Origin of the sequence: Streptomyces hydrogenans, assembly GCF_014656075.1 — a bacterium.
Lineage (GTDB): Bacteria > Actinomycetota > Actinomycetes > Streptomycetales > Streptomycetaceae > Streptomyces > Streptomyces hydrogenans.
The window spans coordinates 1-57,671 of record NZ_BNBS01000030.1 but is presented as its reverse complement, the minus strand read 5'-3'; the positions used below and the strand labels follow the sequence as shown (position 1 = coordinate 57,671).

At 74.3% G+C, this 57,671-nt stretch carries 45 protein-coding genes, 3 tRNA genes and 1 pseudogene (1 of these 49 running past the window's edge); 22 read left to right on the top strand and 27 right to left on the bottom strand.

Translation table 11 applies throughout. The features are described from left to right. A protein-coding gene (locus IE321_RS15485; RefSeq protein ID WP_306314609.1) for an RNA polymerase sigma factor crosses the window boundary here: on the top strand, positions 1–221 show its 3' end. The gene continues 865 nt to the left of window position 1, outside the view; only the last 221 of its 1,086 coding nucleotides appear in the window; the start codon falls outside the window, past its left edge; it ends in the stop codon at positions 219–221. 57 nt (positions 222–278) lie between these two features. Here the strand turns inward: IE321_RS15485 and IE321_RS15480 are convergent, their stop codons facing one another. The 4 genes from IE321_RS15480 to IE321_RS15465 form a co-directional block, all read right to left on the bottom strand. Continuing rightward, on the bottom strand, positions 279–2,207 hold the full coding sequence (locus IE321_RS15480) for an ABC transporter ATP-binding protein (RefSeq protein ID WP_190223312.1): 1,929 nt from the start codon (positions 2,205–2,207) through the stop codon (positions 279–281). After that, on the bottom strand, positions 2,207–3,940 hold the full coding sequence (locus tag IE321_RS15475; RefSeq protein WP_190223311.1) for an ABC transporter ATP-binding protein: 1,734 nt from the start codon (positions 3,938–3,940) through the stop codon (positions 2,207–2,209). Before IE321_RS15475 ends, IE321_RS15480 begins: the two co-directional genes overlap by 1 nt. 102 nt (positions 3,941–4,042) lie before the next feature. Then, positions 4,043–5,479, bottom strand: coding sequence for an FGGY family carbohydrate kinase (locus IE321_RS15470; RefSeq protein ID WP_190223310.1), 1,437 nt, complete (start codon positions 5,477–5,479; stop codon positions 4,043–4,045). A 36-nt stretch (positions 5,480–5,515) separates the two neighbouring features. Next, positions 5,516–5,830, bottom strand: coding sequence for a hypothetical protein (locus IE321_RS15465; protein WP_043226264.1), 315 nt, complete (start codon positions 5,828–5,830; stop codon positions 5,516–5,518). A 145-nt stretch (positions 5,831–5,975) separates the two neighbouring features. On the opposite strand from IE321_RS15465, the gene IE321_RS15460 reads away from it, so the two are divergent. The 3 genes from IE321_RS15460 (at position 5,976) to IE321_RS15450 (ending at position 6,379) form a co-directional block, all read left to right on the top strand. Then, positions 5,976–6,048, top strand: a tRNA-Asn gene (locus tag IE321_RS15460). 5 nt (positions 6,049–6,053) lie between these two features. Beyond that, positions 6,054–6,126, top strand: a tRNA-Asn gene (locus IE321_RS15455). A 176-nt stretch (positions 6,127–6,302) separates the two neighbouring features. Beyond that, positions 6,303–6,379, top strand: a tRNA-Ile gene (locus IE321_RS15450). A gap of 129 nt (positions 6,380–6,508) precedes the next feature. Here IE321_RS15450 and IE321_RS15445 read toward each other — a convergent pair. The 4 genes from IE321_RS15445 to IE321_RS15430 all read right to left on the bottom strand — a co-directional run bounded on the left by IE321_RS15445 (position 6,509) and on the right by IE321_RS15430 (position 10,938). After that, positions 6,509–8,311: an HEXXH motif domain-containing protein gene (locus IE321_RS15445; RefSeq protein ID WP_190223309.1), complete on the bottom strand. Its 1,803-nt coding sequence runs from the start codon at positions 8,309–8,311 to the stop codon at positions 6,509–6,511. Between the two features lie 40 nt (positions 8,312–8,351). Then, complete coding sequence (locus IE321_RS15440) at positions 8,352–8,531, bottom strand: hypothetical protein (RefSeq protein ID WP_043226266.1); 180 nt, start codon at positions 8,529–8,531, stop codon at positions 8,352–8,354. A gap of 83 nt (positions 8,532–8,614) precedes the next feature. Next, on the bottom strand, positions 8,615–9,748 hold the full coding sequence (locus tag IE321_RS15435; RefSeq protein WP_190223308.1) for an effector-associated domain 2-containing protein: 1,134 nt from the start codon (positions 9,746–9,748) through the stop codon (positions 8,615–8,617). Beyond that, positions 9,745–10,938, bottom strand: coding sequence for a hypothetical protein (locus IE321_RS15430; protein WP_190223307.1), 1,194 nt, complete (start codon positions 10,936–10,938; stop codon positions 9,745–9,747). The genes IE321_RS15435 and IE321_RS15430 overlap by 4 nt, the downstream gene beginning before the upstream one ends. A 123-nt stretch (positions 10,939–11,061) precedes the next feature. Between IE321_RS15430 and IE321_RS15425 the strand changes: the two genes are divergently transcribed. Continuing rightward, on the top strand, positions 11,062–12,435 hold the full coding sequence (locus IE321_RS15425; protein WP_190223306.1) for a cation:proton antiporter: 1,374 nt from the start codon (positions 11,062–11,064) through the stop codon (positions 12,433–12,435). Positions 12,436–12,508: 73 nt separating this feature from the next. Here IE321_RS15425 and fxsT read toward each other — a convergent pair whose 3' ends face one another. The 4 genes from fxsT to IE321_RS15405 all read right to left on the bottom strand — a co-directional run bounded on the left by fxsT (position 12,509) and on the right by IE321_RS15405 (position 20,398). Further along, positions 12,509–17,008: an FxSxx-COOH system tetratricopeptide repeat protein gene (fxsT, locus tag IE321_RS15420; RefSeq protein ID WP_190223305.1), complete on the bottom strand. Its 4,500-nt coding sequence runs from the start codon at positions 17,006–17,008 to the stop codon at positions 12,509–12,511. Further along, positions 17,008–18,138: an AAA family ATPase gene (locus tag IE321_RS15415; protein WP_043226269.1), complete on the bottom strand. Its 1,131-nt coding sequence runs from the start codon at positions 18,136–18,138 to the stop codon at positions 17,008–17,010. Before IE321_RS15415 ends, fxsT begins: the two co-directional genes overlap by 1 nt. Next, positions 18,135–19,688, bottom strand: a complete 1,554-nt coding sequence (locus tag IE321_RS15410) for a VMAP-C domain-containing protein (protein WP_190223304.1) — start codon at positions 19,686–19,688, stop codon at positions 18,135–18,137. Before IE321_RS15410 ends, IE321_RS15415 begins: the two co-directional genes overlap by 4 nt. Before the next feature lie 293 nt (positions 19,689–19,981). Then, positions 19,982–20,398 (bottom strand): organic hydroperoxide resistance protein, encoded by a 417-nt coding sequence (locus IE321_RS15405; RefSeq protein ID WP_043226271.1) that lies wholly within the window; start codon positions 20,396–20,398, stop codon positions 19,982–19,984. A 131-nt stretch (positions 20,399–20,529) separates the two neighbouring features. Here IE321_RS15405 and IE321_RS15400 point away from each other — a divergent pair, with 131 nt between their 5' ends. From IE321_RS15400 to IE321_RS15385, 4 genes are all read left to right on the top strand, one after another. Next, positions 20,530–21,015 carry a MarR family winged helix-turn-helix transcriptional regulator gene (locus IE321_RS15400; RefSeq protein WP_190223303.1) on the top strand — a complete coding sequence of 162 codons (486 nt, stop codon included), beginning with the start codon at positions 20,530–20,532 and terminating at the stop codon, positions 21,013–21,015. Between the two features lie 93 nt (positions 21,016–21,108). After that, complete coding sequence (locus IE321_RS15395) at positions 21,109–21,567, top strand: GNAT family N-acetyltransferase (RefSeq protein ID WP_190223302.1); 459 nt, start codon at positions 21,109–21,111, stop codon at positions 21,565–21,567. Continuing rightward, a complete protein-coding gene (locus IE321_RS15390; RefSeq protein ID WP_190223301.1) occupies positions 21,564–22,871 on the top strand; it encodes an MFS transporter in 1,308 nt (435 codons plus the stop codon). The genes IE321_RS15395 and IE321_RS15390 overlap by 4 nt, the downstream gene beginning before the upstream one ends. 181 nt (positions 22,872–23,052) lie before the next feature. After that, a complete protein-coding gene (locus IE321_RS15385; protein WP_190223300.1) occupies positions 23,053–26,730 on the top strand; it encodes a S8 family serine peptidase in 3,678 nt (1,225 codons plus the stop codon). Positions 26,731–26,787: 57 nt separating this feature from the next. Here IE321_RS15385 and IE321_RS15380 read toward each other — a convergent pair whose 3' ends face one another. The 4 genes from IE321_RS15380 to IE321_RS15365 all read right to left on the bottom strand — a co-directional run bounded on the left by IE321_RS15380 (position 26,788) and on the right by IE321_RS15365 (position 32,258). Next, positions 26,788–28,278, bottom strand: coding sequence for an acyl-CoA synthetase (locus IE321_RS15380; RefSeq protein WP_190223299.1), 1,491 nt, complete (start codon positions 28,276–28,278; stop codon positions 26,788–26,790). A 60-nt stretch (positions 28,279–28,338) separates the two neighbouring features. Beyond that, entirely contained in the window at positions 28,339–29,523 is a 1,185-nt protein-coding gene (locus IE321_RS15375; RefSeq protein ID WP_226651899.1) for a nitrate/nitrite transporter, read from the bottom strand. A 158-nt stretch (positions 29,524–29,681) separates the two neighbouring features. Beyond that, positions 29,682–31,103, bottom strand: a complete 1,422-nt coding sequence (locus IE321_RS15370) for a sensor histidine kinase (RefSeq protein ID WP_372470222.1) — start codon at positions 31,101–31,103, stop codon at positions 29,682–29,684. Between the two features lie 39 nt (positions 31,104–31,142). Next, positions 31,143–32,258 (bottom strand): rod shape-determining protein, encoded by a 1,116-nt coding sequence (locus IE321_RS15365; RefSeq protein WP_226651643.1) that lies wholly within the window; start codon positions 32,256–32,258, stop codon positions 31,143–31,145. A gap of 319 nt (positions 32,259–32,577) precedes the next feature. Here IE321_RS15365 and IE321_RS15360 point away from each other — a divergent pair, with 319 nt between their 5' ends. Beyond that, positions 32,578–33,648, top strand: a complete 1,071-nt coding sequence (locus IE321_RS15360) for an SCO2400 family protein (RefSeq protein ID WP_190223331.1) — start codon at positions 32,578–32,580, stop codon at positions 33,646–33,648. A gap of 10 nt (positions 33,649–33,658) precedes the next feature. Here the strand turns inward: IE321_RS15360 and IE321_RS15355 are convergent, their stop codons facing one another. Beyond that, a complete protein-coding gene (locus IE321_RS15355) occupies positions 33,659–34,096 on the bottom strand; it encodes a MarR family winged helix-turn-helix transcriptional regulator (protein WP_043226341.1) in 438 nt (145 codons plus the stop codon). Positions 34,097–34,194: 98 nt separating this feature from the next. Between IE321_RS15355 and IE321_RS15350 the strand changes: the two genes are divergently transcribed. The 3 genes from IE321_RS15350 (at position 34,195) to IE321_RS15340 (ending at position 36,619) form a co-directional block, all read left to right on the top strand. Continuing rightward, positions 34,195–35,214, top strand: a complete 1,020-nt coding sequence (locus IE321_RS15350) for an NADP-dependent oxidoreductase (RefSeq protein ID WP_043226282.1) — start codon at positions 34,195–34,197, stop codon at positions 35,212–35,214. 64 nt (positions 35,215–35,278) lie between these two features. Beyond that, a complete protein-coding gene (locus tag IE321_RS15345; RefSeq protein ID WP_043226283.1) occupies positions 35,279–35,701 on the top strand; it encodes an organic hydroperoxide resistance protein in 423 nt (140 codons plus the stop codon). Between the two features lie 108 nt (positions 35,702–35,809). After that, complete coding sequence (locus IE321_RS15340; protein ID WP_043226286.1) at positions 35,810–36,619, top strand: EI24 domain-containing protein; 810 nt, start codon at positions 35,810–35,812, stop codon at positions 36,617–36,619. A gap of 33 nt (positions 36,620–36,652) precedes the next feature. On the opposite strand, the gene IE321_RS15335 is transcribed toward IE321_RS15340, so the two are convergent. After that, entirely contained in the window at positions 36,653–37,618 is a 966-nt protein-coding gene (locus IE321_RS15335) for a LysR family transcriptional regulator (RefSeq protein WP_190223296.1), read from the bottom strand. Positions 37,619–37,755: 137 nt separating this feature from the next. Between IE321_RS15335 and IE321_RS15330 the strand changes: the two genes are divergently transcribed. After that, entirely contained in the window at positions 37,756–39,945 is a 2,190-nt protein-coding gene (locus IE321_RS15330) for a M4 family metallopeptidase (protein WP_226651644.1), read from the top strand. A 164-nt stretch (positions 39,946–40,109) separates the two neighbouring features. Here the strand turns inward: IE321_RS15330 and IE321_RS15325 are convergent, their stop codons facing one another. After that, positions 40,110–40,826 carry a carbon-nitrogen hydrolase family protein gene (locus IE321_RS15325; protein WP_190223295.1) on the bottom strand — a complete coding sequence of 239 codons (717 nt, stop codon included), beginning with the start codon at positions 40,824–40,826 and terminating at the stop codon, positions 40,110–40,112. Between the two features lie 228 nt (positions 40,827–41,054). Further along, positions 41,055–41,627 (bottom strand): TetR/AcrR family transcriptional regulator, encoded by a 573-nt coding sequence (locus IE321_RS15320; protein WP_043226290.1) that lies wholly within the window; start codon positions 41,625–41,627, stop codon positions 41,055–41,057. 105 nt (positions 41,628–41,732) lie between these two features. Here IE321_RS15320 and IE321_RS15315 point away from each other — a divergent pair, with 105 nt between their 5' ends. Continuing rightward, positions 41,733–44,216 carry a glycoside hydrolase family 3 protein gene (locus IE321_RS15315; protein WP_190223327.1) on the top strand — a complete coding sequence of 828 codons (2,484 nt, stop codon included), beginning with the start codon at positions 41,733–41,735 and terminating at the stop codon, positions 44,214–44,216. Between the two features lie 44 nt (positions 44,217–44,260). Here IE321_RS15315 and IE321_RS15310 read toward each other — a convergent pair whose 3' ends face one another. Next, the gene (locus IE321_RS15310; RefSeq protein ID WP_190223294.1) at positions 44,261–45,160 is read right to left on the bottom strand and encodes an SGNH/GDSL hydrolase family protein; all 900 of its coding nucleotides are present in this window, start codon (positions 45,158–45,160) and stop codon (positions 44,261–44,263) included. A gap of 263 nt (positions 45,161–45,423) precedes the next feature. On the opposite strand from IE321_RS15310, the gene IE321_RS15305 reads away from it, so the two are divergent. Next, positions 45,424–45,918: a DUF3145 domain-containing protein gene (locus tag IE321_RS15305; RefSeq protein WP_043226291.1), complete on the top strand. Its 495-nt coding sequence runs from the start codon at positions 45,424–45,426 to the stop codon at positions 45,916–45,918. A 70-nt stretch (positions 45,919–45,988) separates the two neighbouring features. Next, positions 45,989–46,474: a hypothetical protein gene (locus tag IE321_RS15300; protein WP_190223293.1), complete on the top strand. Its 486-nt coding sequence runs from the start codon at positions 45,989–45,991 to the stop codon at positions 46,472–46,474. A 57-nt stretch (positions 46,475–46,531) separates the two neighbouring features. Here IE321_RS15300 and fabF read toward each other — a convergent pair whose 3' ends face one another. From fabF to fasR, 5 genes are all read right to left on the bottom strand, one after another. Beyond that, complete coding sequence (fabF, locus tag IE321_RS15295) at positions 46,532–47,794, bottom strand: beta-ketoacyl-ACP synthase II (RefSeq protein WP_190223292.1); 1,263 nt, start codon at positions 47,792–47,794, stop codon at positions 46,532–46,534. A 109-nt stretch (positions 47,795–47,903) separates the two neighbouring features. Continuing rightward, positions 47,904–48,152, bottom strand: coding sequence for an acyl carrier protein (locus tag IE321_RS15290; protein ID WP_043226296.1), 249 nt, complete (start codon positions 48,150–48,152; stop codon positions 47,904–47,906). Between the two features lie 61 nt (positions 48,153–48,213). Then, positions 48,214–49,245: a ketoacyl-ACP synthase III gene (locus IE321_RS15285; RefSeq protein ID WP_043226298.1), complete on the bottom strand. Its 1,032-nt coding sequence runs from the start codon at positions 49,243–49,245 to the stop codon at positions 48,214–48,216. Positions 49,246–49,263: 18 nt separating this feature from the next. Further along, positions 49,264–50,181 (bottom strand): ACP S-malonyltransferase, encoded by a 918-nt coding sequence (locus tag IE321_RS15280; protein ID WP_043226299.1) that lies wholly within the window; start codon positions 50,179–50,181, stop codon positions 49,264–49,266. 89 nt (positions 50,182–50,270) lie between these two features. Further along, positions 50,271–51,452 carry a fatty acid biosynthesis transcriptional regulator FasR gene (fasR, locus tag IE321_RS15275; RefSeq protein ID WP_043226301.1) on the bottom strand — a complete coding sequence of 394 codons (1,182 nt, stop codon included), beginning with the start codon at positions 51,450–51,452 and terminating at the stop codon, positions 50,271–50,273. Between the two features lie 82 nt (positions 51,453–51,534). Between fasR and IE321_RS15270 the strand changes: the two genes are divergently transcribed. Then, positions 51,535–52,185: a pirin family protein gene (locus IE321_RS15270; protein ID WP_190223291.1), complete on the top strand. Its 651-nt coding sequence runs from the start codon at positions 51,535–51,537 to the stop codon at positions 52,183–52,185. A gap of 64 nt (positions 52,186–52,249) precedes the next feature. On the opposite strand, the gene IE321_RS15265 is transcribed toward IE321_RS15270, so the two are convergent. After that, positions 52,250–53,431, bottom strand: coding sequence for a L,D-transpeptidase (locus tag IE321_RS15265; protein WP_190223290.1), 1,182 nt, complete (start codon positions 53,429–53,431; stop codon positions 52,250–52,252). 270 nt (positions 53,432–53,701) lie between these two features. On the opposite strand from IE321_RS15265, the gene IE321_RS15260 reads away from it, so the two are divergent. The 4 genes and pseudogenes from IE321_RS15260 to IE321_RS15245 form a co-directional block, all read left to right on the top strand. Next, complete coding sequence (locus IE321_RS15260) at positions 53,702–54,850, top strand: lipid II:glycine glycyltransferase FemX (protein ID WP_372470237.1); 1,149 nt, start codon at positions 53,702–53,704, stop codon at positions 54,848–54,850. Beyond that, positions 54,847–56,460, top strand: coding sequence for a murein biosynthesis integral membrane protein MurJ (gene murJ, locus IE321_RS15255; RefSeq protein WP_043226308.1), 1,614 nt, complete (start codon positions 54,847–54,849; stop codon positions 56,458–56,460). Before IE321_RS15260 ends, murJ begins: the two co-directional genes overlap by 4 nt. Positions 56,461–56,511: 51 nt before the next feature. Then, complete coding sequence (locus IE321_RS15250; RefSeq protein ID WP_043226310.1) at positions 56,512–57,195, top strand: response regulator; 684 nt, start codon at positions 56,512–56,514, stop codon at positions 57,193–57,195. Positions 57,196–57,371: 176 nt separating this feature from the next. Continuing rightward, positions 57,372–57,671, top strand: a pseudogene (locus tag IE321_RS15245) (ATP-binding protein); the annotation flags it as partial.

Sequence of the window (57,671 nt, the reverse complement as noted above, 5' to 3'; positions counted from 1 at the left end):
TCCGCCGCCACCTGGAGGACGTCCTGTCCACCCTCGGCGAGCGCGAGCGCAAGGTCGTCCAGCTCCGCTACGGCCTCGACGACGGCCGCCCCCGCACCCTGGAGGAGATAGGCCGGATCTTCGGCGTCACCCGCGAGCGGATCCGCCAGATCGAGTCCAAGACCCTCGGCAAGCTCCGCGACCACACCTACGCCGACCAGCTCCGCGGCTACCTGGACTGACGCGCGCGAAGGGCCCGCGCCGCACCCGGCACGGGCCCCTCCCCACGGTCGCCCCGGTCAGTCGACCTCGACGACCGCCTCCGCGAACTGCGCCGCGTACAGCCGGGCGTAGGCTCCGCCCGCGACCAGCAGCTCCTCGTGCGTGCCCTGCTCCACGATCGACCCGTTCTCCATCACCAGGATCACGTCCGCGTCCCGGATGGTGGAGAGCCGGTGCGCGATCACGAAGGAGGTACGGCCCTGCGCGAGCCGGGCCATCGCCTTCTGGATCAGCACCTCGGTCCGGGTGTCCACCGAGCTCGTCGCCTCGTCGAGGACGAGGATCACCGGGTCCGAGAGGAACGCCCGGGCGATGGTGATCAGCTGCTTCTCACCCGCGCTGACGCCCGCGCCCTCGTCGTCCACGACCGTGTCGTAGCCGTCCGGCAGGGTGCGGACGAAGCGGTCGGCGTGGGCCGCCCGCGCGGCCTCCTCGACCTCCGCCCGGCTCACCTCGCGGGTGGCGCCGTACGCGATGTTCTCCGCGATCGTCCCGCCGAACAGCCAGGTGTCCTGGAGGACCATGCCGATCCCGGCCCGCAGCTCCTCCCGGGACATCGACGCGATGTCCGTCCCGTCCAGGGTGATCCGCCCGCCCGTCACCTCGTAGAACCGCATGAGGAGGTTGACGAGGGTCGTCTTGCCGGCGCCCGTCGGGCCCACGATCGCGACCGTCTGGCCCGGCTCCACGGTGAGCGACAGGTCCTCGATGAGCGGCTTGTCGGCCTCGTAGCGGAAGGACACGTGCTCCAGGGCCACCTTGCCCTTGAACTCCCGCTCGTGCTCCGACACCGGCGCGTCCGGCTCCTGCTCCTCGGCGTCGAGCAGCTCGAAGATCCGCTCCGCCGAGGCGACGCCCGACTGCACCAGGTTCGCCATCGACGCCACCTGCGTCAGCGGCATCGAGAACTGGCGCGAATACTGGATGAACGCCTGCACGTCGCCGATGGAGAGCGTGCCGCTCGCCACCCGCAGACCGCCGACCACGGCCACCAGGACGTAGTTGATGTTCGAGACGAAGAACATCACCGGCTGCATCATGCCGCTGTTGAACTGCGCCTTGAACCCGGCCTCGTACAGCGCGTCGTTCTGCTCGCGGAAGCCCTGCGCGGCCTCCTCCTGCCGGCCGAAGACCTTCACCAGCGTGTGCCCGGTGTACATCTCCTCCACGTGCGCGTTGAGCGCGCCCGTGGACTTCCACTGCTGCACGAAGTGCGGCTGCGACCGCTTGCCGATCCTCGCCGCGACCATCACCGACACCGGCACCGTGACCAGCGCGACCAGGGCGAGCAGCGGCGAGATCCAGAACATCATCGCCAGCACGCCGACGATCGTCAGCAGCGAGTTGACGAGCTGGCCCATCGACTGCTGGAGCGTCTGCGAGATGTTGTCGATGTCGTTGGTCGCCCGGGACAGCACCTCGCCGCGCTTCGCCTTGTCGAAGTACGACAGCGGCAGCCGCGACAGCTTCGTCTGGACGTCCTCCCGCATCCGGTACACGGTGCGGTTGATCACCTTGATCGACAGCCGGGTGGAGACCAGCATCAGCAGGCCCGCCACCACGTACACCGCCAGCGCGAGCAGCAGCACCTCGCCGACCGCGCCGAAGTCGATCCCCTGGCCGGGCGTGAAGTCGACGCCGGACAGCATGTCGGCCATCCCGCCGTCGCCGTCCGCCCGCAGCTTCGCCAGCGCCTGCTCCTTCGTCACGCCCTCGGGCATCTGCCGCCCGACCACGCCCGCGAAGATCAGGTCGGTCGCCGCGCCCAGCACCTTCGGGCCGACGACCGCGCCCGCCACCGACAGCACACCGGCCAGCAGCATCACCCAGAGCGCGGTGCGCTCCGGCGCCAGCTGCCGCAGCAGCCGCTTCGACGAACCCTTGAAGTCCATCGACCGCTCGCCCGGGGCGCCCCCGGCCATCATGCGTCCACCAGGACCGGCCATCAGGCTGCCTCCGCCTCGGTCAGCTGGGAGAGCACGATCTCCCGGTACGTCTCGTTCGCCGCCATCAGCTCGTGGTGGCGCCCGGTGCCGACGACCCGGCCCTCGTCGAGGACCACGATCCGGTCGGCCTCCCGGATGGTCGACACCCGCTGGGCGACGATCACCACGGTCGCGTCCGAGGTCTCGTCCGAGAGCGCCGCCCGCAGCCGGGCGTCCGTCTCGTAGTCGAGCGCGGAGAACGAGTCGTCGAAGAGGTAGATCTCCGGCCGCTGGACCAGCGTCCGCGCGATCGCGAGCCGCTGCCGCTGACCGCCCGACACATTGGTGCCGCCCTGCGCGACCGGCGCCTCCAGACCGTGCTCCAGCTTCCGCACGAAGTCGGCCGCCTGCGCCACCTCCAGGGCGTGCCACAGCTGCTCGTCGGTCGCGTCGGGATTGCCGTAGCGCAGGTTCGACGCCACCGTCCCGGAGAACAGGTACGGCTTCTGCGGGACGAGCCCGACCGTGCGCGCCATCAGCGCCGGGTCCAGCTTCCGCACGTCCACCCCGTCGACCAGGACCTCGCCGCCGGTCACGTCGAAGAGCCGGGGCACCAGGCCCAGCAGCGTCGACTTGCCGGAGCCGGTCGAGCCGATGATCGCGGTGGTCTCCCCGGGCCGGGCCACCAGCTCCACGTCCCGCAGCACGGACTCCTCGGCGCCCGGGTAGCGGAAGTCCGCCGCCCTGACCTCCAGGTGCCCGCGCCGGTCCAGCGTCGTCACCGGCTCGGCCGGCGGCACCACGCTCGACGAGGTCCCCAGGACCTCCTCGATCCGCTCGGCGCAGACCTCGGCCCGCGGCACCATCATGAACATGAAGGTGGCCATCATGACCGCCATCACGATCTGCATCAGATAGGCGAGGAAGGCGGTCAGCGCGCCGATCTCCATCCCGCCGCTGTCGATGCGGTGCGCGCCGAACCAGACGACGGCCACGCTGGAGACGTTCACGACCGTCATCACGGTGGGGAACATCAGCGCCATCAGCCGGCCCGTCGCCATCGACACGTCGGTCAGCTCGCGGTTGGCGCCCCGGAAGCGCTCCTCCTCGTATCCGTCCTTCACGAAGGCGCGGATCACCCGGTTGCCGGTGATCTGCTCGCGCAGCACCCGGTTCACCGTGTCCAGCCGCTCCTGCATGGTGCGGAAGAGGGGCCGCATCCGCTTGACGATCAGCGACACCGAGACGCCGAGCACCGGCACCACGGCGAGCAGCACGCCGGACAGCGGCACGTCCTGGCCGAGGGCCATCACGATGCCGCCGACACACATGATGGGCGCGGAGACCATCAGGGTGAACGCCATCAGGACCAGCATCTGGACCTGCTGGACGTCATTGGTCGTCCGGGTGATGAGCGAGGGCGCGCCGAACTGGCCGAGCTCGCGCGCCGAGAAGGACTGCACCCGGTCGTAGACGGCGCCGCGCACGTCGCGGCCGACCGCCGAGGCGGTCCGCGCGCCGTAGTACACGGCCCCGATGTTGCACAGCACCTGCACCACGGAGACGCCGATCATCAGCGCGCCGAACCGCAGGATGTAGCCGGTGTCGCCGTTGACGACGCCCTCGTCGATGATGTCGGCGTTCAGGGTCGGCAGGTAGAGGCTCGCGCAGGTCGCCAGGAACTGGAGCAGGACGAGCAGCGCGATGGGTTTTCGGTAGGGCCGCAGGTGGGTTCGGAGAAGTCTTATGAGCACGGTTCCCACTATCGCCCGGGGGCCCGGACCGTTACGACCGAGTTCCGCGTGGGCGGCCGAGCCCTGGGAAAGACTTTACGAACCGCCCGGCGCGCCGTGCCGTCAGCCGCCGAAGGCGCCCGGGTGGATCTGCTCCCGGGCGGCGACGTACTGCTGGCGCACCGCCTGCCCCACCGGCAGCTCGTCGCCCGGTTCCAGGATCTGCGCGGCGGCGCCCTGCCAGGCCGGGGGAGCGGACGGCGCGAGGGTGCCGCGGGCGACGCCCAGCGCCCAGGCGGCCTGCCGGGCCGCGCCGAGCGCCGCGTAGTCGGCTGGCTGGGGGACGACGACCTGCGCGCCGAACAGCGCGGGCGCCAGGGCCTGCACGGCGGGCAGCGCGGCCGCGGCGCCGAGCAGGAAGATCCGCCGCACCTCGACGCCCCGGCCGCGCAGCACGTCCAGCGCGTCGGCGAGCCCGCACAGCATGCCCTCGAAGGAGGCCCGCGCCAGGTGCTCGGGCCTCATCGACTCGCGGCGCAGCCCGGTGAGGGTGCCGGCGGAGTGCGGCAGGTGCGGGACCCGCTCGCCCTCCAGGTAGGGGAGGAGCACCAGGCCGGAGGAGCCGGGCGTGGACTTCAGGGCGAGCGCGGAGAGTTCGTCGAGCGACTCGGCGCCGAGCAGTTCGGCGGTGCCGCGCAGGGTCCGGACCGCGTTGGTGACGGAGACCACCGGCAGGTGCATCCCGGTGGCGTCGGCGTAGGAGGTGAGGGCGGCGCCGGGGGCGAGGGCCTCGTGGTGGACGGCCATGACGGAGCCGGAGGCGCCGAGCGAGACGACGGCGTCGCCGGTGCCGAGCCCGAGCCCGAAGGCGGCGGCCATGGTCTCCCCGGTGCCGGCCGAGATCAGCAGCCCCTCGGGGGTGGTGCCGGCGGGCTCGGCGGGGCCGAGCACCTCGGGCAGCGCGACCTGGTGCCCGAGCGCCAGCTCGACCAGGTCGGGACGGTAGGCGCCGGTGCGGGCGGACCAGTAGCCGGTGCCGGAGGCGGCGCCGCGGTCGGTGGTGCGGCGGGCGGGGCGGCCGAGGAGCTGCCAGACCAGCCAGTCGTGCGGCTGGAGGACGGCGGCGATCCGCCGGGCGTGCTCGGGTTCGGTACGGGCCAGCCAGCGCAGCTTGGCGACGGGGAGCCCGGACTGGGGGACGCCGCCGACGGCCTCGGCCCAGGCGTCGCGGCCGCCGAGCGTCTCGACGAGGTCGGCGGCGGCGACCTGGGCCCGCTTGTCGTTGCCGACCATCGCGGGGCGGACCAGGCCGCCCCGGTCGTCGAGCGGGACGACCCCGTGCGCCTGGGCGCAGACGCCGATGGCCTCCACGCCTTCGAGGAGCCCGCCGGTGGCGGCCTCCCCGAGCGAGAGCAGCCACGTCTGCGGGTCGATGTCGGTGGCCTTGGCGTCGACCGGGTGCGGGGCATGGCCCTGCCTCAGTACGGCGCCCGTGTCCGTGTCACAGACGACGATGCGCGTGGCGTCCGAAGAGCTGTCGAGTCCGGCGACTATCCCCATGACACCCGATTCTGCCGCACGCGGGGCCCGTACGGGTCAGGTGTTGCTGGTGCCCCAGTCGTCGTCCTCGCGGAACTGCCCGTTCACGTGGGCGCGGCCGCGCAGGGCGGAGACCCGGTCGGTGACGGAGGAGGGGAGCCGGTCGCCCACCTTGTCGCCCACGACGTGCGCGGCCTTCCCGGCGTACTGGCGGCCGGTCTGGGCGGCGGACTCGGCGGCGTTGCGCACCGCCGGATTCCTGGCGAAGTCCTTGGCCGCCTTCTTCATCTGCTGGTAGCGCTCGCGCCCCGCGCGCGTACCGATCACGTAGCCGAGCGCGAGACCCGCGACGAACGTCAGCTTGTACCGCACGCTGCGATCCTTCCCTGGAGGGTCCTGGGGATGTCCCGGGATACCGATTGGCGGAGCACCCCCCTGCTTGCGCTAATGTATGTCTCGCAGCGAGCGACCGCCGCCCGGGAGGACCCGGGCAGGACCGTTCGGTGCAACGCAGCAATCCCCTGTAGCTCAATTGGCAGAGCAGCCGGCTGTTAACCGGCAGGTTACTGGTTCGAGTCCAGTCGGGGGAGCGCGATCCCCTGTAGCTCAATTGGCAGAGCATTCGGCTGTTAACCGGAGGGTTACTGGTTCGAGTCCAGTCGGGGGAGCAGAGTGAAAGAGGACCCTCAGGGGTCCTCTTTCGCGTTTCCTGGAACCATCCGATCCCGCCCGTGGTCTTCATGGTCGAGCAGTGCCGGTCGTCCCGATCTTCCGGAGCAGGAGATCGTATGAGCGGCTATGCTGCGGCAGGACGGCGCGCACACTTGTACGCGCGTCGGCGTCAGGGGCGGTAGCTCAGCCGGTTAGAGCAGCGGACTCATAATCCGTCGGCCGTGGGTTCGAGTCCCACCCGCCCCACCACGGCCCGCGGCCGCAGGAAGGATTCACCTGCGCCGCGGGCTTTCTGCGTTCCACGGTGCCCCGCGCGGGTCGCCCGCCGGGGCGCGACACGCCGGGCGCTCACCCGGACGGACCGGTCGCCGAGGCGGCTCAGGCCCGGTGGGCGGTGAGCCAGCGGGCGAGCGCGGCGGGCGGAGCGGGGGTGCCCCGGGCGCGCAGTTCCCTGTGGAGGGGGCGCAGCAGCTCGGGGCGGTGGAGCAGCGGGCGGAGCGCCGGGTCGGCGGTGGCCAGGGAGAGGACCAGGCCCGCCCACGCCTCGGGGCACTCGGGGTCGCCGGCCAGCAGACGGGCGTAGCGGTCCGCCGCCGACGGGTCGCCGGAGAGCAGCGCGAGGCCGGCCGCGGGGGCGCCGGGGCCGGTGTCGGGGGCGGCGCCGCCCAGGGTGCGCCGGATCTGCCGGGCGCGGGTGTGCGACCAGCCCCCGCAGCGGTCGGGGGCGACGGCGGCGGGCGCGGGACGGAAGCCGGGGGGCCCGCCCGAGGCGTAGGCCCGGGCCAGGGCGCGGACGTCCTCGGGTGCGGGCGACAGGTGCCGGATCCGCCATTCGACGCGGTGGTCGGCGGCGGTCAGCGCGGCCAGCGCGTCCACGCCAGGCCGGACGCGGGGGTCGGACGCCCCGGCGGGCAGCCGCGCGGTCATCCCGGCCAGGAAGCGGCGGCCGTGCGCGGTCAGCGCGGGGTCGGCGGACAGCGTCGCGATGGCCTCCCGCGTCTGCCGCCGCACGAGGGCGAGTTCGAACTCGGCGAAGGTCCGTCCGGCGGCGGGCGCCCGGTCGAGGTGGCGGGAGCGGAAGTCGGCGATGCCGAGGAACGCGTACGCGCCCTGGAGCAGTCCGTTCAGGGGGCGGGGGTCGTCCCGCCAGGGGGCGTGGTGGCGGGCCGCGCCGTCGTCCCGCTCCAGTGTGAGCAGGTGGACCAGCGCGCCCAGCTTGAGGTGCTGGAACTCGTGGACGAGGGTGACCGCGAAGGTGACCGGGTCCGGCGGCGGTGAGCAGAGCAGCCCGCCGAAGGCGTCACCCGAGGAGGCGCTGCGGACCAGCCCGCTCGGCGGCGCCGGCACCGGCGTGAGGCTCCGCAGCCCCACCGCGAGGGCGGCCGCCGTCTCCGGGTCGCACTCCTCCAGGACCTCGAAGGCCCGCCCGAACCCGGCCCGCCAGCGGGCCGTCCCGTCCGGGGCGATCCGGCCGGGCGGCAGCGGCTCGCCCAGCTCGCGGTACGGGTCGAGGTCGTCCAGCCACACGTCGACCGGGTGTCCCGCCGCCCGCGCCCGCAGCCGGCGCAGCCCCAGCCAGCCCGGCGCGTCGTCCTCCGGTCCCGAGGGTCCGGGCCCGGCGCGCTCGCGGTGCGGTTCGACCGTCAGCCGGCCCGCCGCCACCACGACCTCCGCCGTGGCCCAGCGCGGACGGCCCGGCAGCCGGGCCATCCCCAGCGCGGGGAACATCGCGTCGCCGTCCCGCACGGGCACGGTGGTGCGCAGCGGCAGCCCGGCCCGCAGCGCGGCGACCGCGCACACCGCGAACAGGTGCCCGAGGTCGGTCCAGAGCGGCCCGTCGCCCCAGGCGGTGTGCCGCAGCCGGCGCAGCCCGTGCCCCAGCCAGACCCCGACCTGCGGATGGAGCAGCAGCTCCCGGAACTCCTCCGGCGCCCGCTCCTGGGCGGCCGCCAGCGTCTCCCACGCGCTGTCCGCGGACGGCAGCGGGCCCAGCGCCCCGGGCGTCCGGGCGGCGCCGTCGAGCAGGGACCGCAGCAGCAGGAGCCGGCGGCTGTACTCGGTCGTGCGCAGGAGGCGGACGGCGTCGGGACCGCCCCGCCCCGAGGCCAGGGCGTCGAAGTGCTCCGAGGGGACGAGGTGGTGCACGGCACGGGCGGGCTCGTGTCCTCCGGCGGTCTGCACCGATCTCCTCCCGGACCCGACGGGAATGGTCAGACAGGCCCTAGTTCCCCCCGCCGGGGCCCTCCTGCTCGCCGAAGTGGACCCGGGGCAGCTCGATCTGACGCAGCAGCCGGTCCAGCGAGGAGGCGTGCAGGAGCGGACTCTGGGTGCGGAGGGCCGACAGCGGGACCTCGCTCAGATCGACCAGTTCGGATCCCACGTTCTCCGTGGATGTGCGCATCGGTTCCCCCTCACCACGCTGAACCCCGTCACTCTTCATGATGGCTCAGGCCCGGGGGTTCGGGAAGGGCGTGATCAGGGCGGTCAACCCCTTGAATCCGGCCATAACCAGCGTCCGGCCCACTCCGCCACGGCCCGCTCCTCCGGCGAGCCGGCCTCGATCAGCGCGACCGCCTCCACTAGGGCGGCCAGGCCGCCGGGGTGCCGCCGGCAGGCCCGGACGATGCTGACGATGTCGGGCCTCGACGCCCCGAACCGGGGGATGGAACCGGCCAGTTCCACCGGAAGCATGGACACCACGAGCTGTCGCTGCTGCTGGTCGGCCATGCCCGGCGAGCCGCTCAGCAGGCCGATGAGTTCGGGAAGGGCCTCGTCCGGCACCCTCCGCTCCGCGCTCCGCGGGGCGGGGAGGGTCAGCAGCCGCTCGTCGCCCGCCCCCGAGCGGTACCAGAGCGAGGTGGGGCGCTGGCCCGCGCCGGGACCCACCGCCCCGGCGTCCCGGCCCGCCCCGGTGAACCGCGCGGCCACCGTCTCCGCGAGCGCCCCCGGATCGGGCGGCCACGGCCCGCCGTCCGCCGCGTCCAGGGCGGACAGCACCGCGTCGGAGAACGCCCCGGTCTGCCGTACGGGATCGTTGGCGGCCCGCTGCCCCGGACCGGCCGCGAGCAGCACGGACTGCTCGCGGCCCGGCAACCGCTCGCCGCCCGGCGGGAGTTCGCTGGGCAGGGCGCGGGCGAAACCCAGGTCCTCCACGAAGGTCTGGCAGGAGTCCACCAGCCAGACCTGGCGCGGGAAGCCGGGCAGCAGATCGGTGGTGAAGGCGGTCAGCCAGGCGTCCAGGTCGAGGTTGCGCCGGTCGTCCCCGGTGGCGTCGGCGTAGAAGAGCCGGCGATGCCCCTGCGGGTCCGTGACGCCGTGACCGCCCCAGAACACCCACAGCAGGTCGCCCTCCCGGGCCGGCAGCAGACGGGTCAGCACCTCCTGCACCGCCTCCCGCCCCGCCGGCCCCTCGGGGACGTCGGTCGCGGGCCCGCCCGCCCCCGGGAGCGGCGCGAGCAGCAGCGAGACCTGATCGGCCGGCACCCCGCGCCGCCGCAGCCACCCGGTGAACCGGCGGGCGTCCGCCGCAGGACCGGGCAGGTCCCACGCCGGGCCCGCCGCGTACCGCTCCACCCCGACGACCAGGGCGTGCGTCCGCCCGGGGCGCGCCACCGTCACGGCAGCTCCGCCGCGAGCAGCCGGTACAGCTCCGGATTGCCCCAGTAGGCGCTGTGCGCCATCGGGAAGGGCTGGCGGCCGTCGACCGCGACGTCCCTGACCCGGCCTGGGAACAGCCCGGCGCCGACGTAGCTCAGCAGGTCCCGCCGGTCGTACACGTTGATCCAGGGCGGCACGTGCGCGGGCAGCGGAGCGCCGTACTCCAGGCTCGGCAGCGCCCCCAGCTCGTACAGGAACGGCGCCTGGGAGCCGACCGTGACCAGGAGCCGCACCTCCGGCAGCTCCCGCAGCACCAGCAGGTCGAGCGAGGCGATGCCGCCGAGGCTGTGCGCCAGGACCACCACCGGCGGCCGCGCGGCCCGGACCGCCGCCGCGACGGCCTCCCGGATCGCCTCGCCCCTGGCCAGGTAGAGCAGGACGTCCCCGGCCGCCGGGTGGGCCGCGTCGGTGAGCGCCGACCGCCGCCTCACCGCCTGCGCGGAGGCCAGTCCGAGCACCAGCCGCCCGGCCAGCCGCCCGACCCGCCGGGTCACCGGCCCCCGGTGGCTCCCGGCTGCGTCCCCGGCGAGCAGGGCGTCGATCCGGGCGACCGCCGCGTCCCGGGCGGTCCCGTCGAGGGCCGGGGCCGCGGGTCCGCGCGCGGCCGTGCGGCGCACCGCCTCGGCGACGAACGCCCGCGCGAGCGCGTCAGGTTCGCCGGGCGCGGCGGGGGAGCGCAGGAAGTCCCGGCCGTCCGGGGAGGTCACCACGGCGTCCACGGCGGCGGCGAACTCCCCGCCGATCCCGGCCGCGTCGCGCAGCCGGCGCAGCACCTCGTCCCGGGCCAGCGCCAGCGCGGCGGCGGTCAGCGCCTCGCCCGCCGGGGCGGCGCCCGGTGCCAGCTCGGCCCGCGCGCCGGACTCCGGTGCGAGCAGCCGCAGTTCCAGCAGCGGATCCACGTAGAGGAGGCCCCAGAACTCGACGTCCCCGGCCTCCGGGTCCTCCTCGCCCGGCGCGGCGCGCCCGGTGCCGTACCCCGGCACCGACAGGCCGTCCGCGCGCAGCGCCGACCCGGCGCTCCCGCCCCAGTGGCACGGGGCCACCGTGACGTCCGGGCGGACGGCCGCCAGCCCCTCCCGGATCCGCTCCAGCGAGCCGCCGTACCCCGGCTCGCGGACGCCCGTGCCGTGCACGAACAACACCGTCGTCACCCTGAACCCCCGTCCGAGGCGGCCTACGCCAAACGGCTTCCACGATAGGTCACTTGCCTCCCGGGCCGCTACACTCCGTAGGGGCCGTGCCCCAGCGGGAGGCGGGCCGGAAGGGGATCGCCGGTGAGTTCGGATTCCGTCATCACGCATGTCGTCGCGGCCCTCGCGGTCGTCGTCGCCGCCTCCCACGCCCTCGGCGCGCTCGCCCGAAGACTCGGCCAACCCCCGGTAGTGGGACAGCTGTTCGCCGGAATCGCACTGGGGCCGAGCCTGCTCGGCCTCGCCCCCGGCGGCGTGTACGAGACGCTCTTCCCGTCCGAGATCAAGCCGATCCTGAGCGCCCTCGCCCAAGTGGCGCTCATCTTCTTCCTGTTCGCTGTCGGTTACGAACTCGACCTCGGGATGCTCCGGGGGCAACGCTCCGTGACCACCGTCTCGGTGAGCGGCTTCGCCGTCCCCATGCTGCTCGGCGCCGGGATCGTGCTGCTCCTGCCGGGCCTCTTCGCCGACGCCAACGGGGACCGGCCCACCGACCTGACCTTCGTCCTCTACATGGCGATCGCCCTGTCGATCACCGCCGTCCCCGTGCTGGCCAGCATCATCAAGGACCAGGGCCTCGCCGGGACCAGACCCGGCACCGTCGCGATGGCCTCCGCGGGCGTCATCGACGCGCTGAGCTGGCCGGTCCTCGCCGTCGTCCTCGTCGGCGGCGTGCACGGCTCGGCCCGGGAGTGGGGCGTCGAGGCCGCCCTGCTCGTCCTCTACGTGCTGGTCATGCTCTGCGCGGTGCGCCCCCTGATGGCGCGCTGGATCGGCCGGCCCGGCACCCCCGTCTCCCGCCAGGTCCCGGTCGCCGTCACCGTCGCCCTCGCCTCCGCCTGGGCCACCAACGCCCTCGGCCTGCACGTCATCTTCGGCGCGCTGCTGGCCGGCGTGATCATGCCCCGCAGGCCCGACGGCTCCCCGGACGGACGGCTGCTCCGCCCGCTCCAGGACACCGGCGGCCTGCTGCTGCCGATGTTCTTCGCCGTCTCCGGCACGGCCGTCGTGCTCGACGGGCTGCACTCCTCCGACCTGCTGCTCCTGGCGGTGATAATCGCCGCCGCGGTGGTCGGCAAGGTGGCCTCCGGCACGCTCGCCGCCCGCGCGGGACGGCTGCCCTGGCGCGAGTCCCTGCTGATCGGCGTCCTGCTCAACACCCGGGGCCTCACCGAGCTGATCGTGCTCGACGTCGGACTCCGGGCCGGGGTGATCGGCCCCCGGCTGTACGCCCTGCTCGTCGTCATGGCGCTGGTCACCACGGCCGCCGCCGGCCCGCTGATCCGGCTCCTCCGGCACCCGGCCGACGCGCTGCCCGCCCCCCGGGAGGGCCACCGCGCCGGCGGGAGCACCCCGGAGATCTGGTCCGGCCCGGAGGCCGTCCACGACCCGGCGGAGCCCGTACCCGATCAGGGGCCGCTGCCGTCGCCCGGGGGCGAGCCCGCCCCCCGCGCCTGAGGCCAGCGGCGCGGGACGACGGAGCCGGCCGGCCCCCCCCGGAGGGGACCGGCCGGCTCCGCCCGTGCCGGTCCTAGAACGGCACCGGCGCGATGTCCACGTCCGCCCGCCGACCGCTCGCCGAGGAGACCGTCGCCGGGTGGTCCTCGCCGAGCCGTGACCGGAAGTGCGCCAGCGTCTCGGTGTGCAGGGCCGTCGCCTCGGCGTCCCGGTCCAGCGCCCGCAGGTCCAGGACCACGTTCGTGGCGCAGGCCAGGCTGGTCGGGTGGGTGGCGCCGAGGACGTTCCGCAGCTGGTCCAGGGTGCGCACGTCCAGCTCCAGCGCCTCCTCGTGCCGCCCCTCCGCGGCGAGCAGGCTGCCCGTGCCGACGGCCGCCGTCAGGGTCAGGACGTGCGTCTCGCCGAGCACCGAGCGCAGGCCCGGCAGCGCCGTGTCCAGCTGCTCCCGGGCGGCCCCCAGGTCCCCGAGGTGGCGGAGCGTCAGCGCGTAGTTGACGCGGGCCGCCAGCGTGTAGGGGTGGGCGGGGCCGAGCTTCGCCGTGTACCGCCCGATGGTCTCCTCCGCCAGCTCCCGGGACCGCTCCAGCTGCCCGTCCTGCCGCAGGTCCACGACGAGGTTGGCGGCGCAGGCCACGGAGTGCGGGTGGTCGGGGCCGTACCGGTCGACGAACTTCGACCACACCGTCTCGCCCAGCGCGAGCGCCCCCTCGTGGTCGCCGGCGCGGCGGCGGCAGACGGCGAGGACGCGCGCGAAGCCCAGGGTGGTGGGGTTGTCCTCGCCGAAGGCGGCGGCCTGCCGGGCGTGCACGTCCTCCTGCCGGACCACCGCCTCCAGGTAGTCGCCCGTCTCACGGATGTCGATGGACAGGCCGCTCAGGGTGTTCAGCGTGGTGGCGTGGTTCTCGCCCAGGTGGAGCGCGCGCAGCCGGGCGGTCTCCGTGTCGTACGTGCGGGCCTCCTCGTACCGGCCCATCAGCCGCAGCCCGATGCCCAGGTTGTGGGCGGCGCGGAGGGTGGCCGGGTCCTCCTCGCCGAAGGCCCGCAGCGAGCGCTCGTACACGGACCGGTCGATCTCCAGGCCGCGGGCCATCTCGGCCCGCAGCCGCAGCCCGCTGGTGAGCTGGATCAGGGCGTCGAGGGTCCCCTCGTGGTCCTCGCCCATCGTCCGGACGTACGTGTCGGCCGTGCGCTGCATCATCGCCGCGGCCTCCTCGTACTCGCCGAGCGCGCGCAGCACGAAGGCCAGCCACTTCGCCATCTGGAGGGTCTGCTGGTCCTCGGCGCCGAACTTCTCGGTCCAGACGCGCAGCGCCTCGCGGGCCATGGCCGCGGCGCCCGCGTGGTCGCCCCAGGTGTGGAGGAACTCCACCATGCCGAGGATCAGCCGGCGCACCCACGGGTCCTCGCACTCCACCGCCCGCGAGCCCGTCACGTGCGGCAGCAGCTCCTGGTAGCGGGGCCAGAGCTGGCGGGAGGCGGGGTTGTTCGGGTTGGCGTCGGCGAGCAGCAGGTGCGCGCCGTGCCGCATGTCCGCCTGCTGCTGCGGGGACATGCGGTTGACCAGCACGGCCTGGACCAGGCGGTGCAGCTGGATGGTGTTGTGCCGGTGCTCGATGCGGGCCAGCGCGTAGACGTTGATCTCGCGGATGGCCCGGCTGAGCCGGATCGGGTCGCGCAGGGCCTCGTCCAGCTCGGGCGCGATGGTGGTGGACCGCGAGTTGTTGAAGAGGGTGCGGGAGATCGGCTCGGGGGCGAAGAAGGAGCAGACCTGGAGGAGCTGGAGCGCTGCCGGGTTGCGCTGTTCGAGCTGGCGCAGCGAGACGTCCCAGGCGGCGGCCACGGACATCGGGTAGTCCGGCGACGGCACGAGCTCGCGCATCAGCTCGGCGATCTTCTCGTTGATCAGCCGCAGGTAGTCGGGGACCGCCATGCCGGTGACGGCCTGCCAGGCGGCGGCCTGCTCGATGGCGAGCGGGAGGTCGCCCAGGGCCTCGGCCAGCTGGTCGGCGTCGCTGTCGGTCAGGTCGCGGGCGCGCCGGCGGAGCAGCGCCTTGCTCTCCTCGCGCGTGAAGATGTCGACGGACAGCGTCCTGGCCACCCGGTCCCACTCCTGGTTCCGCGAGGTGATGAGGATCTTGCCGGTGCCGCCGGTCGGGAAGTAGGGGCGGACCGCCTCGACGTTCTCCGCGTTGTCGAAGACCAGCAGCCAGCGGTCGTACGGCGCGCCGCGGCGCAGCGCCTCGCGGACGGCCGGGACGGCCTGGTTGGCCTCGCTGCCCACGTTCAGGCCCATCCGCTGGGCGAGTTCGGTGAGGGCGGTGAGGATCATCGTGGGCTGCTCGGACGGGATCCACCAGACGACGTCGTAGTCGGCGGCGAACCGGTAGACGTACTCGATGGCGATCTGCGACTTCCCGACGCCGCCCATGCCGTGCAGCGCGTGCGGCAGCACCGCCGAGGTGTCGCCGGTGAGCAGCTGGTGGCGCACCTGGTCGAGCAGGTCCTCGCGGCCGACGAAGTTCGGGTTGTGCGGCGGGACGTTGCCCCAGACGGCGGGGACCCGGACGCGCGGCTGCTGGCCGGTGCGCGGCGAGGACGGCCCGGGGACCGGCGTGCCGCCGGCCGGGGTGGCGGACGACGGGGTGCCGTCCGAGGCGGCGGCGGTGAGGACGCGGGCGGAGGGGGTGCCCGGCACGGGGGTGCCCGTGGGCGGGGTGTCACCGCCCTGCGGTCCGTCGGAGGACGGTGCCGGGATCGGCCGGCCCGATGAGCCGTTCACGGTCACTGCGTCCTCGGTCGGGTGCTGACTGGCGATGTCGGTCATCGATTGGCCGTCCATGTCGGGATCTACGGGGGTGTTGGGGACATCGTGGACCAAAGAGGGTGCGCCCTCCGCGACGGACACTCCCGTGGCATCGCCCGCCAGCGCCGCGCTGATCCGGTTGGCCCGGTGCAGGTAGGGGCCGGACAGGGCCCGCAGGACGGCGAGTTCGACCCGGACGAAGGGCATGCTCTCCGCCGTCAGGTCCGGGACGGGCGTCGTCTCGGGGGTGAGGAGGGCGCCGCCGAGCCCCCGCGCCGCCGCGGAGCGGTCGCCGAAGAAGTCGGCCACCGAGCGGGCCACGCGCGCGGTGTCCGCGCGCATGGCGCCGGCCAGGAGCGCCTCGCGGGCCCCGGCGACGAAGTCGAGCGGCGCCGGGACGGCCGGCTCGGTCCCGGCCGGCTCCTCGACGAGCCCGCTGAGGAACAGCTCGGCCACGTGCACCGGTTGGGCCTCCGGCACCAGGCGCCGCCGCACGTCCCGGACCAGCAGCGGGTCGAGGACGGCCGCCGCCAGGTGGGTCGCCAGCCGGAAGGCGGTGGGCGTGGCGTGGCTGCGGAAGCGGCGCAGGCGCTCCTGCACGGTCGGTGCCGGGGCGGTGGCGGGCGGTGCGGCGGGTTCCGGCGCGGTCCGCGCGGGCGCGCCGAGCAGCAGGACGGAGGCGGGGATCCAGCCGGTGGTGTCGCCGGCCACGAGCGAGGCCCAGTGGCCCAGCCAGTCGGCGTTCAGTTCGAGGACGGGGACCGGGACCCGCCAGGTGGTGGGCGGCGGGTCGAAGGGGTCGCGCTCCTCGGGCGGGAAGCGCACGGCCAGTTCGCTGTTGCGGGCCGCGGGGCGCGGACTGTGGAGCCGTACCCGCCACGGGGTGAGGGCGGTGCGGTGCCAGTCCCGCTGGGAGAGGAGGTGGACGACGGCGGCGGGTCCGGCCGCCGCCCACAGCTCCAGCGCCGCCTGCCCGGCGCCGGTCCGCCACAGCGGGCCGAGGGCGTCGGTGAGGACGAGGACGATCCGGCGTCCGGTGCGGTCCACCAGTTCGGCGGGGTCCGCGTCGGCGTCCTGGTCGGGCCGCGGGCCGCGGAGCACGGCCGCGCCGCCGTCCGGGGTCTCGCGCAGTCCGAGGCGGCGGACCCGGACGTCCCGGAAGGCGCCGAGCTGTTCGGCGACGGCGGTGAACTCGGCGACCGTCTGCTCCCAGATCGCCATGGTCGCGTGGTCGTCCACCACCAGGACCAGGTCGAAGCGGCGCTCGCCGACCGGCCGGGTGTAGGGCAGCCACAGGCCGTCCTCGGCGGCGCGCTCGACGGTGGTCTCCTCGTCCAGTTCGACCTCGGTCGGCGACGGCACCACCTGTCTCAGCGGCCGCAGCCGGCGGCCGATGCCCGGCGCGTCGCGCAGGTCGGGCAGCGGCTCGGCCGCCGCGAGGGCGCCGGGGGGACCGCCGGCGAGGGCCGTGGCGAGGGCCGCGGGAGGCATCCGCTCGGCGGAGTCCGCCGGGGACGTGCCGGGCGGGCCCGGGGGTCCGGTCCGGCGGACGCCGGCCGGGTCGGGGGACGGGCGGAAGGGGTGGTCGCCCTCCTCGGGCTCCTCGGTCCGGGGCGGCGGGTCGGCCAGCTCGGGGGGCGTCTTCGGCCGGGGCTGCGGGGGGTCGGTGGACGGGGTGAGCGGGGCGGCGAGGGACTGGTAGGCGTGGAGCCACAGCGCCTCCGCCACCTCGAAGGGCTCGGGGAGCGAGCGGGTGTCGTCGTCGTCCATCAGGGTGCCCCCGACAGGCGTCGCCAGAGGGCGTCCAGCAGCTCTTCCCACGCCTTGTCGTCGCCCCGGACGCCCGCCGACCGCAGGTAGACGGCGTTGAGCAGCTGGTCGGCGGCGAGTCCGCCGTGGTCCCTGCTGCGCTCCACGAACTCCCGGACGAGCGCGTCGTGACGGCCGGTCTGGTCCTGGAAGTGGGCCGTGACCATGGCGGCCAGCTGGTCCTCGCGGGGCGGCGAGACGTCGAGCCGGACACAGCGGCGGAGGAAGGCGGGCGGGAACTGCCGCTCGCCGTTGCTGGTGATGACGATGAAGGGGAAGGCCCGGCAGCGGACCTGGCCGTCCACCACGGGGACGGTGCCCTCGGGGTCGTCGGTGTGCACGTGGGAGACCGGCTCCTGGCGGCGGGCGCGGACCAGTTCGGGGATCGCGTAGGTGCCGTTGTCGAGGACGTGGAGGAGGTCGTTGGGCAGGTCGATGTCGCTCTTGTCCAGCTCGTCGATGAGCAGCACCCGCGGCAGCTCGTACGGCAGCAGGGCGGTGCCGAGCGGGCCGAGCCGCACGAAGTCGCCGATCCGCGCGCCGGGTCCGGGCGGCTCGCCGGGGCCGGCGGCGTCGGCCGTCGGCGCCTCGGGGGAGGGCGTGGGGGCGGGGACGCCGGGCGGCCGGAGGTGTCCGAGCGACGCCTGGGCGCGGCCGATGGCGTCGTACTCGTACAGGCCGGAGCGCAGGGTGCTGCGCGAGGTGATGCCCCAGTGCAGGACGCGCCCGAGGCCCAGTTCCCGGGCGACCAGGTAGGCCAGCGTGGACTTGCCGATGCCGGGGCGGCCGGTGACCAGGAGCGGGCGGCGGAGCAGCAGCGCGGTGTTGACCAGGTCGATGTCGTGCGCGTCCTGCCGCGGGGTGGCGCGGCCCGCGCGGCCGAGCCGGCGGTCGGTCTCGGCGCTGGCGGCCGGTACCGGGGGCAGCACGGGTCCGCCGTCGAAGGTCCGCCAGCCGGGCGGCTTCGGCAGCACGTCGCCGAGCCCGATGTCGGCCAGCGGCTGTCCGGTGCCCCGGTAGATCCACCAGCTGCGGCTGGTGACGGGTCCGTTGTTCCGGCCGCTCTCGACCGGGTGGTGGACACCGCTCATGTCTCCCCCTCCTCGTGGTGTCCGCCGCGGGCGCTCCCGAGGTCCGATCCGGGCGCGCCGGACCAGTCCACGAGCCGGTTGGGGTCGTCGAAGAGGACGGCGAGGTGCCGTCCCACGTGGGCGTCCCGCTTCCCGGCGGCGGCGGTGGCCGCGTCTTTGCGCAACTGGTGCACGCGCTGCGGCAGTTCGATGGCCTTGCCCGTCAGCAGGCGTCTGGCCCGCTTGCGGAAGTCGGCGGACCCGGAGGACCGCCGGTCCCAGACGGCCATCGGAACTCCCGCGTACAGGGCGTCGATCAGGGACGCCTGGCTGCCGTCCCGGTCCCGGTCCTCCGGGAGCGGCGGGGCGCTGAGGGCGACGGAGACGAGGCGCTCGTCGGCGGTGAGGGTGCTGGTCCACTGCTCCCGGTCGTGGCCCCTGCTGCCCGCCGTGTCCCAGTGGCAGGCGGTGTCGGGGCTGTCCAGGGCCTGCTGCCAGCGGTTGTGCCAGCGCCGGTGGAACTCCGTGGCGCGCATCCGCTCCAGGCTGCGCAGGACGACGGGGTAGGTGAGGCAGAGGGCGGTGGCGGCGTCGGGCCGGAAGGCGACCGGGAACCACTCCATCGGTTCGTTCAGCAGGTTGACGGGGAGGACGAACTCGAGGACGGGCCGGCCGGGCTGCCGGGCCCAGTCCTGCTCGGCCCGCTGGAGCAGCCGCTCCACGGCCGCGGGCACCTCGTCGAGGGTGACCAGCCGGTCCTCGCCGCGCTCCGGGCGCCAGGGGCCCGGCCGCATCTGCCGCCAGTGGGACAGCAGGTACCGGTCCGGGTGCATTCCGCTTCTGCACAACTGGACAACGACGCAGGCGGGCGCGGGTTGTGCCGGGTGCGGTCGGCCGAGCGCGGTCCGTACGGCCTCCAGGGCCGGGCGCCGTTCGAGCTTCTTCGCCTGGACGTCGTTCCACTCGCGCAGGGCGTCGGCGGTCCGGGTGTCGTCCGGGCCGCGGCCGTCGAGTCCGGCGGCCACGTGCTCGACCAGGACCATGGTGGGGAGCAGGCCGTCGGGGCGGGTGTTGGCCCGGGTGAGGAAGGAGAAGGCCTCGCCGAGGGTGGCGACGGGGTGCAGCGGCAGCGGGATTCCGTCCGCCGCCGCGTACAGCAGGCCGTGCGCGTCGAGGTGCCGGACGCGGTCGAGCAGACCGGTGACGACGAGGCACTCGGAGTCGGGCAGGGCGGGGAGGACCGCGGCCGGCGGGGCGGCGGCGATCAGCCCGCGGACGTGCAGGGCGGGGGCGGAGCCGGGGTCGTACAGGGCGAGGGCCGCCGCCAGTTCGTGCAGCCCGCCCGGCTCGCGCCGGCAGAACCGGACGATCTCCAGGACCCCCGGCCGGAGCCGGTTGTGGCGCGGGATGTTGGCGGCCTCGGGTAACTGGTCCGCCAGGGTGTCGATGAGGAGGCCGCGGCCGTCCGTGGTCTCCAGACCCGGTACCGCGCACAGCTGATCGACGAGCTCGCGCGTGAGATCCGACGCGTGCGCGCCGTGGCCCTCGTCGTACAAAAGCCCCCCCGTCACGGCTCCGGTGTGTCCCCAACTCCCGATCGCGCATGGGCAGTACGGGCGCCGTCGCCCTGTCGTCCAGGGTAGGGCGAGCTCCGGAGGCGTCGCCACCCTGTTCGACGGGTTCCTCCCCCGGATTCGGCCGGGTTAGTCGGCGGGCGGGCCGGTCGGTTCGGCCTCCGGCCTCCCGGACTCCGGGCTGCTCGCCGGAAGGACCTCCCGGCGTCCGGACCTTCCGGCCTCCCGGACTCCGGACCTGCCGGCCTCCGCGCCTCCCGGCCGTCGGACTGCTCGACCTGCTCGACGACCTACTCGACGACGAGCTCGACGGCGATGTTGCCGCGGGTCGCCTTGGAGTAGGGGCAGAAGGCGTGGGTCTTCTCCAGGAGGGCGAGGCCGGCCTCGCCCTGGAGGTGGTCGGGGAACTCGGCGCGCATGACGACGGCGAGGCCGAAGCCGCCGTCGGCGGCGTCCTTGCCGATGGAGACCTCGGCGGTGACGGAGGCCTCGGAGATGTCGATCTTCTCCTGGCGGGCGACGACGCCCATGGCGCTGGCGAAGCAGGCCGCGTAGCCGGCGGCGAAGAGCTGCTCGGGGTTGGTGCCCCGGCCGTTGCCGCCGAGGGCCTGGGGGTGGGCGAGGGGGAGGTCGATGTGGCCGTCGGAGCTGACGGCGCGGCCCTCGCGGCCGTTGGCGGTGGCGACGGCGGTGTAGATGGCGTCCATGGGGGTCCTTCCCTGAGGGGCGGAGGCGGGGCGGGGGCCGGGGTGGCGCTGCCCGCGGATCTATTAGTAGCGCACTATTCAGTTGTGCACAACTAAATGGCGTGCGAGTGTCCTCCTTGTATCCTGGGGCCATGGACGCGCTCGACACCCTCCCCGACGAGGAGTTCCTCCGGCTCGACCGGCAGATCTGCTTCTCGCTGCACGCCGCCGCCCGCGCCTTCAACGGCGTCTACCGCGAGGCGCTCAAGGACCTCGGGCTCACCTACCCCCAGTACCTCGTCATGCTCGTCCTCTGGGAGCACGGCGAGCTGCCCGTGAAGGGGATCGGGGAGCGGCTGCGGCTCGACTCCGGCACCCTGTCGCCGCTGCTCAAGCGGCTGGAGGCGGCCGGATACGTCGAGCGCAGGCGCAGCGCGGAGGACGAGCGCTCCGTCACCGCCCGGGTCACCGCGGAGGGCGCCGCCCTGCGCGAGCGTGCCCTCGGCGTGCCCCGCCGGATCGCCGCCGCCACCGGGCTCGACCTCGCCGACATCGCCGACCTGCGCGAACGCCTCGGCATCCTCTCCGAGCGCCTCGACGGCGCCGACCCCGCCGCCCTGCGCCCCTCCTGCGGCTGACCGCCGAGGGCCGCCCGCCCCCACCGGGCGGGGTGCTCGGGGGCCCCAGGAAATGTAAGGGCCGGATCCAGAAGCCGGTCCTATACTTCGCCCATGCCCGAGATCACCATCCGCCGCGCCACCGCCGCCGACTCCAGACGGCTGACCCGGCTCGTCCGGGGCTCCTCCGCCTACCAGGGGCCGTACGCCGTCATGGTCGACGGCTACCGGGTCGGCGGCGCCTACATCGAGCACCACCCGGTCCACGTCGCCGTCGACGCCGACGACCGCGTCCTCGGCTTCTACGCGCTGCTGCTCGACGAGGCCGAGCTCGACCTGGCCTTCGTCGCCGACAGCGCCCAGGGGCTCGGCATCGGACGCCGGCTGATCGAGCACATGACCGGCGAGGCCCGCGCCGCCGGGCTCGCCGCCGTCCGGGTCGTCGCCCACCCGCCCGCCGAGGAGTTCTACCTGCGCACCGGCGCCCGCCGCACCGGCACCGTCGCCGCCACGGGCCGCGTCCACTGGGACCGCCCCGAGCTGAGCTACGACCTCGCCGCGGCCACCGCGTGAGCGCCGTCCAGCCCTCGCAGAAGCCGCGCGAGGAGGAGAAGCGGCGGATCTTCGCCGACCTCACCCCGCTGCGCACCTCCGCCGACTACCGCCGCCTCTGGTTCGGGAACACCGTCTCCTGGGTCGGCCAGGGCATGACCGCCCTGGCGATCTCCCTCCAGGTGTACGACATCACCGGCTCGGCCTTCTCGGTGGGCCTCGTCGGCCTCTGCTCCCTCGTCCCGCTCGTCGTCTTCGGCCTGTACGGCGGGGCGATCGCCGACACCGTCGACCGGCGCGCCCTCGGACTCGTCGGCGCGACCGGCTCCGCGATCCTCTCCGCCGGGCTCGCCGCCGCCGCCTTCGCCGGCTTCCACCGCGTCTGGTTCCTCTACGCGATCGTCGCCCTCCAGGCCGTCTGCAACGCCCTCAACTCGCCCGCCCGCAGCGCGATGATCCCCCGTCTCATCCCGCCGGAGCAGCTGCGCGCCGCCAACGCGCTGAACTCGATGGTGATGACCTTCGGCACCCTCGTCGGGCCCAGTCTCGGCGGCGTGATCGTGGGCTTCGCCGGCTACCAGACGGCCTACACCATCGACGCCGTCGCCTTCTCCGCGAGCCTGTACGCGATGTGGCGGCTGCCCTCCATGCCGCCCGAGCGCGGCGGGACCGAGGGAGGCTCCTCCGCCCGGGGGAAGCCGAGAGGCCGGGAGCGGGCCTCCGTCCTCGACGGGCTGCGCTTCCTCGGAACCCGGCCCAACCTGCGCGCCACCTTCGTCTCCGACCTCTTCGCGATGATCCTCGCCCAGCCGAAGGCGCTCTTCCCGGCCGTCGCCGCCCTCTGGTTCGGCGGCGACGCCAGGACCACCGGACTCCTCGTCGCCGCGCCCGCCTTCGGCGCGCTGCTCGGCGGGGTGGTCTCCGGCTGGCAGGGCCGGATCCGTCACCACGGGCAGGCCATCCTCATCGCCGTCGCCGCCTGGGGCCTCGCGATCGCCGCCTTCGGACTCAGCCGCAACCTGTGGATCGGACTGCTCTGCCTCGCCGCCGCCGGCTTCGCCGACACCTCGTCGATGATCTTCCGGAACACGATGATGCAGGTCGCCGCCCCCGACGAGATGCGCGGCCGGCTCCAGGGCGTCTTCATCGTGGTCGTCGCGGGCGGGCCCCGGCTCGGAGACTTCGTGGCCGGCTCCGTCGCCGACCTCACCTCGCCGGTGGTCGCCATCACCGGCGGCGGGCTCCTCTGCGTCCTCGCCGTCGGGGTGTTCGCCCTGTACGCACGCGGTTTCCGGCGGTACGACGCGCTCGACCCGACCCCCTGAGACGGGTTTCCGGAGCATCCCGGACACGCCCGGACCGACCCGTTGTCGCCCCTCTGGCGGTTGGCCGCCACGGCACATAGCCGCCAGCCGGGACAGGGGTCAACTCCCGTCCCAGGGATCAGACTCCTCGCGGATCCGTCACTCCACACCCCCGAACCACGGGTCCGCGAGGAGTCGTTCGATGACCGCACCGCTGACCAGAGGAAGGGCCGGGCTGATCGCCGCCGGCGTCTCCCTCGTGATGCTCTCGGCCGGGCAGACCGCCGCCGCGCCGGGCACCACGGCCGCCGCCGTGCCCGACACCTTCAAGGGGCCGGCCGCGTCCGCCACCGTCACCCTCGTCACCGGCGACCGGGTCACCCTCACCGGCCTCGGCGACGGACGGCAGACCGTTACCGTCGACCGCGCGAAGGGAGCCACCGGAGCCGTCCGCACCCAGGTCACCGACGGCCGGGTCACCGTCGTCCCCGACGAGGCCCGCCGCCACCTCGACTCCGGCGCCCTCGACCCGCGCCTCTTCGACGTCACCGGCCTCGTCGAGCAGGGCCTCACCGGCGAACTCCCGCTGATCGTCACGTACGGCGCGAAGAACGCCCGCGCCGCGCTCGGCGCCCCGCGCGGCACCGAGACCGTCCGCGCGCTGCCCAGCGTCGGCGGCGTCGCCGTCACCGCGACCGACCCGGCCGCCTTCTGGCAGTCCTTCACCGGGCAGGCCGGCGCCCGCGCCGCCGCCCCCGCCAAGGTGTGGCTCGACGCCCGGGTGAAGGCCGCCATGGCCGACTCCAACGCCCAGATCGGCACCCCGAAGGCGTGGGAGGCCGGGCTCACCGGCAAGGGCGTCAAGGTCGCCGTCCTCGACACCGGCGTCGACGCCTCCCACCCCGACCTCGCGGGCCGCGTCAGCGAGTCGAAGTCCTTCATCGCGGGTGAGGAGGTCGCGGACCGCAACGGGCACGGCACCCACGTCGCCTCCACCGTCGGCGGCAGCGGCGCCGGCTCCGACGGCAAGGAGAAGGGCGTCGCCCCCGGCGCCACCCTCGCCGTCGGCAAGGTCCTCAGCGACGAGGGCTACGGCACCGAGTCGGAGATCATCGCCGGCATGGAATGGGCCGCCAAGGACGTCGACGCGAAGATCGTGTCGATGAGCCTCGGCTCCCAGGAGGGCAGCGACGGCACCGACCCGATGGCCCAGGCCGTGAACACCCTCTCGGCCGAGACCGGCGCCCTCTTCGTCATCGCCGCGGGCAACTCCGGCGCCCCCGGCAGCATCGGCTCGCCCGGCGCCGCCGACTCCGCGCTCACCGTCGGCGCCGTCGACTCCGACGACGAGGCCGCCTACTTCACCAGCCAGGGCCCCCGCTACCGCGACCAGGCCCTCAAGCCGGACCTCGCCGCGCCCGGCGTCGGCATCCTCGCCGCCCGCTCCCAGCTCACCGCGGGCACCGGTCTCTACACCTCGATGAACGGCACCTCCATGGCGACCCCGCACGTCGCCGGAGTCGCCGCGCTGCTCGCCGAGAAGCACCCCGACTGGACCGGCGCCCGCCTCAAGGACGCCCTCATGTCCAGCTCCAAGACGCTCGACGCCTCCGCCTACGCCCTCGGCTCGGGCCGCGTCGACGTCGGCGCCGCCATCGCCGCGGACGTCACCGCCACCGGCTCCGCCGACCTCGGCTTCTTCTCCTGGCCCTACGAGGCCAACGAGCCCGTCACCCGGACCGTCACCTACACCAACGCCTCCGACGCCCCCGTCGAGCTCGCGCTCGCCGTCGAGGGCATGCCGGCCGGCACCACCACCCTCGCCGACACCACCCTCACCGTCCCCGCGCACGGCACGGCGAGCACCACCGTCACCGGCGACGGCACCGGCGCCCCGGTCGGCACCGCCTCCGGCCGGATCACCGCCACCGCCGCCGGCGCCCCGGTCGCCCACACCGCCCTCGGCCTGGTCAAGGAGGAGGAGCGCTACACCCTCACCGTCCACGTCAAGGACCGCGACGGCGCCCCCGCCGCCGCCGGCCTCGGCCTGCGGAACCTCGCCCCGGGCCAGGACCCCTTCCCGGCCTCCGTCGGCGAGTCCGGCACCGTCGAGCTGCGCCTCAAGCCCGGCACGTACACCGTCGACACCTTCCTCGACGTGCGGGGCTCCAAGGGCGCCGACTCCCTCGGCCTCGGCTTCATGACCGCCCCCGAGGTCGTCCTCGACCGCGACCGCGAGATCACCCTCGACGGGCGGCAGCTGCGCGAGATACGCGCCGAGGTCGACAGGCGCACCGAGAGCCGCCAGCTCCTCATGGAGTACGACCGCAAGGCGAACGGCGTCTCCTACACCGACATCGTGCAGGTGCCGCCGGCCTACGACTCGCTCTTCGCCGCGCCCACCGCGCCCGTCACGAACGGCACCTTCGAGTACCGCACGGTCTGGCGGCTCGGCAAGCCCGTCCTGGAGGCGAGCGTCGACGGCGTCCGCCTCTCCGACCTGCGCGCCCAGGCCGGCGCCACCCTCCTGGAGGGCCGCCACCGCCTCGGCCTCGTCGACGCGGGCACCGGCACCCCGGCCGAGTACGCGGGCAAGGACGTCACCGGCAAGGCCGTCCTCGTCCGCCTCGCCCCCGGCGCCGACCCGGCGGCGGTGGCCCAGGCCGCCCAGGACGCCGGCGCCCGGGCGCTGTTCGTCACCGACGACGCCGCCGGCCGGCTGATGAAGTGGTTCGGCACCGCCGACTACGAGGACCGGCCGCTCGCCGTCGCCACCGTGAACCGCGCCGACGCCGCCCGCCTCGCCGCCGGCGCCGCCCGCGGCCAGCGCCTCGACCTCACCGGCACCCGCTTCACCCCGTACGTCTACGACCTCTCCGAGGGTCACCCCGGCCGCATCGGCACCGACCTCGTCTACCGCCCCGGTGCGCGGGACCTCGCCACCGTCCGCTCCGCCTTCCACGCCCCGACCGGGCGGAAGGAACTGGGCGGCGAGTTCCGCTACTCCCTCACCGACACCTTCCCGATCGGCGTCGGCTTCAAGGAGTGGATCGGCTTCCCGGCCGAGCGCACCGAGTACGTCTCCACCGGCGCCGGCCAGCAGTGGCACGAGTCCGTCGACCTCGGCGAGTCCCTGGAGCAGCGCGGCGGCCGTTCCGTCTACCGCGGCGGCTCCGTCACCCGGACCGACTGGTTCGGCCCGGTCTGGCACCCCTGGCTCGGCACCGGCCTCGGCTGGGGCCAGGAGCGGAGCGGCAACGACCTGCGCTTCAACACCCCCGGCTGGGGCGACTCCGGCACCGACCACACCGGCTTCGGCGACGTGTGGAACGACGACACCATGAGCCAGTACACCGAGGTGTTCGTGGACGGCGTCTCCCAGGGGCGCAAGACGAGCTCCGGCTACAACCTCTGGGACGCGCCCGCCGGGGAGGCCACGTACAAGGTCGTCACCGAGACCGCCCTCGACCCGGCCCGCTGGCGGCTCGGCGCCAAGGGACGCTCCGAGTGGACCGTCCGCTCCGCCGAGACCCCTGGGGACCGGTACACCTTCCTGCCGATGCTCAACCTCGGCTTCGACCTCGACACCGACCTGTACGGCGACGTCCGGGCCGGCGCCCGGATCCCGGTCGGCATCTCCGCCTCGTACGTGGAGGGCGCCACCGGCACCGGCAGCCTCGTCTCCGGCAGCCTGGAGGTCTCCTACGACGACGGCGCCACCTGGCGGAAGGTGACCCTCCGCAAGGGGCGCGGCGACTCCTGGACCGGTGAGCTGCGGATCCCGCACGGCGCCGCGGCGGTCTCGCTGCGCGCCGGGGCCACCGACGACCGGGGCGGCTCCGTCACGCAGGAGCTGATCCACGCGGTGGGCGTGAGGTAACGCCCCCTCCCCGCCACGGGGCCGGGTTCCCGCACGGGAACCCGGCCCCGTGCCGTCTCACCCCCGCGGCAGCCGCTTCTTCAGGACCTTGCCCAGGTCGTTGCGGGGGAGCTCGTCCAGCAGCCGGACCGTCCGGGGCCGCTTGTGCGGGGCGAGCAGCCGGGCCACGTGATCGGCCAGCTCCCCGTCGGCCGGCGGGTCCGACGGGTCGGCCGGCACCACCCAGGCCACGATCCGCTCGCCCAGATCGGGGTCGGGCTCCCCGGTGACGGCGGCCTCCCGCACCCCCGGGTGGTCGAGCAGGGCGTTCTCGATCTCGCCCGCCCCGATCTTGTACCCGCCGCTCTTGATCAGGTCGGTGGCCTTGCGGCCCACCAGCCGGATCGCTCCGTCGGACTCCCGCACCGCCATGTCCCCGGTGCGGAACCAGCCGCCGGCCGGGCCCCCGTCGAACGCCTCCGCCGTCGCCTCCGGCCGGTTCAGATAGCCGGAGAAGAGGTTCGGGCCGCGCACCTGCACCTCGCCGACCGTCTCCCCGTCGGAGGCGTCCAGGACCGAGCCGTCCTCCTCCACCAGCCGCACCTCCACGCCCGGCAGCGGCGTCCCCACCGTCCCCGGGCGCGGCGGGCCGCCCGGCCGCACGCTGGTGTTCATCAGCGTCTCGCTCATGCCGTACCGCTCCACCACCGTCCGGCCCGTCGCCGCCGCGATCCGCTCGTGGTCGTGCACCGGCAGCGCCGCCGACCCCGAGACCAGCAGCCGCGCCCCCGCCATGGCCCCGGCCAGCGCCGGGTCGTCGGGGAGGGCGTCGGCCAGCCGGTGGTACATGGTGGGGACGCCGAAGAGCATCGTGCCGCCGCTGCCCAGCTCCCGGGCGACCCCCTCCGCCGAGAAGGCGCCCAGGTGCCGGACCTCGCCGCCGCGCCGCAGCGGCCCCAGGATCCCGAGGACCAGGCCGTGCACGTGGAACAGCGGCAGCCCGTGCACCAGGACGTCGTCCGCGGTCCAGGACCACGCCTCGGCGAGCGCGTCGAGGGAGGCGGCGACCGCCCGGCGGGAGAGCAGCACGCCCTTCGGGGGGCCGGTGGTGCCGGAGGTGTAGACGATCAGGGCGGTGGACTCGGGGTCGACCGGCCCGGGGCCGTCCGCGACCGCCGCCGGGACCGGCGTGAAGCTCTCCACGCGGGTCGGCACGTCGAGCCGGGGCAGCCCCGTGACCGTCGGCGGCAGCTCGTCCCCGGCGCCCGCGAGGAGCAGGACGGGCTCGCTGTCCGCGAGGATGTGCGCCAGCTCCCGCTCCCCGGTCCGCGGGTTGAGCGGGACGACGGGCACGCCCGCGAGCAGCGCCCCCACCACCGCGACGGCCGTCCGGGCGGTCGGCGTGGCCCAGACCGCGACCCGGGCCGCCCCGGCGAGCCGGACGGCCAGGTCCCCGGCGGCCCGGGCCAGTTCCCCGTACGTCAGGGTCTCCGCCGTCGCGGGGGCCGCGCCGAAACGCAGCGCGACGCGGTCGGCACGGCCTCTCAGGGCGGGGAAGAGCGCATTCACCGGTCGTACTCCTCGGATCGCTTCGGAATCGCGGCTGCCGAGGGGCATTCTGCCGGGCCGTCAGGGCCTCGCGGCCGTGACCTTCGTCGTCCCGGGTGCCTCCTCGTCGCCGCTCGGCCGGATCCCGCGCATCCGCCCGTACGCGTACACACAGCCGGCCAGCGCCAGGTCGGAGAGGAGCATGAAGCCGATCGAGTACGAGTCCTTGGCGCTGTAGATCGCGCCCATGACCAGCGGTGGGACGAAGCCGCCGAGGCCGCCCATCGCACCGACGATGCCGGTCACGGACCCCACCTTGGCCTGGGGAGTGACCTGGGAGACCAGCGCGAAGACCGAACCGCTCGCGGTGCCGAGCCCGGCCGCCATGATCAGCAGGGCGATCGTGCCGCCCGGGTTCAGCTTCGGGTCGAAGGCCTGGACGATCGCGAGGAGGGCGACGACGCCGAGCGCCCAGGAGGTGACGACCGCCGGGTGGACGCGGTCCGACAGCCAGCCGCCGAGCGGCCGGAAGACGACGGTGACCGCCGCGAACCCGGCCGCCTTGGTGCCCGCGTCGGTGGGGTCCAGCTCGTACCAGGTCTTCAGGTACGTCGGCAGGTAGACGCCGAAGGCCACGATGCCGCCGAAGCCGATCGCGTACAGCGCCGACAGCTCCCAGGTCACCCGCAGCCGGCCCGCGGCGGCCAGCCGGGTCCCCAGCGAGGCCGTCGGCACCGGCCGGTCCGGCCGGTCGGTGATGAGGGCGGCGGCGAGGACCGCGTACACGGCGAGCGCGATCGCCACGACGACGAACGGCAGGTTCTCGCCGTGCTTGGCGATCCGGGGCGTGAAGTAGCCGGAGAGCGCCACGCCGCCCATGCCCATGCCGAAGACGCCGAGCGCCAGGCCCCGCTTCTCCGGCGGGAACCAGGAGTTGACCAGCGGGATGCCGATCGCGAAGGTCGTGCCGCCGAGACCGAGGAGGAAGCCCACCACGATCATCAGGCCGTAGGAGTCCTTCACCACGATCAGCAGCAGCACCGGGATGATCGTCAGCGCGGAGACGAGCGGGAACATCAGCTTCGCGCCGTACCTGTCGGTCAGCGCGCCGGCCGGGATGCGGCCCAGCGAGCCGACCAGCACCGGCACGGCGACGAGGAAGGACTGCTGGAACGAGCTGAGGCCCAGGTGCTCGCCGTACCAGCTGCCGAGAGGCGCGATCAGGTTCCACGCCCAGAAGGTGAGCGTGAAGCCGATGGTGGCCATCGCCAGGTTGCGGTAGGCCGCGGCGGTCGGGGACTTGGCGTCGGAGTTCACGCCTCCAGTCAAGATCCGGCGGGGGAGCCGGGCGCGCGGGAGTGCTCCGTACGGGGGAGTCCCGGGACGGAGGGGTGGCCCGGGGGAGGTCGGGTGGGCGGCGCGCCCTACGGCCAGGTCACCGTCGTCGGCGGGGTGCCGTCGTCCTCGACGCGCAGCCAGGCGCCCTCGTCGCCGACGCCGACGTCCACCTGGATCCGGCCGACCGCGGACCGCCGGTGGGCCGCCGCGAGGGCGCCCCGCAGCGCGGCGAGCAGCTTCCGCGCCTCCGGTTCCTCCACGAGCGTGTCCACCGCGCCGGTGAAGCGCACCGAGGGCTGGAAGCCGAGCAGCACCCCCGCCCCGCCGGTCTCGCGCAGCACCCGCCCCCGGAAGGTCGTCGGCGCCTCGGCCGGCGGCTGCTGGAGGGCGAAGATCGTCGTCCGCACCTCCTGGATCGTGGAGTCCAGCTCGTCCACCGCCCTGCCCAGCAGCTCGTCCTCCTCGGACGAGCCCCCGGCGCGGCGGCGGGTCGACTCCAGCATCATCTCGGTGGCGAACAGCCGCTGGACCACCAGGTCGTGCAGGTCGCGGGCGATCCGGTCGCGGTCCTCGAAGACCGCGAGCCGCTCCCGGTCGTGCCGCGCGTCCGCCAGGACCAGCGCGAGCGCCGCCTGCGAGGCGAACTGCGAGGCGAGCAGCCGGTCCACCGCCGAGTAGGGGTCGGCGCCCCGGTGGCGGGGGAGGGCCAGGGTGCCGATCAGCCGCCCGCCGCTGCGCAGCGGCAGCATCATCGACGGGCCGAAGCGGGAGCGGACCGGCGTGGTCATCCGCGGGTCGGTGGAGGAGTCCTCGATGAAGACCGGCTCCCCGCCGAGCAGGTGGACCAGGACGGCGGAGCCGGGCCGGATGGTGGTGCCGACCAGCTCGCCGGGGTCCTCGGTGGTGGAGGCCGTGACGATCTCCATCCCGCCCTCGGGGGTGGGCTGGAGGATCACGCCGGCCGCCGCGTCGGCGAGGATCCTGGCCTGTTCGGCGACGGTCATCAGGGCGTCCTCGGCGGACTCGCCGGTGAGCAGGGCGGTGGTGACGGCGGCCGCGCCCTCGATCCACCGCTCGCGCTGCCGGGCCGTCTCGTAGAGCCGGGCGTTGCCGATGGCGATGCCGGCCTGGGCGGCGAGCACCCGCAGCAGGGCCAGGTCCTCCTCGGTGAAGCCGCCCGGCTTCCCGGTGAGGTGGAGGTTGCCGAAGATCTGGGTGTGCACGCGGACGGGGACGCCGAGGCCGCCGTCGCCGTCCCGGGGGAGCGGGCCGACGCGGGCCCGCTCCTCCTCGGTCATGCCGGTGGTGAAGAGCCCGGTGAGCCGGGGGCGCTCGGGATCGACGATCCCGAGCGCCCCGTGGCGGGCGCCGACCAGTTCGGTCGCGGAGTCGACGAGGTGCTGGAGCGTGGCGCGGAGTTCGAGGTCCGTGCCGACGCCGAGGACGGCTTCGAGCAGCATGGGCAGCCGGGCCCGCTCCGCTTCCTCGTCCTCAGCCATGATCACCATGGTCTCATCCACGTACGAATCGGGTGATGTCGGGATTGGTCACTCCGTCAGGTCGTCGGCGTACGCGTGGTCGCGGTCCCGCCCGCGGTCGTCGTCCCGGTCGTCGGCCAGGCCGCGGTGGTCGCCCAGCGGGTCGAGGATCATCGGCTGGACCTTGCCCTCCAGCATCGCGCCGAGGCCCAGCACGGCGCAGACGTCCGGGCGTTCGGCGATGTGCACCGGCATCCCGGTGGCGTCCCGCAGCATCTGGTCGAGGCCCGGGAGCAGGGCGCTGCCGCCGACCATCATGATCCCGCGGTCGGCGAGGTCGGCCACGAGGTCCGGCGGGCAGTCCCGCAGCACCTTCCCGATGCCGTCGAGCACCGCCGTCAGCGGGGTGTGGATCGCCTCGCGCACGGCGGCCGTGTCGACGGTGACCGAGCGGGCCAGGCCGGTGGCCACGTCCCGGCCGTGGATCTCGGTGGAGGCCGGGCCGTGCGGGGTCAGCCCGTTGCCGCTCAGCGCGAGCTGGAGGGGGCGCACCGACTGGCTCGGCAGCATCAGCTCGTGGTGGTGGCGCAGGTGCTGGATGATCGCGTGGTCGATGGCGTCGCCGCCGACCGGGATCCGCTCGGCCGTCACGATCGCGCCGAGCGAGAGCACCGCGACCTGGGTGGTCGCCGCCCCGCACACCATGATCATGGTCGCGGTGGGCTGTTCGACCGGCAGGCCGCAGCCCACGGCCGCCGCGATGAGCGTGTCCACCAGCTCGACCCGCCGCGCCCCGAGCCCCACCAGGGTCTCCACGGCGGCGCGCTGGGCGAGCGGGTCGCTGTCGTGCGGGGTGCAGGCGGCGGCGCGCAGCCGGGGCTTGCGGCGGAGCTGGCGGCGCAGCTTCTCGCCGAGCAGGTGGCGGAGCATCCGCTGGGCCATCTCGATGTCGACGACCGTGCCGCCGGAGACCGGGCGCACGACCCGGATGTAGTCGGGGGTGCGGCCGGTCATCTTCTCGGCGAGCGCGCCGACCGCGATCAGCGCTCCGGTGCGGGTGTTGACGGCGGCGACGCTCGGCTCGTCGACGACGAGCCCGGCTCCCTTGACGAAGACCCGGGTGCGGGCGGCGCCCAGGTCGACGGCGACATGGCAACGGCGCAGTTGCTCCAGGCTGACGGTCACGGCGGATCCTCCGGGGTGCGGTGCTGACACGGGCGAGGTGTCGCGGTTGGGGTTTCCTGATGGCATCGTGCGACCGCCGGGCCCGCCGCGCGCGTTGGGCTGCGCCGCCCGGGGCCCGGTGCGGGACGGGCGGTACGGCGCCGGGCGGGGCCCCGGTCCGGCCCGGACCCGGTGGCGGGCGTCGCCCCGGAGCCCGCCGGCCCGGGGGAGGCGAACCGGGAGAATCGTGGCGCCACGGCGTTCACCTGCGGTTTCCTCACAAGATCCTCACGTCCTCGTCTCCCCGGGGCCGCGCCGGGCGTCCTAGCCTGCGAGCCCCATGGACTACTGCCACGCGTGCCGGCGGCATCTCAACGGGGCCCTCGCCTGTGCCGGGTGCGGGACTCCCGTCGAGCGGCTGCGGTACGACACCCCCCACGCCCCGCCTCCCGCCGCGCCTCACGAGGGCGCCGAGGCACCGGAGCCGTACCCGACCGGACCGTCGTACGCGACGGACCCGTACGCGGACCCCTACGCGGCGGACCCGTACCCGCCGGAGCCGTACCCCGCGTCCTACGGATCCGGCACCGAGCAGTACGCGCCCGCGTCCCATGGATCCGGCACAGAGTCGTACCCGCCCGCGTCCCAGGAGCCGGAGGCGGGCGCGCCCCTGGCTCCCGAGCACGTCTACGAGCTGGACCTGGTGGTGCCGCCGCCGAGACCGGCCGGGCGGGCGGCGGGCCGTGCCGCCGCGCGCCGCCGGAAGCGGGGCCGCGGCGGCCGCGCCGGGCGCGGCCGGGCGGTCGCGCTGAGCGCGCTGGGGCTGGTCCTGGCGGCCGGGTCGCTGGGACTGGCGAAGGCGGCGTTCGACGAGCCGGAGGAGAAGGGCCCCGCGAACGCGGTGGAGGAGCTGGAGGTCACCGAGGCCCCGCTGCCGCCCGCGCTGCCGACCCGGAGCCCGGGCGGCGCCGCGACCCGGGACGGCGACCGGGCGGACGAGGGCTCCACGGGCCCGGCCACGCCCACCGGCCGCCCGCGCCGGATCAGCACGCGCGCCGGCGGCGCCGGCACGGGCGCCTTGACCGCCTCCGTCCCGGGCCGGGGCTCCGGCGGAACGGGTACGGGAACGGGCTCGGGTGCGGGATCCGGTACGGGGACGGGGACGGGCACCGCGCCCACCGGACGTCCGGCCACCACGGCCCCCTCCTCCCCGGCGCCGACCGCGCCCGAGGTCACCGCCGGACCGCAGGGCGAGGGGCCCGGCCCCACGCCGAGCGCCTCCGGCTCGCCCACCGCCCCGCCCTCGGGCGGCGCGAGCCCGTCCGCCCCGTCGACCCCCCGGCCGACCACGGCGACGCCCACCCCCGAACCCTCGGAGACCTGCACCCCCTTCCTGTGGTGGTGCGTCTAGCCGGGCGCCGTCAGGCCGTCGGCTCCGCGCCGAGCATCCGGCGCAGCAGGTCCCGCAGGAGGGTGCGCTCGACGTCGGTCAGGCCGCCGAGCGGCTCGCGCGCGAAGTGCAGCGCGTCGCGCAGGCGGCGGGCGGTGTCCCGGCCCTCGTCGGTGGGCGCGGCCAGCTTCACCCGGCGGTCGGCCGGGTCGGGGCGCCGCTCGACCAGGCCCCGGGACTCCAGGCGGTCGATGATCCCCGTGACGTTGGAGGGCTCGCACTTGAGCTTCTCGGCGATCTTCCGCATCGGCGTGGGCTCCAGGGCGAGCAGCCCGAGGACGCGGGCCTGCGCCCCGGTGAGCGCGTGGGCGGCGGCGGCCTCCTCGTACTCCTGGTGGTAGCGCGCCACGACCGTGCCGATGAGCTCGACGACTTCGAGGGTCACGGGGTCGCCGTGTGAGGTGGGCATGGGCACCATGCTACTCCGATGCTTGACAACATGAAATATTCAGGCGCATGGTTGTTTCACCAAGTGAAGCTTTTGCCGGAGTCCCGGAGGCCCCCCTCATGACCGCACTTCCCGCCACCAGCCGCGAATGGCACCTCGTCGCCCGTCCGCACGGCTGGCCCGCGCCCACCGACTTCGCCCTGCGCGAGGTCCCGGTCGAGGCGCCCGCCGAGGGCCGGATCCTGGTGCGGAACCTCCACTTCTCGGTCGACCCGTACATGCGCGGCCGGATGAACGACGTGAAGTCCTACGTCCCGCCGTTCAAGCTGGACCACCCCATGGACGGCGGCGCGGTCGGCGTCGTCGTGGCGTCGAACGCGGAGGGCTTCGCCGAGGGCGACCACGTCCTGCACGGCCTCGGCTGGCGCGAGTACGCCTCCGTGCCCGCCCAGCACGCCACCAAGGTGGACCCGGAGCTCGCCCCGCTCTCCACCTACCTCGGCGTCCTCGGCATGACCGGCCTGACCGCCTACGCGGGCCTCTTCGAGACCGCCTCCTTCAAGGAGGGCGACACCGTCTTCGTCTCCGGCGCGGCCGGCGCCGTCGGCAGCCAGGTGGGCCAGCTCGCCAAGCTGGGCGGCGCCGCCCGGGTGATCGGCTCGGCCGGCTCCGACGAGAAGGTGAAGTGGCTGGTCGAGGAGCTCGGCTTCGACGCCGCCTTCAACTACAGGAACGGCCCGGTCCGCGACCAGCTCCGCGAGGCCGCCCCGGACGGCATCGACGTCTACTTCGACAACGTGGGCGGCGACCACCTGGAGGCCGCGATCTCCTCGCTCAACGTGCACGGCCGCGCCGCCATCTGCGGCATGATCGCGCAGTACAACGACACCGAGCCGGTCCCCGGCCCGCGGAACATGGCGATGATCATCGGCAAGCGGCTCCGTCTCCAGGGCGTCCTGGTCGGCGACCACTACGGCCTCCAGGGCAAGTTCGTCGAGGAGGTCGGCGCCAAGCTCCGCTCCGGCGAGCTGAAGTACCGCGAGACCACCGTCGAGGGCATCGAGAACGGCGTGGACGCCTTCCTCGGTCTGCTCCGCGGTGACAACACCGGAAAGATGATCGTATCGCTCGACCGGTAGTCTGCCCTCAGCCGTCGCGATCGTGGGCGCGAGTCGAGGCGGGGAGAAGAAGGTAGAAACCAGCATGTCCATCCAGCACTCCGACGTCCTCTACACCGCCGTCGCCACCGCGGAGAACGGCCGTGACGGCCGCGTCGCGACCGACGACGGCCGGCTCGACGTCGTCGTCAACCCGCCCAAGGCCATGGGCGGCTCCGGCGACGGCACCAACCCCGAGCAGCTCTTCGCGGCCGGCTACAGCGCCTGCTTCCAGGGCGCCCTCGGCGTGGTCGCGCGGAACGAGAACGCGGACATCTCCGGCTCGACGGTCACCGCCGAGGTCGGCATCGGCAAGAACGACGACGGCTTCGGCATCATCGTCAAGATCTCGGCCACCATCCCGAACGTGGACGCCGAGACCGCCAAGAGCCTGATCGAGAAGGCCCACCAGGTCTGCCCGTACTCCAAGGCGACCCGAGGCAACATCACGGTCGAGCTCGCGGTCTGAGCCACCGGCCGGACACCACGCGGACCCGTGCGGGCCGCACCCCGACCGACCGGGGTGCGGCCCGCACGCACGTACGGAACCGGTGATCCACCCCGCTAGGCTGCGCGCATGCGCGATTTCGGGGTGGGTTTCGGTCATCTGGTCCAGGGCCAGAAGTGGGTGGCGCGGCACGGACGCCGGTTCGGCTTCGGTCTGCTGCCCGGTCTGGTGACGTTCGTCCTCTATGTGGGGGCGCTCGTGGGACTCGGCTTCGGCGCGGACGACCTGGTGGCCTGGGCGACCCCGTTCGCCGACGACTGGTCCTCCCCGTGGCTCGGCCTCTTCCGCAACGCCCTGACGGCCCTCGTCTTCGTCTTCGGGCTCTTCCTCTCGGTCATCACCTTCACCGCCGTCACCCTCCTCGTCGGCGAGCCCTTCTACGAGTCCCTCTCCGAGGACGTCGACCGCGACCAGGGCGGCGAGGTCCCCGAGTCCGGTCTGCCGCTCTGGCGCGAGCTGTGGATCTCGGCCCGCGACAGCCTGCGGCTCCTGCTCCGGGTCGCCCTCTACGGCGTGCTCCTCTTCGCCTGCGGATTCATTCCGGTGGTCGGCCAGACCGTCGTCCCCGCGCTCGGCTTCTGCGTCTCCGGCTTCTTCCTCGCCGTCGAGCTGACCGGCGTCGCCCTCCAGCGCCGGGGCGTGGAGCTCAAGGAGCGCCTGAGCCTGCTGCGCGGCCGCCGCGCCGCCGCCCTCGGCTTCGGCGTCCCCCTGATCCTCGTCTTCCTGGTCCCCTTCGTCGCCGTCTTCCTCATGCCCGGCGCGGTGGCCGGCGCCACCCTCCTCGTCCGCGACCTGCGCGGCGAGAACGCCGACGAGGAGCGGACCGAGGACGCCCCGGACGGGACGGGCCCGGGCATCCGGCCCCAGGGCGTCGCCTAGGACCTCCGGCCGGGGCGGCGGGGCCGCCCCCGCTCAGTCCTCCGCCAGGACCGGATGGAGCTCCGGCCGGGCGTCCCACCACTCCTGGTGGAAGCGGTTGGTGGCGACGTTCGCCAGGTACGCCCCGGCCGCCGCCCGGTACAGGAGCTCCGCGTCCCGGACGGAGACGGCCGCACGGTTCCAGGCCAGGCGGATGCGGCCGGTGACCGGGTCGCCCTCCAGGGGGCGCAGGACCGTGCCCTCGGTGGGCGGGGCGGTGGGCTGGCTCAGGGAGATCGCGCGGCCCGAGGCGATCAGGTCGTAGTGGATCTTCCGGTCGGCGACCCGGTGCCGGAGGGACGGCGTGAAGCCGGCCCGCCCGCAGGCCTCGACCAGCGCCTCGGGGCCGCCGTCGTCGTCCTCGACCAGCGTCATCCACGACTCGCCCGCCAGCTCGGCCAGCGCGATCCGCTCCTTGCCCGCCAGCGGGTGGTCCGCCGCGAGCCGCACGCAGAAGGGCTCCCGCGCGATCAGCGTCCGGGCCGTCGTGCCCTGCGGCAGCGGCACCTCGTGGTCGTTGACCTCGCCGTACAGCACCGCGTCGTAGCGGCCCGCGCCCAGCTGCCGGGTCAGCGTCGTCGCCGACTGCTCGACCGTCACCGCGATCTCCCGGCCCGCCACGACCTGTTCGAGCCCCACCATCAGCCGGTCCACCAGCACCAGCAGGATGCAGCCGAGCCGCAGCGGGGTGTCCGGGTCGACGGCCCGCGCCCCGGCGGCGAGCGCGTCCATCTCGCCGAGCACGAGACGGGCCTTGGAGAGCACGAACTCGCCCAGCGGAGTGGGCTCCACACCGCGCCGGCCGCGCAGGAACAGCTCCCCGCCCGCGACCCGCTCGATCCGCCGGAGCTGTGCCGAGAGCGCCGGCTGCGAGACGCCGAGCAGCTGCGCCGCACGCCCCAGGCTGCCCGCCTCCGCAATCCGGCAGACGGCTTCCAGATGCCTCAACTCCAGCTGCATTTCAGCAGCGTACGCAGCCCCGCACGGCCGCACCATAACCCGCGTCTTATGCCGGATGAGATGTCCCTAACTGGCCATGTCCACGCCCATACTCGGCGCGACGATCCGACCTCCCCCACCCTGAACGGAGCACGACGTTGCACCCCACCAGACTCACGGCGGCCGTGGCCGCCCTGGCTCTCTCGGCGAGCCTCGCGACCGCCCTCGCCGGCACCGCCTCCGCCGCTCCCCAGGCGCAGCCGGTCCCGCCGGGCCACGGCAAGTCCCTGGCCCTCGCGGCCGCGGACACCGCCGCCGCCAGCGGCCTCGACGAACTGCGGCACGGCGCCGACGAGGACCTCGTCCGGACGTCCGTCACCCCCTGGTCGAACGGCCTCTACTACGCCGCCTACCAGCGGACGTACAAGGGCCTCCCGGTCCACGGCGGCGGCGACGCCGTCGTCCTGACGGACTCCTCCGGCAAGGTCCGCGACGTCACCGGCGCCCCGGCCCCCGCCCTGAGGCTGTCGACGAGCGCCAAGGTGACCGCCGGAGCCGCCCTCGCCACCGCCCGCGGCCAGCTCGCCGCCGTGGAGAGCGCGAGCGCCCCCGAACTGACCGTGCTCCTCAAGGCCGGCAAGCCCGTCCTCGCCTGGCACACCCTGGTCGTCGGCACCACCGCCGAGGCCCTGCCCAGCTCGCTCGACACCTACGTCGACGCCCGCACCGGCAAGGTCGCCCAGGCCACCGACAAGGTCCGGCACGCCGAGGGCCGCGGCTACCACAACGGCAACGTCACCATCGACACCGCCGCGGGCTCCATGACCGACACCAGCCGCGGCGCCTTCAAGTGCGGCGGCCAGAACGGCAGCGCCTACACCGGCTCCTCCCCGTGGGGCAACGGCACCGCCAACGACCTCGTCACCGCCTGCGTCGACATCATGTACGCGGCCCAGCGCGAGTCGGACATGCTCAAGGAGTGGTTCGGCTACAACGGCATCAACGGCCAGGGCGGCATGGTCCCGGCCCGCGCCGGACTCACCCAGGTCAACGCGTACTACGACGGTACGAAGACCACCTACGGGCGCAACCAGAACGGCACCAACCAGCTCACCGGCATCGACGTCGTGGCCCACGAGTACGGCCACGAGATCTTCGACCGGACCCCGGGCTCGGCCGGCTCGTCCAACGAGAACGGCGGCATGAACGAGTCCACCGGCGACATCTTCGGGGCGCTCACCGAGCACTACGCCAACAACCCGAACGACACCCCGGACTACACGGTCGGTGAGGAGCTGAACTTCACCGGCAACAACCAGCCCATCCGCAACATGTACAACCCGTCGCTGATCAACAACGACCCCAACTGCTACACCCAGTTGAGCTCGGGCACCGAGGTGCACGCGGCGGCCGGCCCGCAGAACCACTGGTTCTACCTGCTCGCCGAGGGCTCCAACCCGGGCGGCGGCAAGCCCAACAGCCCCATATGTTCCGGCGGCCCGTCCTCCGTCACCGGCATCGGCATCCAGAAGGCCGGCAAGATCTTCATGGGCGCCCTGCTCCTGAAGACCTCCTCCTGGAACCACCTCGCGGCCCGCCGCGCCACCCTCACCACCGCCAAGAACACCTACGGCGCCACCGAGTGCAACGCGGTGAAGGCGGCCTGGAACGCGATCGGCGTCCCCGCCCAGTCCGGCGAGACCGACTGCGGCGGCACCTCCACCCCGGACTTCTCGCTCTCCCTGAACCCGTCCTCGGGCTCGGCGCAGCCGGACACCTCGGTCACCGCCACCGTCAACACCAGCACCACCGGCGGCGCGGCCCAGACCGTCCAGCTCTCCGCGAGCGGCGCCCCCAGCGGCGTCACGGTCTCCTTCTACCCCACCTCCGTGACCTCGGGCAGCTCCTCCACGATGACCGTCAAGGTCGCCGCGGGCACCCCGAACGGCACCTACCCGATCACCGTCACCGGTACGGGCTCCGCCACGCACACGGTCACCTACCAGCTGACGGTCGGCTCCACCACGCCGCCGACCGGCTGTGACAACACCGAGCACAGCTACCAGGGCACCCTGGCCTCCGGTCAGGCCGCCGCCCAGCCGGACGGCTCGTACTACTACTCGGCGAGCGCCGGCACCCACGTCGGCTGCCTGCGCGGCCCGGCCGGCACCGACTTCGACCTCTACCTCCAGAAGTGGAACGGCGCGGGCTGGGCGGACGTGGCCGTCGGCGGCACCGCCGGCGCCGACGAGGACACCAGCTACTACGGCACCGCGGGCTACTACCGCTACGTCGTGCACGCCTACAGCGGCTCCGGCGCCTACACGCTGGGCCTGAGCGCCCCGTAAGGGGTGACGAGCGCCCGGGGGCGGGGTCCTGACGCCCCGCTCCCGGGGCGGGAGGGCGTGCGGCGGACCGGGGGTTCCGTCGCACGTCCGCCCGGGCCGGGCCGCCGGAGTCCCACGGCGGCCCGGCCCTTCCGCGTGCCCGGGGCCGCTCGGGACGAGCGGGCTCAGCCCACCTCGGCGAGGACGAACCCCGGCTTCCCCGGGCCCGCGTCCGCGAGCCGCCCGCCGTCCGGCCCCCAGATCCCGGCCCTGCCGCCGCCCTCGCCGATCTCGCAGCGGCCCAGCGCGTTGCCGAGCGCCACGTACAGCCCGAAGTCCCGGGCCCGGACCGGATAGACGGTCTCGAAGGAGTCGTTCTCCGCCTCCAGCATCGAGCTGGCCAGATAGACCGCGCAGCCGTCGGCGGCGGCCCGCTCGGCCGGCTCGGGGAACCGGTTGTCGTAGCAGGTCGCGAGCGCGAACCGGAGCCCGTCGAGCGTGAACCGCCCGTCGGCCGTGCCGGCCGTGAAGGTCTCCTGCTCGGCCCCGTGGTAGAGGTGCCGCTTGTCGTAGCGGGCCAGCGGCGCGCCGTCCGGGCCGATCACCAGCGTGGCGAGGCCGGGCAGCGGACCCCCGCCGCGCACCGGTCCGTTGACGACGGCCGCCGTCCCCGCCGCCCGGCAGGCCGCGCGGACGGGTTCGAGGCGCGGGTCGTCCTCGGTGAGGACCAGCGACGGGTCCTCCCGGATCAGGGCCGGCTCGTACCCGGTGAGCGAGAGCTCGGCGAAGACGACCAGCCGGGCGCCGGCGGCCCCGGCCTCCCGGACGAGACCGGCGATCGTACGGACATTGGCCTCGACGTCCCCGGCGACCGGGGCGAACTGGGCGGTGGCGATCAGCATGGGCCCATCGTCGCAGTCCGCGCGGCGGCCTACACTGCCGGGCACCGGGGCCGCGCGCGGCCCCGCAGGGTGCGGGGCCGTGGCAGAGCGGGCGATTGCGGAGCCGGGCCGAGGAGGTCCCCGAGGCCCGGGGAGAGGGAGCGGCCGCCGGACCTGGCGGCCGGCTCGCGCGGGTTCGAATCCCGTCGGCCCCGCACCCGTCGCCGTGCCGGTCCGCTCCGGCGCGGGCTACCGCTCCGCGGATCCCGCCAGCAGCCGGAGGAAGTCCCGGAAGGCGCCCGGCATGTCGACGGAGGCCGGGTCGAGCAGCCACTGGTACTGGAGGCCGTCCATCACGGCGGTGAGCAGCGGCGCCGCCCGCTCCGGGGTGAGGCCGCCCGGCAGCCGCTCGCCGAACTCCAGGCGCAGCACGTCCGCCATGTTGGCCCGCACCTGCGCGTACCGCTCGGTGAAGAACGCCCGCGCCGGGTGGCCGTCGGTGACGCTCTCGCCGAGCAGGGCGGAGAAGGTCTGCACGATGCCGGGCCGCATCGCGTTGTACTCGACCAGCGATTCGAGCAGGTCCAACCGCCAGCCCTCGCGGTCGCGGCCGCCGCTGGTGTCCCACCGGTCGCGCTCCTCCAGGACGGCGACGAGCAGCGCCTCCTTGGTGGGGAAGTAGTGCAGCAGGCCCTGCTGGGTCAGTCCGACGCGCTCCGCGACGGAGCCGAGCGTGGCCCCCCGGTAGCCGCGCTCGGCGATCACCTCCAGGGCGGCGCGCAGGATCTCCGCGCGGCGCTCCTCGCTCCTGGTCCGTGCCATCGGTCGGCCCCCTCTCCGCAGGTCCCCGTCCCCAGGACCGTACGCCATCGTGGAAATAACGAAAAGATTACATTGCCTACCGATCTACAGGTAGGTGGGTCCATGATGTCCGCATCACCACTTCAACGCGGAGGTACGGACGTGACGGACGTGAACGAGGACGCGGTGCGCGAGGCGGCCGTCGAGGCGGCGCTCGGCCGGCTCGGCCTGGACGCCAAGACCCGGCTGCTCGGCGGCCAGGACATGTGGTCCCTGCCCGCCCTGCCGGAGATCGGGCTCGCCTCGATCGTGATGTCCGACGGGCCCATCGGCGTCCGCGGCGTCCGCTGGACCGCCGACGACCCGTCCGTCGCGCTGCCGTCCCCGACCGCGCTCGCCGCCACCTGGGACCCCGCCCTCGCCCGCCGGGCCGGCCGGCTCCTCGCCCAGGAGGCCCGCCGCAAGGGCGTCCACGTGCTGCTGGCCCCCACGGTCAACCTGCACCGCACCCCGCTCGGCGGCCGCCACTTCGAGGCGTACAGCGAGGACCCGTACCTCACCGGCGCCATCGGGACCGGCTACGTCCAGGGCGTCCAGGACGGCGGCGTCGGCACCACCGTCAAGCACTTCGTCGCCAACGACGCCGAGACCGACCGCTTCACCGTCGACAACAGGATCGCCCCGCGCCCGCTCCGCGAGCTCTACCTCGCGCCCTTCGAGGCGATCGTCGCCAATGCCCACCCCTGGGGCATCATGACCGCCTACAACCAGGTCAACGGCGTGACGATGACCGAGCACCACCACCTCGTCAACGAGGTCCTGCGCGGCGAGTGGGGCTTCGACGGCTACAACGTCTCCGACTGGATGGCCGCCCGCTCCACCACCGGCGACATCACCGGCGGCCTCGACGTGGCCATGCCCGGCCCCGACACCGTCTACGGCGAGAACCTCGCCGCCGCCGTCCGGGCCGGCGAGGTCGAGGAGTCCGCCGTCGACGCCGCCGTACGGAACGTGCTCCGGCTCGCCGCCCGCGTCGGCGCCCTCGAAGGCGCCCCCGCCGCCGTCACCGAGCACCCCGCCGCGATCGACGGCGACGCCCTCGCCCGCGAGATCGCCCGCCGCGCCTTCGTCCTCGTCCGCAACGAGAACGGCGCGCTGCCCCTGAAGCCCGGCACCGTCGCCCTCTCCGGCGCCGCCGCCCGCGACGCCCGCGTCCTCGGCGGCGGCTCCGCCCAGGTCTTCCCCGAGCACGTCGTCTCCCCGCTCGCCGGCCTCACCGCCGCCCTCGCGGCACTTCCCGGCGGGGCATCCCTCTCCTACACCGTCGGCGCCGACCCCAGCGAGGAACTCGCCCCCGCCGACCAGGGCTTCGAGCTCCGCGCGGTCTGCCGCGACGCCGACGGGAACGTCCTCGGCGAAGGCAGCCTGCCCAACGGCCAGGTCCAGTGGATCGGCGACGACCTCCCGGCCGGCGTCACCCACGACGCCCTCGCCTCCATCGAGGTCACCGGCCGCTTCACCCCGCGCGAGACCGGCGCGCACGCCTTCGGCACCCGCGGCCTCGGCGCCTTCACCCTCACCGTCGACGGACGCGAACTCTTCGACGGCGTCCAGGCCCTGGGCCCCGAGACCGACCCCTTCGAGGCGTTCTTCGGCTCCCCGGTCGAGCGCGGCACCGTCGAGCTCACCGCGGGCGCGACCGTCGAGGTCTCCCTCCGGCACGTCCTCGACAAGGAGTTCGCCGCCCCGCTTCCCGCGGTGATGTTCTCCTTCGTCCACCTCGGTCCCCGTCGTGACCCCGACGAACTGATCGCCGAAGCCGTCGAGGCCGCCCGCGGCGCCGACACCGCCGTCGTGGTCGTCGCCACCACCGAGCGCGTCGAGTCCGAGGGCTTCGACCGCAAGGACCTCGCCCTCCCCGGCCGCCAGGACGACCTCGTCCGCGCCGTCGCCGCCGTCAACCCGAACACGGTCGTCGTCGTCAACGCCGGCTCCCCGGTCGAACTGCCCTGGCGCGACGACGTCGCCGCGATCCTCCTCAGCTGGTTCCCCGGCCAGGAGGGCGGCGACGCCCTCGCCGACGTCCTCACCGGCGCCGAGGAGCCCGGCGGCCGCCTCCCCACCACCTGGCCGGTCGCCCTCGCCGACGTCCCCGTCACCGAGGTCACCCCCACCGGCGGCGTCCTCGACTACACCGAGGGCCTGTTCATCGGCTACCGCGCCTGGGACCGGGCCGGCGCCGCCCCCGCGTACCCCTTCGGCCACGGCCTCGGCTACACCGGCTGGTCGTACGACGCCCTGGAGGCCACGGCCGAGTCGGTCACCGTCCGCCTCACCAACACCGGCGACCGCCCCGGCCGCGAGACCGTCCAGCTCTACCTCGCCCCGGTCCGGGACACCGTCGAACGCCCCGCCCGCTGGCTCGCCGCCTTCGGCGGGGTCGAGGCCGCGCCCGGCGAGACCGTCGAAGCGGTGATCCGGCTCCCGCGCCGCGCATTCGAGATCTGGGACGAGGAGAAGAACGCCTGGACCGTCGTCCCCGGCCGCTACGAGCTGCACGCCGCGCACTCGCTGGCCGACCTCCGGCTCAGCACCACCGTGGAGCCGTAGGCCCCCTGACCGGCCCCGGGGCGGACCTGACGCCCGCCCCGGGGCTACTTCTCCGTGATCCTCCGGTACGCCAGCTCCGCCAGCCGCGCCTGCCCCTCGCGGCTCGGGTGGAACCAGTCCCAGGTGCTCAGCAGCGACTCGTCGAAGCGGAACCCGAAGACCGCGCCGCCGTCGTACCGGCAGCGCTCGTCCCGCGCGCACACCTCGGCCAGCACCTCGTTGTACGCCACCACCCGGTCGCGCACCGCCGTCCGCCGCCGCTCCGCCGCCGCGCCCAGGTCCTCCGGGTCCGCCAGCATCGCGCCGCAGACGCCCAGCTCCCAGACCCGCCGCACCAGCGGGTTCGCCCGGCCGGTGTCCCACAGCCGCCGCAGGTCCGGCACGCTCGCCACGTACACCCGCGCCTTCGGGGCGTCCTTCCGCAGCCGGGCCAGCGACGCCTCGAACGACCGGCGGAACTCCGCCACCGGCGTCATCCCCGCGGGCGTCGGCCGGCAGGCGTCGTTGGCGCCGATCATCACCGTGACCAGCTCCGGCCGCCGCGCCGCCGCCCGCCCCATCTGCTCCGGCAGCGCCGCCACCCGGGCGCCGCTGCGGGCCAGGTTCCAGCTGTTCTCGGCCACCCGGCCCGGGCCGAGCAGCCGCAGCGCCAGGCTGTTCACCGCCGGGTCCGTCCCGGTCGCCCAGGACGCCTCCGGACAGTCCGCCAGCAGCGAGCAGGCGTCGAACGCCCGCGTGACGGAGTCGCCGACGGCGGCGACGGAGGCGGGGGAGTCGTCCCACGGGGAGACCGGCGTGGGGGTGGGCGTGGGCGTGGGCGTCGGTCCCGTCGAGGCGGCCGCTCCGGTCCGGGGCGCGGGCGAGCCGGTACAGCCCGCGAGCGCGGCGACCGCGAGCACCGCTCCCACGACGGCGGTACGGATGCGGCGTCGGCCGTACGGCACCGGCCCCCTCCTTCGTGCTGACGTCCTGGCGAGTGAAAGCTTCGTGTTCACCCGCCCCCGGACCGACCGTACGTCACCCTGATGACGGCGCGGCACGGTAGCTTTTCCCCCGTCGAACCAGCGGCGCGCCCGCGCCGACCGGCTCCGGTAAATTACATCACGTCACATGCTGTCCCTTTTCAGAAGGTTTGCGGAGTTCTTCTCCTGATGCTGTTTACTGAGGCCGCTGGGAAGGCGAACCTCGTCCCACACTGGAGGTCCCGGTGACGACACGTGGAGTCCTGTACGTACACTCCGCACCGCGCGCGCTCTGCCCGCACGTCGAATGGGCGGTGGGGGGCGTCCTCGGTGCGAGGGTCCAGCTCGACTGGATCCGCCAGCCCGCGGCGCCCGGCACCTGGAGAGCGGAGTTCTCCTGGCGGGGCGAGACCGGCACCGCCTCCAAACTCGCCTCCGCGCTGCGCGGCTGGCAGATGCTGCGCTTCGAGGTGACCGCCGAACCCTGCGCCACCGCCGAGGGCGAGCGTTACAGCGCCACCCCCGACCTGGGCATCTTCCACGCCGTCACCGGCATGCACGGCGACATCCTCGTCCCCGAGGACCGGCTCCGCGCCGCGCTCGCCCGCGCCGCGCAGGGCGAGACGGTCCTGGAGGCCGAGGTCGCCCGACTCCTCGGCAAGCCCTGGGACGACGAACTCGAACCCTTCCGCTACGCCGGCGAGGGCGCCCCGGTCCGCTGGCTTCACCAGGTCGTCTGAGCCCGTTCACCCGGGCCCGGTAGCTTCCCGCCCCGAGGCGCGCAGGGGCGCGCCGGGCGGGGGGACGCACGTGACGGGTCTGCGCGGAACGCTGGCATCGGCGGCCGTCCTGGCGGCGGCGACGGCGCTGAGCGGGGCCCTGGTGCTCCTGTCGGGCTTCGTCTACCAACTGGTGGACGGCGACCCGACCGGCGCCCTGATGGCCTGGGCCCTCGGCCTGCTGGTCCTGGCGGTCGGGCTCTTCGCCGTCTTCGGCGGCCTGCTCCCGGACCTGGACGCGGAACCGGAACCGGAGAGGGGGCCGGGCGCGGCGCCGGGTGACCGGGCCGAGGCCAGGCCCGCGGCCGAGAAGTGGTTCGACGCCTGGTTCGACGTGCTCGCCTTCTGTTGCGTCCTCGTCGGCCTGCTCGCCGGAGGGCCCCTGGGCATCGCCGGGTACGAGGCCCTGCGGCCGGAGACCGGCACGGTCGCGACGGAGGCCGCCGCCCCCTCCACCGCACCCGGCGGACCCGCCCCGGCGGGAGGCGGGCCGCACCCGGCCGACGGCCCGTCCTGACACGGCGGAGGCCCGCCCCCCGGACGGGGAGCGGGCCTCGGGCCGGGAAGGGCCGGGTCAGACCGAGCGGAACGCCAGGACGACGTTGTGGCCGCCGAAGCCGAACGAGTTGTTGACGGCGGCGATGGTGCCCTGGGGGAGCTCGCGGGGGGTGTCGCGGACGATGTCGGCGTCGACCTCCGGGTCCAGCTCGCCGACGTTGATGGTCGGCGGGGCCAGGCGGTGGTGCAGGGCCAGGACGGTCGCGACGGTCTCGATGCCGCCGGCGCCGCCGAGGAGGTGGCCGGTCATCGACTTGGTCGCGGAGACCGCCACGTGGTCCAGGTCGTCGCCGAAGACCTTCCGCAGCGCCTTGATCTCGGCGACGTCGCCCTGCGGCGTCGACGTGGCGTGCGCGTTGAGGTGCACGACCTCGGCGGGCTTCAGGTCGGTGGTGTCCAGCAGGTGCTGGAGCGCGGAGGCGATGCCCCGGCCGGACGGCTCGGGCTGCGCGATGTGGTGGCTGTCGGCCGACAGGCCCTGGCCGATCGCCTCGCAGTAGATCTTCGCGCCGCGGGCCTTGGCGTGCTCCTCGGACTCCAGGATCACCACGCCGGCGCCCTCGCCGAGCACGAAGCCGTCGCGGCCGGTGTCGTAGGGGCGCGAGGCCTTCGTCGGCTCGTCGTTGTTCTTGGACATCGCCATCATGTTGGCGAAGGCGGCGATGGGCAGCGGGTGGATCGCGGCCTCGGTGCCGCCGGCGACGACCACGTCGGCACGGCCGCTGCGGATCATCTCGATGGCGTAGCCGATCGCCTCGGCGCCGGACGCGCAGGCGGAGACCGGGGTGTGGACGCCGGCGCGGGCGTTCACCTCCAGGCCCACGTTGGCGGACGGGCCGTTCGGCATGAGCATGGGCACGGTGTGCGGGGAGACGCGGCGGACGCCCTTCTCCTTGAGCACGTCGTACTGGTCGAGCAGGGTCGTGACGCCGCCGATGCCGGAGGCGATCACGGAGCCGAGCCGCTCCGGGGTGACGGACGCGTCCTCGCCGGCGGGGGCGGTGAAGCCCGCGTCGGCCCACGCCTCACGCGCCGCGATCAGCGCGAACTGCGCGGAGCGGTCCAGCTTGCGGGCGAGCGGGCGGGGCAGGACCTCACCCGGGTCCACCGCGGCGGACGCGGCGATCTGGACGGGCAGTTCGGCGAAGCGCTCGCCCTCCAGGGGCTTGACACCGGAGCGTCCCGCAAGAAGACCTTCCCAGGTCGATGCGGAGTCGCCACCCAGCGGTGTGGTTGCGCCGATACCGGTGACGACCACGGTGCGATTGGTCGGGCTCACAGGAATTCGTTCTCCATGTGTGTGATGGTCGAAAGACGGCGCCACCGCCGGGTGGCGGACCGAATCAGCGGGGACCGGGCCCGGTGGGGCCTGGTCCACCAGGGCCGAATCAGGCCTGGTGCTTGAGGATGTAGTCGACGGCGTCGCCGACGGTCTTGAGGTTCTTGACGTCCTCGTCGGGGATCTTCACGTCGAAGCGCTCCTCGGCGGCGACGACGACCTCGACCATGGACAGCGAGTCGACGTCCAGGTCGTCGGTGAAGGACTTGTCCAGCTGGACGTCCTCGACCGGGATGCCGGCGATCTCGTTCACGATCTCGGCGAGACCCTCGACGAGCTGCTCCTGGGTGTGAGCCATAGTGGCGCTCCTTCTTGCGGTGACTTCGGTAAAAGGGGGGCTTCCGGGAGATCCCGGTCGCCTAGGGGAGAGTAACGACCGTCGCGGCGAACACGAGACCCGCCCCGAAGCCGATGACGAGCGCGGTGTCGCCGCTCTTCGCCTGTCCGGTCGCCAGGAGCCGCTCCATCGCGAGCGGGATCGAGGCGGCCGAGGTGTTGCCGGTGGTCTCGACGTCACGGGCGACCGTGACGTGCTCCGGCAGCTTCAGGGTCTTCACCATCGAGTCGATGATCCGCATGTTGGCCTGGTGCGGGATGAAGACGTCCAGGTCGTCCGCCGAGATGCCGGCGGCGTCGAGCGCCTGCTGGGCCACCTTGGCCATCTCGAAGACGGCCCAGCGGAACACCGCCTGGCCCTCCTGCGTGATGGCCGGGAACTTGATCTCGCCGGCCTCGTTGAGCGGAAGCTTGGAGACGTCGCCGACGTGGAACTCGTTCCACGGCACGGTCTGCTTGATCGTCTCCGACTTGTCGCCCTCGGAACCCCAGACCGTGGGGCCGATGTGCGGCACGTCGGAGGGGCCGACCACGACGGCGCCGGCGCCGTCGCCGAACAGGAAGGCCGTCGCGCGGTCCTCCAGGTCCGTCAGGTCGCTGAGCCGCTCCACGCCGATGACCAGGACGTACTCCGCCGAACCCTCGACGATCATGCCCTTGGCCAGGGTGAGGCCGTAGCCGAAGCCGGCACAGCCCGCGGAGATGTCGAACGCGGCCGGCTTCCCGGCGCCGATCTTGTCGGCGATCTCGGTGGCGACGGCCGGGGTCTGCTTGAAGTGCGAGACCGTGGAGACGACGACGGCGCCGATCTGCTCCGGGGTGATCCCGGCCTCGGCGATCGCCTTCCCGGAGGCCTCTACCGACATGGCGGTGACGGTCTCCTCGGGCGAGGCCCAGTGGCGGGTGGAGATGCCCGAGCGCGAGCGGATCCACTCGTCGGACGAGTCGATCTTCTCGAGGATCACCTCGTTGGGCACGACCCGGGACGGGCGGTAGCCGCCGACGCCCATGATCCGCGCGTACGGGGCGCCCTTGCTGGGCTTGATCTTCGACATGCTTCTCGACACTCCTCGTCAGACGGCCGTGTGCTCGGCGACGAGCGTACGGGCCGCGTCCAGGTCGTCGGGGGTCTTGAGGGCCACGGTGGCCACGCCCGGGAGCGCGCGCTTGGCGATGCCGGTGAGGGTGCCGCCGGGGCAGACCTCGACCAGCGCGGTGGCGCCGAGGGCCTGGAAGGTCTCCATGCACAGGTCCCAGCGCACCGGGTTGGCGACCTGGCCGACCAGGCGCGCGAGGACCTCGGCGCCGGTGTCGACGGTCCGCCCGTCCTTGTTGGAGACGTACGGCACGGTCGGGTCGGCCGGGGCCAGCTCCTTCGCGGCCTGCTCCAGGGTGGCGACCGCGGGGGCCATGTGGTGCGTGTGGAAGGCGCCGGCGACCTTGAGCGCGACGACCCGGCGGACGCCCTCGGGCTTGTCCGCCTCCAGGGCGGCCAGCTGCTCCAGCGTGCCGGCGGCCACGATCTGGCCCGCGCCGTTCACGTTGGCCGGGGTCAGGCCCAGCTTCTCCAGGTGCGGGACGGTCACCTCGGGGTCGCCGCCGAGCAGCGCCGACATGCCCGTGGGGGCGATCGCGGCGGCCTCGGCCATCGCCAGGCCGCGGGTGCGGACCAGCTTCAGGGCGGCGGTGGCGTCGAGGACGCCCGCGAAGGCGGCCGCGGTGAACTCGCCGACGCTGTGGCCGGCGACCGCGCCGGGGGTGACGTCGCCGAGGGCGGCGGCGGAGAGGAGGCCGGCCGCGACGAGCAGCGGCTGGGCCACGGCGGTGTCACGGATCTCGTCCGCGTCCGCCTTCGTGCCGTAGTGGACGAGGTCGAGCCCGATGGCGTCCGACCAGGCCGCGAGGCGGTCGGCGGCGCCGGGGAGTTCGAGCCAGGGAGTCAGGAAGCCGGGCGTCTGGGCGCCTTGGCCGGGAGCGACGAGTACGAGCACCCTCACACTCTCTCTTGGGGACGGTGTCCGGCGCCCGTGGGGACTAGGACGAAGAACCGTCGGGGTAATTGTTGGTGTCCGACAAAAGTCTAGGACTGCCCGTCCGCGTCGGCCAAGCGCCCGAGGATCAGGGCGATCCGCAGGGTGAAGGCGGAACGGACGTCGGAGGGTGACCAGCCGGTGACGTCGGTCACACGTCGGAGCCGGTAGCGCACGGTGTTCGGGTGGACGAAGAGCATTCTCGCCGCGCCTTCGAGACTGCTGGCCTGCTCCAGATAGACACTCAGAGTTTCCAGCAGTGCCGAACCGGCTTCCTCCAGCGGTCTGTAGATCTCCTCCACCAACTGCTCGCGCGCCGAAGGGTCGGAGGCGATCGCGCGCTCCGGCAGAAGATCGTCCGCGAGCACCGGCCGGGGCGCGTCCTGCCACGCCGTGCACGCCTTCAGACCGGCCGCGGCGGCCTGCGCGGACCGCGTCGCCGCCAGCAGGTCGGGCACCACGGGACCGGCCACGACCGCCCCCGGGGCGTACGGACCGATCAGCGCCTTCGCCACCCCGAGCGGATTGTCCGAACCGCCCGCGATCACCACGAGCCGGTCGCCGAGGACGCCGGTGAGCACCTGGAGCTTGGCGTGCCGGGCGGCCCGCCGGATCGCCTCCACGGTCAGCTCGCTGTCCCCGTCCGGAGCGGTGCCGAGGACGACGCACACGTGGTCGGGCGAGTTCCAGCCGAGCGCGGCGGCCCGGGACACGGCGCCCTCGTCGGCCTCGCCGGACAGCACCGCGTTCACCACCAGCGACTCCAGGCGCGCGTCCCAGGCGCCCCGCGCCTCCGCCGCCTGCGCGTACACCTGGGCGGTCGCGAAGGCGATCTCCCGCGCGTACACGAGCAGCGCCTCGCGCAGCACCGACTCGTCGCCGGGCGCGGCGACGTCCTCGATCGCCACCTCCATGACCTCGATGGTCGTCCGGACCATCTCCACGGTCTGCCGCAGCGTGATCGCCCGGGTCAGCTCGCGCGGCGCCGTGCCGAACACGTCCGTCGAGATCGCCTGCGGGGTCTCCGGGTGCCGGAACCACTCGGTGAAGGCGGCGATGCCGGCCTGCGCCACCAGCCCGATCCACGAGCGGTTCTCGGGCGGCATCGCCCGGTACCACGGCAGCGTCTCGTCCATGCGGGCGATGGCGTTGGCGGCCAGCCGTCCGGAGGACTGTTCGAGGCGCTTCAGGGTGGCGGCGTGCGGATGAGCGGCGTTCGCGGGTTCAGACACGGGGACAAGACTGCCTCATCCGGGCACCGACGTGCGGGGTCGGGGCGGTTTCGCCGCCGCGGGTCCGGCTACCGTACGGTGCGTGATCCGCATCCAGCGCGCGGGCGACCGGTACCCGGGCGGCGACCCCGGGGCCGGCGTCGAGACCCGGCACGCCCTGTCCTTCGGGCCGCACTACGACCCCGACAACCTCCGCTTCGGCCCGCTCCTCGCCGTCAACGAGGAGCGCCTCGCCCCCGGCGCGGGCTTCGACGAGCACCCGCACTCCCACACGGAGATCGTGACCTGGGTGGTGGAGGGCGAGCTGACCCACCGCGACACCACGGGCCACGAGACGGTCATCCGCCCCGGCGACCTCCAGCACCTCTCCTCGGCGGCGGGCGTCCGCCACGTCGAGCGCAACGCCGGCGACACCCCCCTGGCCTTCGTCCAGATGTGGCTCGCCCCGCGCGAGACCGGCGGGGAGCCCTCGTACACCCTGGTCAGGGACCTCCGGGGCCCGTACGCCCTGCCGGCGGCGGGGGCGACCCTGACCGTCCACCGCCCGGGGAAGGGCGAGGATGTCCGGCTCCCCGACGGGGGCACCGTCTACGTGCACGTGGCGCGGGGGACGGCGACCCTGGCCGGCCGGGAACTGGGGGAGGGCGACGCGGCCCGGATCACGGACGAGCCGGCGCCGGCCCTGACGGCGGGGGACGCCGCGGAACTGCTGGTCTGGGCGGCGGACAGCTGAACCGGGCCGTGCCGCGCCCGCACCGGTGCGCCGCCGGCCGCCACCGGAGCGAGCGCCCCTCCGCTCAACCCAGCGCGCTCTTCGCCTTCCAGTCCGCCCAGGACAGGTTCCACGCGCCGTAGCCGTTGCCCTCCGCGACCACGCCCTTCGTGTCGGCGCCCTTGATCTCGAAGGGGTCGCCGACGTGGACGCTCGCGTAGAAGGACGCCGCGTCCGCGTCGCTCATGCCGATGCAGCCCGAGCTCCTGTTGGCCCGCCCGAAGTTCCCCGCGTTCCACGGCGCCGCGTGCGCGTACATCCCCGACCAGGTCAGCCGCATCGAGTAGTCGACCATCTTGTCGTAGGCGTCGCCGAGCCCGACCGTCTCCGAGTTCATGTTGATCGTGCCCTCCTTCGCCATGAGGACGGCCGTGCCCCGCCAGGACCGCTTGTCGCCGCCGGGCGTGCCGCCGGAGACCGGGATCGTCCGGACCGTCCGCCCGTCCTTCACCAGCGTCAGCCGCTTGGTGTCCAGGTCGACCTTCACGACCTGCGCGGCGCCGATCGTGAAACCGGTCCGGTAGTCCCGGACGAACCAGCCGTCGCCCGAGTCCGTGCCGTTCAGGTCCGCCTCCAGCGTGACCTTCGTGCCGGGCTTCCAGTACTCCCGGGGCCGCCAGTCCACCCGGTCGCGCCCCGAGTAGTCGGTCACCCAGCCCCAGGACCCCTCGGTGCCGTTCGAGGTCGTGACCTTCAACTGCCGCTCCACGTCGGCCTTCCGCGTCACCGGCCGGTCGAAGACGATCGACAGCGGCTGCCCGATGCCGACGGTCGTGTTCTTCCCGGGCGCCAGCGTCAGCTTGTTGACACGCTCGGCCTCCGGCGTGGTGAACGTGGACCGACTCGTGGTCTCCTTCCCGCCGGCGGTACGGGTGACGGCCTCGACCGTGTACGAGGTGCCCGGCGCCGCCTTGCGGTCCGAGGTCCAGCGGGCCCCGCCCTCGGCGGACTTCCCGGCCAGCCTCCCGCCCTCGGCGTCCGTGACCGTCACCGACGAGAACGTCCCGCCGGCCGCCGTCACCGACACGGGCTTCCCGGCCGCCCGGTCCACCACGGTCACCTTCGCGGGCGGACCGTCCTGCCCGCCCCCCTTCGAGGAGGCGGACGGGGAACCCGGCCCGCTCGCGGCCTGGGCCGTACACGCGGTGAGGGAGACGACGAGGGCGACGGCGGCAAGGGCGGGCCGGGGCAGGCGTATCGGCGGCACGGAGCACCTCCGGAAGAGGAGAGAAAAGGGTGGGATGCCCGGACTCTAGGCGCCTCCGAGCGGCCTTCGCCCGGTCGGAGGCCCATGTGACGAGGGCTGATGAAGAACGGTCATCGTCCCGTCACACACGCCGCGCGGACCGGTCTCATCCGGCTGTGAGCCTGCTGTGCGCCGCGCCACCCAGGGCGCGGAAGAACCAAGGAGGCCTTCGTTGTGTCAGCGCTGCTCGTGACGCCCGCACCCGTGAAGCGCCGTGCCGCCGCCGGGCCGGTGCCCGCCGGCCCGCTCCGGCTCGGCCCCGTCTCCCCCGAGGTGTACCGCGCCTTCCTCGCCGCCCGCGGCACGGGAGCGGACGGCCCCTCCTTCCTCCAACTCCCCTCCTGGGCGCAGGTGAAGGAAGGATGGAGCCACCAACTCGTCGGCTGGGGACCCGAGTCCGGACAGTTGACCGGCGTCGCCCTGGTCCTGCTGCGGACCTTCCCCGGCACCCGCAAGCACTTCGCCTACCTCCCCGAGGGGCCCGTCGCCGACTGGGCCGACCCCGACCTCGACCGCTGGCTCGACCCGCTCCTCGCCCACCTCAAGGCGTCCGGCGCCTTCGCCGTCCGCATCGGACCCGGCCCCGCCCACCGCCGCTGGACCGCCCCCACCGTCAAGGCCGCCGCCGGCCCCGGCCGCCGGCTCGGCGACGTCCTCGCCGACGAGGTCGACCCGCTCGGCACCGCCGTCGCCGAACGGCTCCGCGCCCGCGGCTGGAAGCGCTGCGGCGGCGACTCCGAGGACGGCGCCGACGCCCAGCCCCGCCACGTCTTCCAGGTCCCGCTCACCGGCCGCACCCCCGACGACCTGTGGTCCGGCCTCAACCAGGAGTGGCGGCGCAACGTCCGCAAGGCCCGCAAGTCCGGCGTCGAGATCACCGTCGGCTCCGCCGCCGACCTCCCCGAGTTCCACCGCCTGCTGCGGATCACCGAGGAGCGCGACGGCTTCCGCCTCGGCCGCTCCCTCGGCTACTACGAGCGCCAGTACGCCGTCCTCAACGCCGAGCACCCCGGCCGCATGAAGCTCTACCTCGCCCGCCACGAGGGCGAGATCCTCGCCGCCCACACCATGATCACCGTCGGCCGGCGGGTCTGGTACCAGACCGGCGCCTCCGCCGACCATCGCCGCGAGGTCCGCCCCTCCAACGCCCTCCAGTGGCACATGCTGCTCGACGCCCACGCCCTCGGCGCCGACGTCTACGACCTGCGCGGGGTACCCTCCACCCTCGATCCGGACGACCGCGCCCACGGGCTGCTGCGCTGGAAGCTCGGCACGGGCGGACAGGTCGTCGAGACGCTGGGGGAGTGGGAGACACCGATGCACGGCACGACCAACCAGGCGCTGTACCGCGCCTTCCAGGCGTATATGGCCCGCCGATGACCGCCACGCTCACCGCCGAGCCGACCGCCCACCGCAAGGCGCCCTCCGCACTGCGCAGCGGCGCCTTCATGGCGGCCGGCTCGCTCGTCTCCCGCGCCACCGGCTTCGTCCGCGCCGCCGTCGTCGCCGCCGCGCTCGGCGCCGGACTCGTCGCCGACGGCTACGCGGTGGGCAACTCCGTCCCCACCATCGTCTACATGCTCCTCCTCGGCGGCGCCCTCAACGCCGTCTTCGTCCCCGAACTGGTCAAGGCCGCCAAGGAGCACGCGGACGGCGGCGCCGCCTACACCGACCGCCTCCTCACCCTCTGCGCGCTCGCCCTCACCGTCCTCACCGCCGCCGCCGTCCTCGCCGCGCCCGCCCTCGTCGACGGCTACACCGACTACACCGGCGGCCAGCGGGACCTCACGATCGCCTTCACCCGCGCCTGCCTCCCGCAGATCCTCTTCCTCGGCCTCTTCACCCTCCTCGGCCAGGTCCTCAACGCCCGCGGCCGCTTCGGCGCCATGATGTGGACCCCGGTCCTCAACAACGTCGTGGTCGTCGCCGTCTTCGGCCTCTTCCTCCTCGTCAGCGACGGCGGGGAACTCACCGCGGGCGAGACCGCCCTCCTCGGCTGGGGCACCACCGCCGGCATCGCCGCCCAGGCCCTCGCCCTGCTGCCCTCGCTGCGCGCCGCCCGCTTCCGCTTCCGGCCCCGCTTCGACTGGCGCGGCAGCGGCCTCACCGCCCCGCTGCGCGCCGCCGGCTGGCTCGTCCTGCTCGTCCTCACCAACCAGGCCGCCTACTGGGTCACCACCTGGGTCGCCACCTCCGCCGGCTCCGACGCGCACACCGGCGGCGCCGGCCTCGCCGCGTACAACAACGCCTACCTCCTGTGGGCCGTCCCGCACGGCATCGTCACCGTCTCCCTCGTCACCGCCCTCATGCCCCGCATGAGCGGCGCCGCCGCCGACGGCGACCTCGCCGCCGTCCGCCGCGACGTCGGCTACGCCCAGCGCACCACCGCGGCCGCCGTCGTCCCCGCCGCCTGCGCCCTCTTCGCCCTCGCCGTCCCGCTGATGACGGTCGTCTTCGGATACGGCGCGACCGACGCCGCCGACGTCCGCGCCATGGCCTGGACGCTGATGGCCCTCGCCCCCGGCCTGATCGCCCTCTCCGGGCAGTACGTGTGCACCCGCGCCTTCTACGCGCTCCGCGACACCCGCACCCCCTTCCTGCTCAACCTGGTGATCGCCGGCCTCAACGCGCTGCTGTCCCTCGCCGCGTACCACTGGCTGCCCACCCGCTGGACCGTCACCGGCATGGCCGCCGGCTACTCCCTCGCCCTCTGGGCGGGCTGGGCCCTCACCGGGTACGTCCTCCGGCGGCGCCTCCCGGCCGCCGACGGCGGCACCGGCCTCGGCCGGCTGCTGCTCGCCGCCGTCCCCGGCGCCGGCTACGGCCTCTTCGCCGTCGAGAGCACCGCCGCCGCGGGCGCCGTCGTCTCCGGCCTCAGCGGCGCGGCCGCCGTCCTCGCCACCTTCGTCCTCCTCGCCCGCCCGCTGCGGCTCACCGAGGTCTCCGCCCTCCTGACGGCATCCGCCGCCCGGCTCACCCGCCGGACCTGATCACCGGGGGCTCCCCTCCGGCGCCCCCACCGACCTTGGGATACTCCACGCATGCCCCGTGTGCTCCTCATCGAAGACGACCCCTCGGTCCGCGAAGGCGTCGAGCTCGGGCTCCGGCGCCGCGGCCACGAGGTGCGCACCGCCGCCACCGGCGAGGCCGGCCTCGCCGCCCTCGGCGAGTTCCGCCCCGACCTGCTGCTGCTCGACCTCATGCTGCCCGGCATGAACGGCGTCCAGGTCTGCCGCCGGGTCCGCGAGAGCAGCCAGCTGCCGATCATCATGCTCACCGCCCGCGGCGACGACTTCGACGTGGTCATCGGCCTGGAGGCGGGCGCCGACGACTACATCGTGAAGCCCGCCCGCACCGAGGTCATCGAGGCCCGCATCCGGGCCGTCCTGCGCCGCATCGAGGAGCCCGGCGGCGGCCGCCCCGCCATCGAGCACCACGGCGCCCTCGCCGTCGACCGGGCCGGCCTCACCGTCGCCAAGAGCGGCGAACGGCTCGCCCTCGCCCCCTCCGAGCTCAAGCTGCTGCTCCACCTCACCGCCGCCCCCGAGCAGGTCTTCAGCCGCCAGCAGCTCCTGGAGCACGTCTGGGAGCACAACTACCACGGCGACGCCCGCCTCGTGGACGCCTGTGTGCGGCGGCTGCGCGCCAAGATCGAGGACACCCCCGGCGACCCCCGCTACATCCAGACCCTGCGCGGCTTCGGCTACCGCTTCGGACCCCTGTGAGGACCTGCGTCCCCGGCGAGGAGCCGGGGCCCGACGCGGACCTCCACGGGGGGACGGCGCACGGGGACGGTCAGGGTGGCGGGCCCGGGGCCGACCACGTTCCCGGTCACGCTGCCGGCCACGGGTCCGCGTACGGGAACGGCCACGGGCCCGTGTACGGGAACGGTGACCGGTCCGTGTACGGGAACGGTCCCCGGTCCGCGTACGGGAACGGCGCCGGGGACGGGCAGGGCACCGCGTACGGGAACGGGGGCGGGGACGGGCAGGGCACCGCGTACGGCGAGGGCGTCGGGACCGCGTACGGCGAGGGCGTCGGGACCGCGTACGGCGACGGCGTCGGGACCCCGTACAGCGAGGGCGTCGGGACCCCGTACGGCGACCGCGTCGGCGTCCCCGGCCCGCGCGAGGGCGGCGACGGCGGTCCGCGCGAGGCCGACGGGCTCCGGCCCGGCCGGCTGGCGCGGGTCCGCGCCCTG

Coding starts and splice junctions, on each gene's coding strand:
- IE321_RS15470 (WP_190223310.1), bottom strand. CDS start 5,479: ATGGGGATAGTCGCCGGACTCGACAGCTCTTCGGACGCCACGCGCATC.
- IE321_RS15315 (WP_190223327.1), top strand. CDS start 41,733: ATGTCCGCATCACCACTTCAACGCGGAGGTACGGACGTGACGGACGTG.
- murJ (WP_043226308.1), top strand. CDS start 54,847: ATGACCGCCACGCTCACCGCCGAGCCGACCGCCCACCGCAAGGCGCCC.
- IE321_RS15385 (WP_190223300.1), top strand. CDS start 23,053: ATGACCGCACCGCTGACCAGAGGAAGGGCCGGGCTGATCGCCGCCGGC.
- IE321_RS15250 (WP_043226310.1), top strand. CDS start 56,512: ATGCCCCGTGTGCTCCTCATCGAAGACGACCCCTCGGTCCGCGAAGGC.
- IE321_RS15290 (WP_043226296.1), bottom strand. CDS start 48,152: ATGGCTCACACCCAGGAGCAGCTCGTCGAGGGTCTCGCCGAGATCGTG.
- IE321_RS15325 (WP_190223295.1), bottom strand. CDS start 40,826: ATGCTGATCGCCACCGCCCAGTTCGCCCCGGTCGCCGGGGACGTCGAG.
- IE321_RS15480 (WP_190223312.1), bottom strand. CDS start 2,207: ATGGCCGGTCCTGGTGGACGCATGATGGCCGGGGGCGCCCCGGGCGAG.
- IE321_RS15335 (WP_190223296.1), bottom strand. CDS start 37,618: ATGCAGCTGGAGTTGAGGCATCTGGAAGCCGTCTGCCGGATTGCGGAG.
- IE321_RS15440 (WP_043226266.1), bottom strand. CDS start 8,531: ATGCGCACATCCACGGAGAACGTGGGATCCGAACTGGTCGATCTGAGC.
- IE321_RS15340 (WP_043226286.1), top strand. CDS start 35,810: ATGCGCGATTTCGGGGTGGGTTTCGGTCATCTGGTCCAGGGCCAGAAG.
- IE321_RS15350 (WP_043226282.1), top strand. CDS start 34,195: ATGACCGCACTTCCCGCCACCAGCCGCGAATGGCACCTCGTCGCCCGT.
- IE321_RS15320 (WP_043226290.1), bottom strand. CDS start 41,627: ATGGCACGGACCAGGAGCGAGGAGCGCCGCGCGGAGATCCTGCGCGCC.
- IE321_RS15415 (WP_043226269.1), bottom strand. CDS start 18,138: ATGAGCGGTGTCCACCACCCGGTCGAGAGCGGCCGGAACAACGGACCC.
- IE321_RS15360 (WP_190223331.1), top strand. CDS start 32,578: ATGGACTACTGCCACGCGTGCCGGCGGCATCTCAACGGGGCCCTCGCC.
- IE321_RS15345 (WP_043226283.1), top strand. CDS start 35,279: ATGTCCATCCAGCACTCCGACGTCCTCTACACCGCCGTCGCCACCGCG.
- fxsT (WP_190223305.1), bottom strand. CDS start 17,008: ATGGACGACGACGACACCCGCTCGCTCCCCGAGCCCTTCGAGGTGGCG.
- IE321_RS15370 (WP_372470222.1), bottom strand. CDS start 31,103: ATGGTGATCATGGCTGAGGACGAGGAAGCGGAGCGGGCCCGGCTGCCC.
- IE321_RS15395 (WP_190223302.1), top strand. CDS start 21,109: ATGCCCGAGATCACCATCCGCCGCGCCACCGCCGCCGACTCCAGACGG.
- IE321_RS15400 (WP_190223303.1), top strand. CDS start 20,530: ATGGACGCGCTCGACACCCTCCCCGACGAGGAGTTCCTCCGGCTCGAC.
- IE321_RS15375 (WP_226651899.1), bottom strand. CDS start 29,523: ATGGCCACCATCGGCTTCACGCTCACCTTCTGGGCGTGGAACCTGATC.
- IE321_RS15355 (WP_043226341.1), bottom strand. CDS start 34,096: ATGCCCACCTCACACGGCGACCCCGTGACCCTCGAAGTCGTCGAGCTC.
- IE321_RS15285 (WP_043226298.1), bottom strand. CDS start 49,245: ATGTCGAAGATCAAGCCCAGCAAGGGCGCCCCGTACGCGCGGATCATG.
- IE321_RS15405 (WP_043226271.1), bottom strand. CDS start 20,398: ATGGACGCCATCTACACCGCCGTCGCCACCGCCAACGGCCGCGAGGGC.